Source organism: Paenibacillus agri, from assembly GCF_013359945.1.
GTDB lineage: Bacteria > Bacillota > Bacilli > Paenibacillales > Paenibacillaceae > Paenibacillus_AQ > Paenibacillus_AQ agri.
The window spans coordinates 1-57,095 of the sequence record NZ_JABWCS010000207.1; the positions used below are offsets into that span (position 1 = coordinate 1).

A 57,095-nucleotide genomic window follows, 5' to 3' on the forward strand; every position below is an offset into this window, starting at 1 on the left:
AATAGGTTTTTTCGAGCGATCACTTCCTCGAATTACTTCAAGAAAATAACCATCCGAAAACTTATCGAAAAGAGCGATTGCTCATTTTGAAACATCTGACGAGAATTAAAATTCTCATTTTTGAACTCACTTTCGTGAATTCGATACTCACTCGTTGTTCAGTTTTCAAAGATCAAGCTGTTCTCGTTGTCCGCTCAATGTCTCAGCAGCAACTCTTATACTATAACATGTTGCCCTCGTTTTCGTCAACCCTTTTTTTTAATTTCTTTTTTCAGGTTGTTCATCGATTGTTTTCCAACAAATCGCTGTCTCAGAGGGACGAGTTATAATTTATCACATCTTCATGCGATGAGTCAACTATAAATTTATATTTATTTCACAATCCCCATTCCTAAGCTACAACAAACAAAAAAAGAGAGTGCTCCGCCTCTCCCTACCCACAGCTTTTATCTATAGTATATCGTTCCAGCGTGCTTCTTCTTATCTCTATACAGTATAGCGAACAGCATGACCTTCCCCCGGATTAGCTTCACCCCAGGAAGTAATTTCTCGAAGTAGTGAACGGGAGGCAAGTTTACGAAGAACAAGCGGAAGTTCGGCTTCCAGCGGTTTTAGACCTGAATGCTGAAGGAGTTCTGCGATGCTCCATGGCTCTTTACGGCTCTTCAGAATGGAGAGAAGTAAACTACAACAATCAACCATCTTCGACATGATTGAGAAATCACAGGCTAACAAGATCAGCTCCACTCTTTGTTCCAGCGTCTCCGTGCTTACAGTGAGTTCTTCATACAGCTTATGGACCGGTGTGTTCATCTTTTTAACTTGATCCCATACAGCCGGCTCGGGAAAACAACCACTTTCGCTCACTTCTATGCGTGCCCAATGATACAGTGCCATCAATATACAATTGTAAGCATCCATAATACACGAGGCCTCCAGGTAGCGTTTGGCCTTCAAGTACATATGCAAAAAACGGGCGAATTCCATAAACAATACCCGTTCCTTTAGCGACCCTGTAAATTGAGCGATCTCCCTGCGCATGTCCTCAAGAATGCCCTTCGGATCCCAGATTACCTCTCCCGACATCAAACTAGTAAGAAGTTCATTGTTATCCCCCGCCATAACTGCCCGTTCGAGAGCAGACAAGCTTACGTGGAGAGAATGGGTGTGCCGCTCACCCGCAATCGTCTGGCTAATTAGACGTTCCTTCTCCTGCCCTTCATGCAGCATCAGCACGACCATATCAAAATCGTGAAGTAGCGCACTCTGAAAAGGAGCGTTCCCCTTCCGCCGCATTGCCACGGCGCCGAGAACACTATCATCAAACGTTTCTCCACTTAACAAAGTCAAATTGGACAGTTCCATACTTCCCTCCATCAAATTTGGCGATTTTGCGTCAATTCAGTTATAATTCAGGTATAATTTACTTAGTAATGTAATTCTACATATCGCTGTTAGTTCCTTCTGGTCAACCGAACTATATTTAGTTAGGAGTTAATACTCATGAAATTCAAATCGGCCAAGATCAACGCTTTCCGTACATGGGGACTTCTGCTCACAATGCTTGGAATGGGACTAATGATTTTGGGGACTGCTGGTATTGTATTCTGGGGCCCGGCCGGTAAAGTATTTGCCGGAATTGGACTTGTAATCGGTTTAATTGCGATGGTCGCCAGTATGGCCATCTATTTCTGGGCTGGCATGCTCTCTACAAGCGCTGTGCAGGTAGAATGCCCGGAATGTCATAAGTTCACCAAAATGCTCGGCAAAACCGACCGCTGCATGTTCTGTCACACCATTCTCACACTGGACCCAAACCAGGCGAATATTACTGCAGAACAGCTTAAACAACAGCAGCTTAACCAGAATTAGAAATGCTTGCTTGCTTGCTTGCACCCCCCATCTGAATGTTACTCCAACTAGATATGCATAGAAAAAGGGACATCCGGTTAGCCGGAGTCCCTTTTTAGATTATTTTAACAAAATATTACTTATGAATTCCCTGTAAAGCTTCCCATGCCGACGGATTAGCAAAGCTACGGTTCCAAGAACCAATGCCTCCAAGTCCGAGGGACTGGGCAAGCTCCACTCTAGCCTTCAACGACGTCTTATCCTCGATCCATATTTTGCGAAGAACGCCTTCTTCCTTGTACTCTACATAATTCTGCCCTGCACTCTCATCAAAAGTTGGTTTCAACTTCTTCTCATTGATGATCTTGTCCACTGCATTCATGCTCACTGCCTTGGAGCTGACCTTCGTCTTGCCACCCACTGGAGTCTCGGTCCAGATCCGTGTATACAGAGGCACACCAAGGATCAGTTTCTCTGGAGGTACCTCATCTTCATCGATAATGCGATTCATCGCTTTCTTGACCCATGGCAGTGAAGCTACAGATCCCGCTTTGGGACTAGCTGCCCAATGCTCATCATACGCCATAACGATCAGAAAATCCGTAAGCGAACCCAGGGAACGACGATCAAGGAACAACGACCACATTTCACTGTTCGATTTTGGGGTGACGTCTATGGATACGATGAGGTTTTTGGCTTGCGCCATCGGCTTCAGTTCGCGCATAAACTGCGTAACGTTCTCCCCGTCCTTCGTATACACATTCTCAAAGTCTATGTTGATCCCGTCAAGATTGTACAGATCTGCATATTCCAGCATCTGCACGATCGTCCTCATCCGCTTCTCATAAGTGGACAAAGCTTGTGTTGTCAGATCAGCCTCAAAGCTGTTACTGAGCAGGCCCCATACTTCCATTCCCTGAGCATGAGCCCACTGCACATAAGCGCTGTCAGCCTGGCTGCGAACATTCCCATCGGTATCCACAATCCGGAACCAGGTAGGACTGACTACATTAATACCCGGCAGCTTGCCGATTGCGTTCGGGTCTGGCTTGCGTTCGTAGACGGCTTCCCAGATGAGGTTAACAGGCTTTCCATTCCAGCTACGCTCAGCCCTTGAAGGCGTCACTGGCTTCACCTCAACGGTTTTATCACCGTCAGGGATAATATCGCCCGTCTTGGCATATCCCGTATAGCCACTGTCCAGCTGCACATACAACCAGCCCTCTTCGGCTTCTTTCCAGATTCTCACCGGAGCTCCGGGAGGCATGTCCGCTACTATTGGTGCATGAACCGTGGCTTCTGTACGCAAGGCAACTGTTTTGCCTCCGGCATCCCCCTTCACTTTTCCAAGCGGAACCGATTCTCCTGCACTCATTAACAAGACCGCACCGGTATCCTTGTCCTCTTGGACTTCAAACCCGTACAAATCCTCAAGCGTTGCTGTTGGCAGATAAGTCACACCACCCTTCACTTCCGGCGCGAGCCGAAGCTGCAGGGGCTTGTTATTGAGACTGGCATCCGTTGTGTTCTCCTGCATATAAAGAAGTTCATTACCTGTTGATAGGATCACCGATTTCGTAGCCGCTTCATAGCGGATAGACGGATCTACATACTCCTGAAGCAGCGGCAGCGGTAAAAGAAGGCCATCTCCCGTTCCAGTGGCGGAGTAGCCGGTCAGCTCTCCTTTGACGAATACAGGTCTCTCCAGCCCCTTCCAGTCCGGGTCCACATGCTGCCGGTTCGGCATTATATAAAAGACCACCCAGTAAGCTGCAGCTGCGATAACCAAAAGCCCAAGTAGGCGGCGAAAAAAGCTTCCGCGTTTTTTAACATGTCTTTGTCCATGTCTTCTGTCCAAGATGCATCCTCCAACTATAACATTTTTGAATTAAGGTTAAATACGGCTAGCACCGACTTTAAGTATACGCGCTAAATGCCTGTTTTGTTTCGAAAATCGCTGGAATAAATCCCTGATTCTGCAAGTAGAAACGGTTTGCCTTCCTCTAAGGGACGGTATCCGTTTCAGGAGAAAGAAATATTAAAGATGATTTATAGCGAAAACATATATATCCTTATATTTTTAAAAAATTATAAAAAATAAAACGTGCAGCTTCCGTTGACCGGATTCCGCACGTCATGGACAGACAGGCCATAGGTCTCCCGGATCATCCGAAGTGCCTTGCTTTCCCGCCTTTTACTATTCAGCTGCTTGTAATTCTACTGCTGGATCTTCTTGTCATTGCACTCTTCACATACTCCATAAAGTTCCATACGGAGTCCCGTAATTCTGAATCCCGTCTCCTCTGCTGCACGATGTTCCACATCATGAAGCGGCGGATAACTGAAATCCTCTATCTTGCCGCATGTCTGGCAGATCACATGATAATGATCCGAGACATTGGCGTCGAACCTGCTGGAATTATCGCCGTAAGTCAATTCACGAACCATACCGGCTTCCATGAACATTTTGAGATTATTATATACGGTTGCCACGCTCATGCTTGGAAACTTAGGCTCCAGCGCCCGGTAAATATCGTCCGCCGTCGGATGATTCATCGCTTCCATCAAATACGTAAGTATTGCATGTCGCTGGGGTGTAATACGGACACCGGTTGTCTTTAATTGTTCCAATGCATGTTGTACGCCACTACCCATAATTGCCACCGCCTTCAAATTAAAACTTCAGTAAAAGTATATTTACAATTGTAAGACCGCTCTTTCAATATTGTCAATGTGGTCAGTACATTATATTTATTATTATATAAGAAAAATTACTTTATTCAATATTTCCTCACATTTAGATTGCTGTTTCCTTCTACATGCAGCTTAAATTCTGCCATTCCCGATTCTCCAGAGATTGTTTTTTTGTCGATAACCGTTCCCGGCAAATCCGAGATGATATCTCCGTATCCACTGGAACCACTCAGTTTGTAATCTCCTGTCTCGGGGAGGTATAAGCTGATGTCACCCACTGCGCTGTAAATATCCCAGTCCCCGCCAACGGAAGGTGAACGAACAATAATACCACCATTCAGGGATTCTGCATGCAGCTTCAGAGGCGCACCATCAATCTCCAGATTGCCGTTCTTGCTGGAAAGATCAATGTTATCATTGCTGTTCATAGCGCTGACATTGCCGACTACTGTCGACAGCTTCAAGGCACCGTTCACATCCCAGGCGTTCATATCTCCACCGTTCGTCGTCAAATCCACGCTACCCTGCACCGCTCTGGCACGGACCGCACCATTCAGCGTCTTCCCTTTAACATCGCCGTAGATTCGGTGAAGAATCAATTGACCATTGCCCGTCTCCAGGGAAATGTCCTTGATCGCTTCTACATTCTGGAGTGTTATGCCACCGTTCATAGTGCGGACCTCGACGTCAAACCGTCGGTCCTCTGGTAACGAAATATCCAGGTTCATTCGCGGTTGACGCTTGCCTGAATCACCGTAGGCTTTGCTTTTGGGGGTGATTTTGATATTGGGACCTTCAACCACATCCACAAAGGACTGCTCGGAGATTGCTTCAGCCACCGCACCTTCTAATTGATCTACCCAGACGGTAGTATTGATCTCAATATTCTGCACTGGAGCACGGTGCAGCAGGATATCTCCGTTGATCCCGTCTATTGAGATTTTCGCGGTATTAAGTTCAACCGGGACAATTAGCGTGGGCTTCTTAAATTCCCTTCCTTGTGCTTCCCCGTAATCAACGGCGGCTGCGGTTAAATTGAGGCTCACACGGTTCCATAAATGCAGATAATGTTCCTGCTCCGCAACAAGAAAGACACTCGCCGCCAGTACAATAGCAGACAACAGGCCTCTAAGATCAAGCTTCGCTCTTGCAGCATGGTTTGCGTTCACACGGCGGGCAAAGACATATATAAGCAAGTACTCCACACCCCAAAGTACAGGGATCATTGGCCACCACTTCAGCAGGAGCAGCATCCGGTCCGTCCCATCTTTCCAATCGAGGAATAGAAGGATGCCGACACTAATTAGCAGAACAACAGCTGTATATCTCCCAACGCGACGCTTCCGGCGCTCCTTCCGTCTCCGCAGGGCAGCTCCATTGGCAATCTCCCTAGTCCCCAGTAACAAACCAGCTCCTACCAAAGCTATTGCGATTGCAGCCTCCACGTGATGCTCGATGAAATACTGCATCCATGGTGGCTTTTGCCGGAAAAGAAAGAGCAGCGTCCCGCCAAATAGCAGCATCAGGCCAAACGATAGGCCAGGCTCAGTAACAAAGGTCCGGCGTTTGGAGGGCACAGGAGCAATTCCGGGGTCTTGTTCCACTGGAAATCGCAAAATCCGATCTGCAGATTGCAGCACGTCGTATACATTATAGAAATAAAGCACAGGGATCAATAACCCCAGCAGGATCAGCAGCGGCACATTAATCTGCATGCCTATTGACGAGAAATATATTAATGCAGAAATATCTAAAAGAATTGCAAAGATAAAAGATATCCCTTTGCGAAGCAGCCCAAAGTAGATATGCCCGGACCCGGGAATAAGCGCCGCCAGCAAGCCGGCAATAAATTTACGTTTGCGTCTGCGCCGTTTGGGCCGGGGCGGAATACGTTTAGGCTGACCCTCATCCTGAAGTGACTCTTGCACATCCACTTCACTCTGCTCTTCTTCGGGAACGAACTCCGGCTTATCTGTCATTCCTGGCTCCTCCTCTCTCCAAGATTGCCTTGTCCTGCCTCAAAGGTGACCCCTCCGGTAAAACTCGACCAGTTCAACACCAGGTGCAACTTCTTCTACTCCCACTTGAACAAATCCATGCTTTGTGTACAAGGCAACCGCAGGAAGGTTCAGTTTGCCAGTGGAAACGATGAACTGTTCCATCTCACTGTATTTTTCAAATACGTATTCCAAGAGCGCACTGCCAACTCCCTTACGGAAGTGGCCCGGGTTCACCATCATCCGGGTAATCGTCAGCTTGCCAGGTGATTCTTCTTCAACAGCAACTGCACCCATCAACTCACAGGCGTGGTCATGACAGCCGTAAAAAATCTCCGGGGATTGTCTTAGCATATCCCTCGTCTCCATTAGTGGAGGAATCTCATGAAATCCGATGAGCTCCGCTTCCAAGCGGTATGCCTTGTGTTGAAGGCTCCATAAATCATCAACAGTCATCTCATCCTGAAGATCAATTCTTGTTATATTCATTCCCGCCGTCCCCTTATATGCCGCGAAGGGCCTGCCGTTGCCGACAAGCCCCAAGTTATATATCGCTACAAGTATATTACCCACAACCAGACAATCAGTTATCTAAAACCTCAGCCAGCAATTTGTTAACAAGGCCTGGGTTTGCTTTGCCTTTACTTTCTTTCATTACCTGTCCAACCAGGAAGCCGATCGCTTTTTGCTTGCCCGCTTTATAGTCCTCTACGGACTGCGGATTGGCCGCAACAACGGCTTCAACGATTCCTTTAATGGCTCCCTCATCGCTGATTTGTACAAGTCCCTTCTCCTCAACGATAGCTCCAGGCAGTTTGCCGGATTCCAGCATTTCCTTGAAGACGGTCTTGGCAATCTTGTTGCTGATGGTTCCACCCGCAATAAGGCCGATCATCTCGCCGAGACCCTGAGGGGTGATCTTCACTTGAGACAGCTCCAGATTGTTGCTGTTCAAATAACCCAGCAAGTCACCCATGATCCAGTTGGCTACAGCCTTGGCATCCTGGGTATATGCCAGACTTCCCTCGAAGAAATCAGCCAGCGGCTTGGATGAGGTAATTACACCAGCATCGTAAGCCGGAAGTCCGAATTCCTCGCTGTAACGAGCTTTTCGTGCATCGGGAAGCTCAGGGATACCCGCGCGAATGGATTCTCTCCATGCTTCATCAATATGAAGAACAATTAGATCCGGGTCCGGGAAGTAGCGGTAATCATGCGCCTCTTCCTTACCGCGCATGGACAAGGTCTTGCCTTGAGCTTCATCCCAGCGGCGCGTCTCCTGTACAACAACACCACCGTCGTCGAGAATCTCAGCCTGACGGTATTCCTCGTACTCCAATCCGCGTAATACACCACGGAAGGAGTTCATGTTCTTAAGCTCGGCCCGGATGCCAAACTCAGCTTGTCCGTACGGACGCAAGCTGATATTCGCATCACAACGCATCGAGCCCTCTTCCATCTTCACATCAGATACATCGCAATATTGCATGATCGCCCGGATTTTTTCCAGGTAAGCCCGTGCTTCTTCTGGTGATCTCAGCTCCGGCTCAGAGACAATTTCAATCAGTGGCGTACCCACCCGGTTGAAATCAACAAGTGATGCATAGCCGCCGTCCACGTGGGTCAGCTTACCGGCGTCTTCCTCCAGATGCAGTCGGGTAATGCCAATCCGCTTGGTCTCCCCATTCACTTCGATATCAATCCAGCCGTTCAGACCAATCGGCTGATCGAACTGGGAAATCTGATAAGCCTTCGGCGAATCGGGATAAAAATAGTTTTTACGGTCAAATTTGCTAACGTCACCAATGGTACAATTCAGCGCCATTGCGGCCTTCATTGCATAATCCACCGCTTGGCGGTTCAGTACCGGCAGAACGCCGGGATGGCCCAGGCAGACTGGACAAGTGTGCGTGTTAGGCGGAGCGCCGAATTCGGTGGAGCAGCCGCAAAAGATTTTGGACTTTGTATGAAGCTCCACATGGACTTCCAGTCCGATAACCGTTTCATATTTAGACATAAGTTATCTCATTCCCTTAAAAGTTTTGTGAGCCTATTCTTCACTATATAGATTGAACTTGTGATTTTTCTACTATGGGATGAGCCGTGACTCCAGAGAATGTTTGGACTTTCGGCCGCTGTTGTCTGCAGATTTCTCAGGATTGTACCGCTTTTCGCGGATAAAATCCGGAAAGCCTATGCTTCCGATGCGAGCTTTCCTTCGGAAAGCTTTTAGGCGAACGCCATCGCTCCTACAGTTCCAAAATTCCCCTACGCCACTTTTCCCTTCTTGTATATTTTCAAGTCCAATTTATATAGATATCTTGTGCAAAACTTGCTTCAGAGCGTAAGCTTCAAAGTCCGTATTAGAGCTGTGGACGTTGCTTGTGATGATCTGTATTCTGTTCAAATGCGTGAGCAACACGCAGTACAGTGCTTTCGTCAAATTCCTTACCGATAATTTGCAGACCTACCGGGAGTCCTTCAGCAAAACCGCAAGGAACGCTGACAGCCGGAATACCGGCCAGACTTACAGGAATAGTCAAAATATCATTCAGGTACATAGTCAGCGGATCTTCGGTCTGCGAACCCAGTTTAAATGCTGTTGTAGGGGCAGTCGGCCCGATCACAACATCGTATTTCTGGAAGATTTCATCAAAGTCCTGCTTAATCAGAGTTCTTACCTTCTGAGCTTTCAGATAATAAGCATCGTAGTAACCTGAACTGAGCGCATAGGTGCCCAGCATGATCCGGCGCTTCACTTCTGGCCCAAAGCCAAGACTGCGGGAGTTGTGATACAGGTCTAGCAGGCCGCTGCCATCATCCGCACGAACGCCATAACGGACACCGTCAAAGCGGGCCAGGTTGGAGGATGCCTCCGACGAAGCCAGCAAATAATAGGTAGCAACCGCATATTCGGTATGCGGCAAGGATACTTCATCCCAAGTAGCTCCGAGGCTTTCCAGCACTTTAAGTGCTGCCAAAACCGGCTCGCGAACAGAAGCATCAACGCCTTCACCCAGATACTCCTTCGGTACTGCAATACGCAGTCCGGATACATCGCCAGTAAGCGAGCTCAAATAATCAGGAATATCCACTTTAGCGGATGTGGAATCCTTGGCATCATATCCAGCAATAGCTTGCAGTACATATGCGGAATCCTCGACATTGCGAGTAATTGGGCCAATCTGATCCAGCGAGGAGGCGAAAGCCACCAAGCCATAACGCGACACTAGGCCATAGGTCGGTTTAAGACCTACTACGCCGCAGTATGAAGCGGGTTGGCGAATGGAACCACCGGTGTCGGAGCCAAGTGCGAAGAAAACTTCGCCAGCTGCGACAGCAGCAGCGGAACCGCCACTGGAGCCGCCGGGAACGCGTTCAAGATCCCACGGATTGCGCACAGGACCAAAGCTTGAGTTCTCATTGGAGCCGCCCATAGCGAACTCGTCCATATTCAGCTTGCCGATGGTTACAGCGTCAGCCTGACGCAGTTTGTCGGCTACAGTAGCATCGTAGACCGGTTGGAAATTGGTCAGGAATTGGCTGGCACAAGTCGTACGCAATCCCTTGGTAGAAATGTTGTCCTTAATTCCTGCCGGGAGGCCGAACAGCAGACCGCGTGCCGCGCCCGAGGCAAGTTTGTCATCCAGAGAGCGTGCCGCAGCACGTGCGCCCTCTTCATTTAACGTCAAAAAAGCATGCACGCGCGCATCCCGCTCAGCGATGGCGGACAACGATTCTTCAGTCAACTCACTGACAGAAATCTCCTTGTTGTTAAGCATGTTATGTACTTCTGGCAATCGATATTGAAACAGGCTCAAGATTCTTCCTCCTTCTTAATAGGTGTAGTTATTCCAGTACCGCTGGTACCTTGAATTGTCCGTCTTCCTGATCTGGCGCGTTAAGCAGCGCCTCTTCCTGAGACAAGCTGTCCTTCACAACATCGTCGCGCATGACATTGCTTACCTGAAGCACGTGAGTGGTTGGCTTCACATTTTCTGTGTCAAGCTCATTGAGCTTCTCTGCATATTGTAAAATGGCATTCATTTGTTCGGTAAAGGTTGCCTCTTCTTCCGGGCTTAACTGCAGGCGAGCCAGCTTGGCCACATGCTGCACATCTTTGACAGTAATGCTCATAACAAACATCCCTCCTGATTAAAGGGCTAAAGCGCCCGGATAACGTTTTTAATTATATTGTAGAAGCCTGGACAATTCAATGTGCTTGTACTACGCCTCAGGCATGTTAAAAAAGCCGGCTTGCGCCGGCCCTTCTTAAATCCAAGCCCGGAGATTCACTTGCTTAATGAATTCCGCCTGGGACAGACTCTCTTTGGTTGTGGTCTCTATCTCTTCCGCATCGGTTGCATCGCCGTTCATTAAATAATGGAACAGCTTCTCATTATGCGTGGACAAGGCATAATCGATCAACGCTTCATGCGTCGCCCGCTCGGCTTCGACAGTCAGCAAAACTTCTTCTGCTTCAATATCCTCTGCCGGAACATAAAAATTCCGGTTCGCCTGGGGAACTCGAATGACATAATCAAACGCATTATCGGGATTGCGATCGTAAGCAATCAGGTAGCCGTAGTCCCCGATAGGAAGACCCTGCTCGAAAGCGTCCGCGACAATGACAATCTTCTCTCCTAAACGCAGCATCGCCCTACCTCCTGGCTCAAAATCTATGATGATTTTGCTTATTTCATCAGTCTACTAAAAAATAATAGAGCTGTCTAGCGGAAGGAGGAAGCACACAAGCTTTTTTCCATAATATGCTTAGGGATTGGCAAAAAGTCTTGGCTGCAGTGTCATCGCTCTCATTTCGGTAATTTATTCCTGCCCATTAGCGTAGAAGCCCCGGCCACACAAAAGAGTATGAGCAGCGCTGCCGACAGACAAGGACTTAAGTTCACTCCGACAGCTTCCCTTCCTTCGGAAAGGAGCCTGGCAGACAGTCCGGGGAGGGCCGCTGGTGTCCACTGGAACCATGATGGCATCAGGCTGTCGGCAAGTGCCATTCCCGCGGACGACAGAAGTGACAGGAATGCAGCGGCAGGCGCACGCAAAAAAGCACTGAATAGCAAAGTGAGCGAAAGAGCGCACAACAGCCATATTCCATAAAGTGCGGCTGCCGCTACGACATCCATCCAGGGAAGAGAACCTATCAATTGCTCCGTATAATAGAGTGCACTAGCTACACCTAAGCCTAATGCAAGAAACAGTATGGTAAACAACCCCGCCCACTTAGCAATTACAAATCCAGCAGGTGACACAGGTTTGGATAACACAAGTTCTGCACTACCGTTGTACCGTTCTCCGGACAAGCTATTCATGGCCACCAGCACCAGCACCAGAATTCCGATTGTGCTGTATTGCCCCAGCGCCTGGGACATCACCGTGCCTGCACCTGGCATGACATAGCCTTCCAAAATCCCTTGAGGGACATTGTTCGCTGCCTGCAAAATTTCCGGCATATAGTAGGTTATTATAGGCTGCATAGCTCCCAGCAGAATAAAGACCACAGGTATCCAGATTAGTTTATAAGTCCGAGCTGTTTCCAGCATTTCTTTTTGATAAACAATCCATGTATTTCTCATCCCCCGACCACCTTCATGAACATATCCTCAAGCGTGGAAGAACCTGCTTCGAATTGCAGAAGAGGGATGTTAGAAGCGGCAGCTTCCTTCAGAATGGTATGACGTGCTTGCTTCAAATTGTCCACATTGAACACAGCATGCTCTCCATTAAGACGTGCCTCCAATATAAAGGGCTTGGCGCCAACGGAGTTTAACCACTGGATAGCCTCTGCATTCTTCTCCGTACGAACCGTTATGACTGGCTGACTGTACTTGGAACGCAGCACGGACAATGCTCCCTGCTCTGCAATCAATCCATCCTTCATCACTATAATCTCGTCACATACTTCTTCCGCATCGTGAAGCACATGGGTGGAAAAAACGATGGTTGTCTCTTCCCGGATTTCACGCAGCAGTTCCATGACCTCCCGTCGGCCAATGGGGTCAAGCGCCGATACCGGCTCATCAAGCAGCAGTAAGCGGGGACGGTGCACAAGCGCCTGTGCCAGACCCAAACGCTGCTTCATTCCGCCAGAGTACCCGGCGATGCGGCGGCGTGCGGCAGCTTTCAGCCCCACCCGTTCCAATGCGGCCTTAGCCTTGCCTTCAGCTTCCTTCCTGTTCATTCCCGCGAGCTTGGCAGCAAAGACAACGTATTCCTGACCGCTCATCCAGCCGTAAAAAGCTGGCGATTGAGGTAGATATCCCAGTTCCCGCCGGAAATCTCCTCCTTGGTAACTCCCTGTGAAGCCGATGCTTCCCGCTGATGGCGGGAGCAGGCCGGCAATCATGCGCAGCGTCGTTGTCTTCCCGGCACCATTAGGTCCGAGCAGCGCGACACAGCTTCCTTGGGCAATCTCAAAGCTGATCCCACCCACAGAGAGGTGCCTGCCGTAGCTTTTGCGCAAATTCGAGACTTGAAGTAACGGCTGCATCATATCTCCCTCCTACCGACCGTGAAATACGCTATACTGCCCAATAAATTCCCGGCTACAATAATGATGATCCAGAGCCACTTGGGCCCCCGGACGTTCTCCGCTTTCCAAAGTGAAATTAAACCGATTACCGCAAGTAATACTTGCAGTGCCAGAAGTGGTAATATGAGCCCCCAATTCACTCTCTCCATAGCGCCACTCTCCTTCATTGTTACTTTCCATTGGCTCCTCGTCTTCTGGATTCCGGTAAAACAACGAACAGCAGATACACAACTGTTGGTGTTGGGACTCCGGTAATCCCCCATAACCCCCAGAACCAGGCCATCTTGCCTCTTCGCTTTGCATCCCGAAAAAGCAAGTTCCCTTGCAAAAATAAACAAACGGCCACAACGATCCATATCCATAGCGGCACATCCTGCAGCTCGTTCATTCCCTGGCACCCTCTTTCCAGCGCCGGAAGCGTGATACCGTCAGACCTACTAATGCGGCTAGCGGTATAATTCCTTGAAGGGTCAGATAGATTACTGGCACGTAACCAAGTAAAGCTAATGTAGAGCTGAGCAGAATCACTGAGACGATACAGAAAAGCAGCCTCTCCTTGCGAGTCTTCTTTCGTCTCGATTGTTCCTCTGCCACAATTAAAGATTCCAGCGCTCTGAGGGATGGAGGGGGAATATCATACTGCACATCCAGACGACCCATCTCCCTAGTAAGTTTGTGCAATAACGCCTCCTGCTCGTCATTCTTATTCATTGTCTTCTCTCAGCTCCTTTCGTAATTGATTCAGGCCATAGGCTACCCGTGATTTGACCGTACCAGCAGGAATCTGCAAAATCTCTCCGATCTCTTCATAGCTGTAACCGTAATAATGCTTCAGCAGGACCGCTATCCTCTGAGCGGAAGGTAATCTGGATAATGCATCCAGCACGTCGCTCCATTCCTCATCCTTGCTCTCAAACTGCCAGCGGATGGAGCGAACCCCCTGTTCCTGCCGCTTCCATCGCTCCTCACGTTTCCAGCGTCGTTTCCGGTCAATATAAAGCCGAGTCGCAATAGTAATCAGCCAGGAGGAAAAAGATGAGGAGCCATTGTAGGCCCGGATTTTCTCCATGCATCTGACCATGGTATCCTGGGCAATTTCCTCCGCCAGCAAAGGGTCCATGGTCACTTTGATCAAATATTTGTACAGAAAGGTATAATGTTCACGGAGAAGCACCGCAAGTGATGAAACATCACCCTGCTGAGCCTGCCGTACCCTTTCCTTCATTAGATCGTCCATGGTCCCCTCCTCCATAAAAATTGTTAGCAAATATAATACGATTAGCGAGGAAAGATCGTTCAATCAGCGACTCATAATTTATTCTGGTACTCCCAAAGCTTGCGCCGCCAAGGCTGGATCGAGCCTTTCCCGGCAGGAAAACACCAGAACAACGTTTCTCTCCCACGACGACGATCCGTTATGCTTCCCCCCTGAGCGCTTTCGTAGTCCCTGCTCAAACAGGCCTCCCTAACCAAATTCTCTGACGTAACAGTAGCCTCTTCTTCTCCTACGTTCTGTCTGTACTCCATGAATGAACAAAAGCCGCCTTTCTCCGGACACTCCGAAAAAAAGCGGCAGTTCTTGCTGCAAAAGTGCTCATATGTACCTTGAGATCTGGGGAATCCGTAGTCCAAGTGCCCCGACATATCATCCTTCAATTCAAGCCCTCCCTACTATGTAAATCAAATTCAAACCCATATGTAGACAAAAAAAGAACGCAAACCGGGATTATTCCACAGTCTGCGTGCTTCGCGAGGTAAATATTACATTTAATTAACAATATTGTAGCAAGTTTGTATTCTCTTGTCCATCTGTATTTTCCCGATTTTTGTCAGTACTTCTGGAATGATAGACTTATAAAGATACGTATGGATTGTTCTCGCGCTCGAACCCGATCGTTGTCCGTGAGCCGTGACCCGGATATACCTTGACCTCTCCATCCAGCCGGTACAGCTTGCCCCGAATGGAATCAAACAAATCACGTTCCCGCCCACCAGTTAGATCGGTACGCCCTACTCCAAGCTTGAACAGCACATCACCGGAGAACAGGTCATCTCCACACAGAAAGCTTACGCTGCCGGGAGAATGGCCTGGGGTATGGAAGACACGGAAAGTATGTCCTATCAAGTCCAGAACCTGACCTTCTCCTAGATCATATTCCGCTGGAGCTGTGGTTAAAGGAGAGGACAGATTCGGCCACATCAGTGAACCGTTCAGCTTGGGATTCTCCAGCCACTGACTCTCCAAGGGGTGCAGATAGACAGGGCAGTTCTTCAGCTTGCGGATTTCATCCACGCCGCCCATATGGTCAAAATGGGCATGTGTCAGCAAGATCGCCTCAATCTCCATCCCCTCGATGCTTCGTACCAGTGCAGCAGGATTCATACCGGGATCGATAATGATGCCCCGTGCTGGATCAGCCCCTGTGAGCAGATAAGCGTTGGTCTGAAGCGGGCCAAGTGTAAATGAACGAATATTAAGCATGATTTTTAGAAACCGGAAATCAGGCCACGCAGCTCTTTGGCGATAATGGCGTGGGATTCCGTTCCTTCCCCGTAGGCTTGACCCATTGCCTTGCGAACGTCCCCGATTTTGCTGTCATAATCAGCAGCTTCCCGGTCAGGATTTTCCTGTTTGAACTCTCTCATCAGACGTTGTACATGCTCAGGACGAGGTCCCCAATGACCAAGCACATAGCCGCCTGTATCGGCGAAGATAACGATTGGCACCGAACGACCGCCCATGGTCAGGAAGTTGTCCATCAAGTCCTGATTTTCCTCTAAAATGAGTACTTCGGTCTTGATTCCCGCGGTTTCAAGGATACGGAACACGGCAGGAACATTGCGCACAACATCGCCGCACCAATCCGCTGCCAGAATGAGTACACGCAAATCATCGCGGTGATTCAGGCTCTCGAAAAATTCCCGGTCGCTCTCGTCTTCCCAGGCAAACTTCTCATACCAGGCTTCGAAATCCTGCTGATTGCGGGTCATACCCTCAACGAATTGACGGGGCGTGAGGCCTTGACCAAATTTAGTAGCTACATTTTGCTTCATGCTGCATTCCCTCTCTTCTTCTTGGATTGGTACCACTTGAATACAAAATAAATAACAATAAGGGCAATAGCACCTAGAATAATTTCGTGAGTATACTTCGCAGCGACTTCATCAATGTTCTTCCACTTATCGCCTAGCGTCATACCCAAGTATACAAATAATGCACTCCATGGGATAACGGCAAGCGTGGTCAGAAATGTGAACTTACCCAGTGGCATCCGGGTGATTCCGGCAGGTACGGATATGGCATGGCGTACAACCGGAATAAACCGGGCTGTGAAAATAACGCCTGTCCCATATTTATTGAACCACTCTTCGGAGTGATCAATGTGCTTTTTGGAGATGAAAATGTACTTTCCGTACTTCTCCAGTACAGGTCTGCCGCCGTAACGGCCGATCCAGTATACGAAAATCTGGGCAATAACGCCGCCGATGGTTCCGAATACCACTGCACCAAAGTAATTAATATCTCCCGTCCAAACCAGATAGCCTCCATAAGCCAGAACAATTTCACTCGGAATTACTTCCATCATTAATCCGATCATAATCCCGAAGTAGCCAAGGCTCTGAATCCATTCAAAAAGATTCGAGATCAGATCAGAGATAACATGCATGTTGGCGCTCCTCCTCCCTTTATTTGCATAGGCGGCAGGGCTCACTGCATCGCTATGCTCTATGTAGCCAGTCTTCTCTTAGCCTATTCTAGCATATGGAAGGATACAACTTCTACTTACAGGAAAATGAATCTCCAGAACACATGGTGGACCTACTCAGTGCATCACGCAAAATAGACGACTGGGTGATTGACAGAACAGGTAAATTATCGCTATTATATATTTAGATAATTATTTAAATATCGAAGGGTCGGATAGACATGAATGAATCCTTTAAAGCACTGGCTGATCCTACCCGCCGCCAAATTATCCGTCTGTTGCGGGAGAAGAACAGGACCGCCGGTGAGATAGCCGATTATTTTAACGTCTCGAAGCCAAGCATCTCGCATCATCTTAATGCCCTTAAACATGCCGGGCTTGTGCAGGATGAGCGTCAGGGCCAGTTTATTCTGTACACCCTGAACACCACTGTTCTTGATGAGGTTGTCGGCTGGCTGCTGGAGATGACGGGGACGGGCAAGCAGGAAAGTACACAAACTCCAGGCACACTCCAGAAAGCAAGCAAACGTAATCATGCGACTAAGGAGGATGAAAGATGAGAAACATCAAATGGAAATGGCAGGATACGCTTATTGTAGTGTTGGGTCTGGCCTCACTTTGTTTTGCGTTATTCAATTACAACGCTCTGCCGGACCAGCTTCCAGCCCAATTCGGGGTTACGGGAGAAGTTAACCGGTATTGGAGTAAGGATTCCGCGATTGCCTGCCTCGGATTACTCGGCTTACTCATGCCACTGTTAATGCATTTTATACGCAGCATTGATCCGAGAAAAGAAAACTATGCGAAATTTGAAAATGCCTATGCCATGACACGTCTGGCCATGGCCCTGCTGTTCGACTTTATTTTTGTACTGGTCATCATGTATGGACTCAACATCAATCTTCCTGTAGGAAAAATTGCGATTGGTGCGGTCGGCATTCTGTTTATCATTATTGGAAATTATATGCCTCAGGTCAAAGACAACTACTTCATTGGCCTACATACCCCATGGACCCTGCATAATCCCGAGGTGTGGCGCAAAACGCATCGTTTGGCAGGCGGCCTCTGGGTAATTGGCGGACTGCTGATGATTGGAGCTATATTTACAGGGGGAATATGGAACACGGTAGTGATTGTGACAGCTTTGGTGTTGACTACCCTCATTCCGGTCGCTTATTCATGGATGTTGGCACAGCGGCTGAAGGTCTAGTATTGGCATGAGATTGCGCTCGAATCCGACGCAGCGCTCTCTGAATTCTATTCACATGTGCGGTATAATCTCATGGACGCTGGAGACAATAGGCGGCTAGAAGTTCAGGCGTTCATCCTAGTAACGACCGGGCCTTACGTTCAGTCTTTAGATCGTCGTATCTCAGGGTAAACAATAGTTCAAAGCAGCAGCAGTCTAGGGTGTGGCATTATACGCCTACCCATTAGGGATTGTTACTGCTTTTTTTATATCACAAACAAAACCAGAGCGTTGATGCTAAACTTGGCGGCGGCTACGGGTTCGGAGGGTTCTTCCGAGCGACCTGCTGACTTTTTGTCGCCAGCCATTGCAGCTTCTGACCTGCCACTTCAGCTCGTGCAGTCATTCGGAAATGTCGGTCATTCCCCTTTCCCCCACTGTGCAATTCAAGAAACCTGTATTGTTGCAGTAATTCCATACCGGTGACAGCGATCCGCACGGCATCTTCTTTATCCCCAGTCTGAAATTTGTTATGGCCCAACTCCCATATTCCTTCTATAGCCTTAGTCCATTTGAAGTAGTTATAAGTATCACTCTGCAGGGCTTTACGAATCCAATATACCGCAGCTTCTGGCTCGTTTTTCTCCATATATAGCTCTGCCATTTCCCAGTTCAGGCCTGCATGGTCTGGCGATTCCTGAAGGCCGGTCCGCAATAGCGCTTCGCGCTGCCGGTCTGGCACCAGCCTTGAAAGCTCAAGCCGTGTCTCGGTAGAGCGCGGATTCCAGTTCATGGATTGTTCCAACAACCTTACCTTCTCCGCAGGCCTAGGAGCGTAAAGCGCTGCACGATATAATAATGCTCCCCGGTCTGCACGGAATGAGCTGAGCCCTAGCATCAAGAGAAGACTGCACACTAATCCTCCTGCTATCCAGCGAGAATGCTTTCGGAGCAGGCTGTATGGCATTGGACGCAACGAGACTGCCATTCCTTCTCTTGGGGAGACAGCCAACGCTGGCAACCAGAATAGCAGCAGCCAGACCAGGCCATAGCTCCAATCAAAATCAACGGCACTATGCAGAACGAGGACCAGGAACGGTGCCAACAGATGCGGTGTCGCTCTTAAAGAACATGCCGTTGCCAGCAGCAGGACCAGAACTACTGCCAGACCTACCCCGCCCAGGTTCAGCAGCAGATCAAGGTAGCCGTTATGGGTCTGGCTGCCAACATAGGGACGGGACTGAATGGCGAGATACATATTGCGCCAGGTTCCGCCCCCGCGCCCCAGCCAGAGCGCTTCCCCCGCGAGGCGCAGGGCATCGCGGTACAACAGGCCGCGCGCGGCGACCGTGGACGACGGTCCGGTGATACGCGCGCTCATGTACATCAGGACGGCGGTGCCCCCCGCCGTCCAGCCCGCGGCCGCGAGTGCCAGCAGCGCGGCCCGGGAGCGCCCCGCCGTGCTGTGCCAGCGGCGCTCCAGCCATAGGCCGGCTAGCACAGCGCCGGCCCAGCACCCGGCCAGCAGCAGCAGGCCGGGCAAGGGCTTTACCGCCAGGCCGGCAGCGGCCAGTTGGCGGTAGAACAGCGCCGCGCAGGCCACGGGCGCGGCGCCTGTAAGTAGAAGCGGCGCGATAAGCCGCCGCTTCAACGCCAGAACGGCGGCGCAGGCGCAAGCCGCCGCCAGCCATGCGCCGCGCGACTCGCTGAGCAGCAGCGCGGTGGCGTACGGAAATAGCGGTAGCTGGCGCTGCAGCTTGGCGGTATACGAGAATAGCCGCTGCTGACACTGCAGCTTGGCCGCGTGAGGAAATAGCGGCAACTTGCGCAATAGCCTGGCGGCATACGTGAATAGCCGCTGCTGGCGCAGCAACTTGACCTCATGAGAAAATAGCCGCGACCCACGCTGCAGCGCGGCTCCGCTCCCTGCAATGCCATAACCACTCGCGACTGCAAATAGCCGCTCCAGCAGAAAGACCGCCATGACCGCGCCGAACGTGTTGGGATATTGCAGCAGTCCGGCGAGCCGTGCGCCTGTCACACTGACGTCCGGGGCACTGGTGTAAGCTACATTAAAGGGGAGCGTCAAACCAGTACAAAGTGGGAGCAACGCACTAAGACACAGAGTCACGCCAAGTCCATGCCAGCTTGCACGCAAAAGCCGGGCAGCACCCTTGCTGCCCGCGCTGCTATAGGCAATTAGAGCAAAACTAGCGTATAGCGCCCACCGTAGCATTTCATCAAAGTTAGCCTGTGCTGACAATGGACCGCGCAGCCAATGAATACCGTACAGACAAAGAATAACAACAGGTGCGGGAAGCACAATGTAGATCATTGCCGCCTCATTATTGGCTCTGCTCCCCACACTCCCTAGCAGCACTAGCTTCAGTGAAAGAAGCAAGCCGCATAACACAAACCATATTGTCAGAAAGAAATAGATTTCTCGCGTGAAAAAAAAACCTCGCAGTAAACATGCTGCTATTCCGGCAGATACGACCATTGCTACACACAAATAAGAGAACATAGTTTGCATCAAAATTTTGTGTTGATTATTGATCATTTGAATATTCCCCTGTACTACATGATGCTCATCAGTATTCCCAGCCCAGGACGCATACAAAAGGGATACCGCAAACCTTTCGATATATATTTATATTCGATAGATCTTTTGTATAGGAATTTGGGATCTCTCAAAATCAGTGCTTGCTTCGTCAAGGAACGGACTCCAGAGACCTTATTGCCTATAGATTCAAACATTCAGGAAGCTAACGGACTCCAAAGGCGTTATGGGGAGAAATCCTGTCCAAAAACCGCTGTTTGGAAGGAAATAGCGTCTTCTGAGTCCACTACATCTCCAAAACAACTTTATAGCGGCAAATAACGGCTATACGGTCCGTTAGCCCCCATTCATTAGCTCTAACCTAATGAATAATTAATTTCATGAAGTTGTTTAATGCAGTTGTTTTGATTCAGTTGTTTTGATGAAGCTCTTTTGACCAAGAACTGACTGAATATTGCATAGAGACGGACTTTGGCTACAAAAAAACCTCTTCCTCCACTGAAGCGTGGATTCGGAGGTCATTTCCGGGTTGATCCTAACGATTTCGAGCGCATTAGAACCGAGTCTTACATTCTCAACACGATATTGTTGGATCTTATGGTGTGTGTCCCGTTTGTTTCAACACGATATTGTTGGATCTTATGGTGTGTGTCCCGTTTGTTTCAACACGATATCGCTGGATCTTATGGTGTGTGCCCCATTTTTTCAATACGATATCGCTGGATCTTATGGTTTGAGCATGAGGGAAGTCCGTTATTGCAGAACAGTGTGGACTTTTGAGGCCACTATTTCCCTATGCCTCCGTCGGCAGCAAATCCGCACAAGCGCGTTCCAGATAGGGCTTGGCGCCCAGGAAATCGCGGAAGGCGGTATACTCGCGCCATTTGGCAGCATTATCACCTCCAGCGCTGCGGACAGCACGGATCAAGATGTTCTTCGGGGTATGCTCCAGGTCGATAAACTCCAAGAGCTGACTCCGGTAGCCGAGAAGGTCCAGCAGTTTGGCACGGATAGCATCTGTCGCCAGCGCTGAGAAACGCTCCTTCAGAATGCCGTGCGACAGCAGCGGATTCAACACTTCATTCTCGACCTGTGCGAATAGCTCATGCTGACAGCAAGGTACGGAGAGAATGACTGAAGCGCCCCAGCGGACCGCTTTTTCAAGCGCAGCATCTGTAGCGGTATCACAGGCATGGAGTGTGACGACCATATCAACTTGTTCCAACTCGTCGTACTTGGCGATATCACCCACCAGGAAACGAAGTTGGTCGTATCCCAGCTTCGCAGCAAGCTCGCTGCAATGTGCGATAACATCCACTTTAAGGTCCAGACCGACAATGTTCAGCTCCCGCTTCTCGCGCACCTTCAAATAATGATATAGTGCGAAGGTCAAGTATGATTTTCCGCAACCAAAATCCACGATTGTTAACGGACGTCCAGTTGGCAGATCGGCCAGTACATCCTCCACCATTTCCAAGAAACGATTGATTTGCCGGAACTTGTCGTATTTTCTCGCCAAAACCTTGCCTTCACTATTCATAATCCCCAGCTCCACCAGGAATGGTACCGGCTTCCCGTCCTCCAGGACGTATCGCTTGCGGCGGTTGTGGGCCAGGTCAGGCGTTTCCTTCTTGGTTGGGGACTTCGTCAGAATCGAGACCTTGTATTTCTTGCTAATCAGCACTTGATAATCGGCTTCTATGGTGCAGATCAATCCTTGGCGGAAGGTGTCTCTGAGTAGCAGAGTCATCTCTTCGGCTGCCTCTTCGGCCGGGATGTTGCGATGCTCCACCTTTGGTCCAATATAGTAGGCGAACTGATAATGCAGCTTGCCTTTTAACTCAACAGGCTTGATTACAACCTTGCTGTAGGCGACTTCGCCTTTGCTTCGCAGTTGACTCAGCGTCGCCGTAATTAATGTGCGGTCACTGATCACTTGTTCAATAAGAGCTTTTAAAGATTCCACAGGGCACATCTCACTTTCGGAATTAAAAATGGAGAACTATGTTCTCCTGACAGTCCATCTATTATAGCATGTCATAACAATACTGGTTATAAACAGACTGACTCCACTTGCAGTTGCCCTTTGAGTATTGTGATGGCATGACCTGTTAGAGTTATCGTCTCACTGCCTACATCTAGCAGCAGATGACCTCCGCGCTGAGAGGCCTGGTAGGCACTCAGACGGGAACGATTCAATTTAGCGGCCCAATAAGGACCGAGTGCAGTATGCGCAGAGCCGGTAACAGGATCTTCGTTCACACCTACTTTAGGTGCAAAGAAACGCGAGACGAAATCGATACCTTCTTCATTACTCTCAGCTGTTACCGAAACAGCCCTTGCAGCAAGTCCAGCCAGCAGGGCAAAGTCAGGATTCAGTCCCCGGACCAGAGATTCCTGATTCACATGAACCAGCAGATTGTCAGCGTACTGCATGATCTGCGAGATATCTCCTTCGGGTATACCGAGTGCTGCGGCCAGCCCCGGTACCTCCTGCACTAGAGTAAGTTCATAAGGCGGAAAATAAAGACTGATCCTTTCATCCTTCCGTCTTGCGGTCAGAAGTCCGCTTAATGTATGAAACCTGGCTTCTTCATCGGGAGCCAGCATTCCAGTCTCCCACAATACATGCGCACTCGCCAGAGTAGCATGTCCGCATAGCTTCACTTCCGCAGCAGGTGTGAACCAGCGCAGCCGATAAGCACCATCCTCCGGCCAGAGAAAGGCTGTCTCTGACAGATTCATTTCCGCGGCGGTTTGTTGCATAAACTCCTCTCCAGCGGGTCCCTCCAGTAGACATACGGCGGCCGGATTGCCGGAATAAGCCCGATCGGCAAACGCATCAACAATGAATAAAGGCAGGCTCATTGCAGCTCCCATTCCTTTTCCCGGTCAACCAGTCGGTTCCATTCCTGTAGCCCCTGTTTGACTTCATCAAGGGGTAGTTGTCCCTTCTCCAGTTCTTCGGGGGCCTTTAGCAACAGCCGTTCATACAATGCCTTCCCTTCAACGGCTACATCCTCCCCCTGCTCCCGCAGCCGGTACAGACTGTCCTCCGCTTTGCTATAACGGCCCTGTGATTCCAGATAGGGCAGCAACAACCGCTCTGTTTTGGCCGGAACCCGGTATCCCTGGACCTCCTGCAGTAGCTCATCGATTTCCTCCGTCATAGACAGAAGACTCCGGTCGGCCCCATGCAGATCGGCGTACAAGTACAGATGCAATGCCCGCATCGACCGGAACAGTGCTTCTTCCTTGTTGCCTGCTGCTGTGTAGATTCCGCCCTCCTCTTTGAGCAGCCTGGCTACTCCCTGAAGTTTATCGGATTCAATGATACCGCCCAACCGGAACATCTCAATGACGTCCTCGACAGACAATGAATTTAAAAGGCGGGAATTGAGCCGGAAATGCCTGTTCAGTAATTCATCGACTTCCCATAAGGCTTCCGTCGTCTTCCGTTCCTGCTTCAGCGTAAGAACCTTTGCCACCATCGCTGTCATATCCTCAATCATGCGGACAATATAATCTCTTCGGAACATACCTTACACTCCCTTCTATACCGCGGCCACAGACACAACTCCCTGCTGCCACGCTGCCTCTTTCATGTTCAACTGTGTCTTCTGTTTCCATCTTAAACGATGGACAACGGCTTGACAAAAAAAGCACTATGACGGGTCCCTCTGCATTTGAACGACAAAGAGGCAGCACCCCGTGAACCTGCGGGTGCTGCCTCTTTGTTCTCTTACAGATCAGATATTAATTTGTTGCTACAGCCTTGTCCACAAAGTCCCCGATAATCTCCGATAACCGTTCAGGGTCCTCCAACATACTCATGTGGCCCACGCCTGCAATGGTGGCCTGAGTGACGCTCGGCTTGTCCAATGTGAAGGTTCGCTCCGCAGGAACCAATCTATCCTCCGCACCGGCCACCAGTAGAACAGGCAGCTCACTGGCCGAGAGTACATCCCGGCGGTCCGGTCGCTCACGCATCGCCAGAGCGACTCCCGCAGCTCCCTGCGGAGGTGTTCTGTAGCCGATTTCCTTCGCCCGCTCCAGCAGATGCGGTGAAGACTCTACTGTACCTGGTGCGAATAGACCTGGTACAAGTCCGTCCACAAACACGTTAATTCCTTCGTTCTGAATGGTGCTGACACTCTTCAGCCGTTTCTCCTTCGCCTCATCCGTATCCGGGTAGGCTGTCGAATGGATCAGTCCAAAACCAGTCAAACGGGACGCATACCGCTGGACAAAGGACAGCGCAACATAGCCTCCCAGAGAATGGCCAAGCAGCGTCACCTTGGATAATTCCAGAGCGTCCAGCAGCGCAAGCACATCGTCGGCCATACTTTCAATTGTGTACGCCCCAAGCGGAGCATCCGATTCGCCATGTCCACGCAGGTCAGGCGCGATGACACGATAGCTGCCGCTAAGACGGGGAATCACCTTCTCCCAATATTCAGCGCTGCCGCAAAATCCGTGCAGCAGTACAATGGCTTCACCCTTGCCCTGATCACTGTAGCAGATCGTGCTTCCTTCACAACGAACTTTTTCCATGGCTGCTCCTTCTTTCTATGTAGAAGATTATGAAGCACGTTAGATATATATATTTAAGCCAAACTGCTTCCCTTGAAACGCCCATAAGCTTCCAAACCGAAACCTGTGGCGGCCGCTCCGGAAATCTGTTCTGCCATGACCATCACCCGGTGCAGCGGCGTTGTCTGCAAAGTATGATAAGGCTTGGGTCCGTTCACATCCACAATAGCCGCTATACTGTAATGCCCAATAGCCGGCAACTTCAGACCTACTGACTGTGCAGGCTGCAACGGTCCTGCCGCAGTGAGATAACTACCTCGGGTTAGGAGCGTCCCCAGACAGGCATCTACAGCAATAATAATCTGCCCAGGCGGGATCGCAGCCACCTGTGCCAGCAAATTATCTGCGTCACAGGGGTTCGGCAATGTGCCAACTACATACGGAAAGCCATAGTCCAACAGCCTGCTGCCTGTTAGCGGGCCAAGCGCATCTCCAGTGGAGCGATCCGTGCCAATACAAAGAAAGGTTACCTGTTCGATAGTATGCAGAGCTGCAATTTCCCGGAAGAACGCCGTCAGTCCTTCTGTGTCCTTCTTATATCGACGTCCATTCCCCTGCTCCCGGATCCCCATCTGCTCCATCTCCTTGTTCTCCTGCTCCGGTATTCCAAAATTCTTTTATCATTTTACACGATTTCATTCTCCTCGACAAAAAAATGGTGGTCTCGCCTGCAAACATGGTAAAATACAGGGATCAATGGTCAGAGAGGATGTAATAAACCCAATGGATTTGACACAACCAAGCCAGGAAAATGTTGAATATATGATTGAAGCCATCAAAGATAAGCTGAAAATGGCTAGTGCAGCCGCCATGCAAGCTTCTGCGTTCTCGGTAGATAATTATGAGGATATTCTCGATGTGTACGAAGTCGCTATGGGAAGCGACAGACTCAGCATTTCCCAAGTTGAGGCGCTGGTGTCCGAGCTTGGACGTCTTCGCCGCAAGTAACAGCACACAAAAAAGCCCCTTGTCTTGGTCCATTCCGCGAATGAGCCATGAAGACAAGGGGCTTTTTTCAATTAAAAATAGCAAGTAAAAATAGCAAGGTTGATTGTCCTTTAGAGGAATCCCTCTTAAGGAAGATCAATCAAAATCAGCTCCGCTGCACCATCACTGCCGGTCCCTCTAATGGTCATCTCACAGTTCTTGCGGATGCGCGCAGCATCTCCTGTTTTCAGGTCAAAACTGCCATCCGAACAAGATATCTCCACATTCCCTGAAATCACGAAAATGTGAGTTCTCCTGTGCTCCTGCTGTGGATATCGCAGCTCACGGTTTGTCTCCAGCACCGACAAATAAATAGTCGCATTCTCGTTGAATCTCAGCGCGCCATCCTCACCAGTTCCAGAAGCCACCGGCAGCAGTTTGTTGAGACGTTGCTCTCGGGGATAAAATTTCGCATCCCATCTGGGGGATAGCCCGCGCTGGTTCGGAAGTAGCCAAATCTGCAGGAAACGTACATTGCTGCTCTGCGATTGATTCTTTTCCGAGTGATTAATGCCTGTTCCCGCACTCATAATTTGGACAGTACCGGCATGAAGATCGATCTGATTGCCCAGGTCATCCTCATGGCTCAGTACCCCTGAAACCACATACGTTATAATCTCAAGATTGTGATGCGGATGCTCATGCATACCCTGCTGCGGCTTCAACTCGTTGTCGTTATGGGCCAGTAGCGCACCGAAATGCGCATTGCTGGGATCGTCGTAATCGGCAAAGGAAAAGCTGAACTCACTGTGTATCCAGTCCCTATTCGATGTATGCCTCTCTGCGGATGTGATGACTTTGATCATAATTGTTGCACCTCCATAGATGTTGATATCTTGGAACCGTACTGGTAAATAGGCGCTTTAATTATATATTTCTTACCCTCACTCATCCGCTGTCAATCATACATTAGTCGAGATTAGACTGTAGTTTGAACACCGTCTCTGCATGCCCTACTCTCGTTCCGCCGTCATTATAGATAACACCTGTGAAGGCTTCACGTAGCTTTTCCATCGTAGTCTGCTCACTGTAACCTAGTTGTTCCAGAATGCTGTAGACAATCAGGCCCCACTCTTCCTCAGAGCCGTCGAGGATCTTGAACGAGATTCCCAGCCGCTCCCGACGTAGTGCGAAGCAATAGACCCCTTTGAAACCGCCTTTGGCAATGATGTTATCATCCGCCAGCAGAATTGAATCCAAGCGTCCATGACCAGCCACCATCTCTGGATGAGCATTCATGGCTGAAGTAATGACCTCAACCGCTTTACGGGTTGGTCCATCGTCAATAAGACCGGGACAGGCCATCTTCAGATAGGCATTAGCGAGTGCCGTTAGAGGGAGGGCAAATACGGGCAAGCCGCAGCCATCCGTTCCGAGCCCGATGCTCTCCGGAGCTATGTTCGCCAAGTCTGCAATCGTATCTATAATTTCACGTTGAACCGGATGACTCGGCTGATCATATTCATCCAGCGGCAAGCCCTTCAGCTTGCTATAGGACAGAATACCCATATGCTTACCGGCACAATTATGATAAATTTTTCGCTTGTTGTAGCCGCGGATGGCTTCTTCCCGACTGCTGCGGTCCAGCGGGTAGCTAGTCGCGCAAATCATAGCCGATTCCTCAATGCCGACCTTAGCTGAGATGCTCTCCAGTGTGGACACATGGTAGCTTTCGCCCCGGTGGGAAGCCGTCATGAGCGCAATTTCCGGCGGTGTGAGGCCATAGTGCTCAGCGATCCCAGCACGAATACCAGGAATGGCCTGCATAGGTTTTGCTGCTGAACGGGTAAAGGAAACAAAGCCGGGATCCCCAGCGTATCCCTTTAATTGCCCCCCCTCCCCGACGATGGCGATATGTCCACTGTGGACACACTCCAGCAAATCCGACCGGTATTCTCGCACCAACACTGTTTCCATGATGTCTCTCCTCTTTTCTAAAAACTTCTATAAATAAATTCATGTTTAATTCCAAGAAACTATATAATCTTTCGGCTATCAGGAGTTGTTTGTAAAGCCGCAAAAACAGCCGTTTATGTGCTTATAATCCCCTCTATTGCGCCCAATCTGTAGATTTCTCCGTTAATCGTTCCCTTGCTCATTTGCTGTTTCAGCCTATACACTAACGTTTATATACCAAGTAAGATAGCTTCAGATCCCCATGAAATCCCGATGAAGGGGGCGGTATTCCCGCCTCACGATTCTGGAATACCCTATTCTGATAAGGAGTGATCGGTGATGAGTAACGTAGAGCATGAAACAGAACACGGCAGCAACTTCCTAAAAGGTGTCTTTATCGGTGGATTGATCGGTGCGGCAGCCGCCCTGCTGTTCGCACCCAAACCCGGCCGCGAGATACGCAGCGACTTGTCGGACAAGCTGTCGCTTGCCACAGACAAGACCAAGGAGGTTGCTGGGGCCGTGACGGAAAAGACCAAAGCTCTGGCAACTACCGTAGGCGAAAAGGCCTCCGACCTTGCTGACACGGTTTCCACCAAAGCCTCCGACATTTATACTACCGTCAGCGACAGTAAACAGCAAATCGCGGCCACCCTGCAAGACACCGGGAAAAAGATCGGCGAGACAGTCAGCGAAGCTTCAGCCAGCGTGGCCTCAGATGTGAAAGACGCATCTAAAGATGTAGCAGACGAAGCCAAGAACGCCAAAGAAGACGTCAAGTCTACCTATAAATCCTCCTAATGGATCAACGGTGAAAACCAGCTATGCTCCATTTATTCAATAGCCAGCTCACCGTAGCTGGCTATTGCCATGTCTTAAAGGTCGATTTTAAAAAAATATTGCGGCTAAAGAAAGCGGGGAGCGATATGGGAGATTCGATGAACAGAAGCAAAACCTATGAATTGGAGGAGCATCCCTTTGAGCTGCGGCATGAGGTCAAACGGCTCAATGCGCGGCTCGACCAAATTGCTAATTCGCTAGAAAAAGCAGAATTCAAAGATATTCTCGAAAATTATTCTAATCCGAAAAAACGGATCCTCACCAACCTGATGGCTGGCATTTCCCGGGGACTCGGGCTTTCACTAGGGACATTCATCATCCTTGGTCTGCTCGGTTATGTAGCCAGTCTGTTCATCAATGTGCCAGTCATCGGAGAATATCTGGGTGAGATTAAAAACTATATTGATGCCAACAATTAACACGCCCTGCTGCCTGCACCAGGACTTCCGTTAAACGATTGTTACGAAGCCCGGCGTATGCAGGGGGCTTTCGCTCGTTGACACAACAAAGGGTATGCTTCTCTCCGTTCCGGAGAATAGCATACCCTATCGTTCGTTAGGCAATAGCGTGCAGACGGCATCATCGATTCTGATCATCATTCATAATATCCGATCGTCATTCAATAGGAAGAATTAGACATGATCTGCTTCAGCTTCTCGGTGGCCCGCTTCTGAATTCGCGAGACACTCATCTGTGAAACGCCCAGCTTCTGAGCGATGGCCCGCTGAGATTGCCCGTCCTGGAAGGCTAGTAGCAGCACTTGCTGCTCTTGCTCCTTCAATTGACCGAGCGCCTGCTGCAAGTCCATGCGCTTCTCTACCGTTTCAAAATCATTGGCTTCCGAACTGATCAGTTCGCCAAGTGTTGCGCCGGTCTCCTCTTGGGAGAGCGGTGAATCCAGTGACACATAGTGATAACATTCCCTGCCCGCCAGTACTTCTACTGTTTCCTCCACAGATAGGTCAAGATAGTGGGCTATTTCATCCACTGCGGGCGAACGCTCCAGCCTGATCGTCAGTTCGTCGATCGCCTGCTGAACGAGGGCCCCCTTCTCCTTGATCCGTCTCGGAACTTGTATGTACCAGGATTTATCGCGCAGGAAATTCTTCATATGCCCAATCATGCTTTTCATGGCATAAGGTTCAAAAGGAATTCCCAAGCTGATATCATATTGCTGCAGCAACCGGATTAGCGCCATTTGACCAACCTGGTACAGATCCTCATAGAGGTCGGGACGATTGCGAGCGATTTTGCCGGCAGCCATTTTGACCATTGGCTCGTATTTCTGAATTAAGGTGGTGGCTATTTCATTATCTTTACTTTGCTGGTATTCCCAGATCAGGCTCACTGCTTCATTCATGGACTCGGGGGGAGTCGCTTTTTCGTTCATACTTTCTCCTCACTATAATGAAGCCGCTTGGTCAAGGTAACCACCGTCCCTCTCCCCGCCTCGCTTACTACGCTAACATCGTCCATCAGTGCCTGCATCAGGTAGAATCCCAGGCCTCCGACCTGAACGTCACTCAGCTCTTTGTCGTGCAGCGTCGTACGCTCAGCAGCCGAGTCCACGCCGTCAAAGCTCTCCCCCTCATCTTTGACAATAATGGACAATGCATCTGGGCCAACCTCAAAAATCACATCCACCAATCCATCATCCTGCCCGTAAGCATACAGTACAGAGTTGTTACAGGCTTCCGATACGGCAACCTTCATATCTTCAATGTCCTCGTACGTAAAACCCATTTTTGAAGCAATACCATATAGATTTAATCTGACGATATCGACATATTCCGCGCTGGCCGGCAACTGGAGAACTACTCTTTGCACATCATCACTCATTCTTTGTTCGGTCCTTTCCTAGTGGGAATTCTCTTGGGGGGCAAAAAACTTAGCAATACCGGTCATATCAAACAGCTTCTGAATTTGCGGAGGCACTTCTTCCACAATGAATTTAACATCCATACCATGTCTGGCTTTCAGGATCGAGAGCAGAATTCCGATGCCTGTGCTGTCGATGTATCTTAATTCTTTAAGATTAATGACGAGGTCCAGCCCAGCTTCACCCACAAGCGGCTCCATGACAAGACGAAAATCAGGAGCAACCGACAAATCGAGTTCCCCGCTTAGGAAAACTGTACATACACTGCCTTCGGTCTTAGTCTTTGCATGAAACTTTTCGCTTTTATGTGTATTCATAGACAATCTCTCCTGATATATGTTTTCTTTACCAATAACCCTAAAGGCATAGTTTTGAAACAAAAAACGGTTATTCAGACTCTGGTATTTTCTGAATTACGCATGATGAATGGACGTCCCACGCTCATTGATCAGGGTATCCTTTCGGGAATATCGTGAAATGATCTGCTTGATGCTGCCCATCTTGAGCGGCTTGCTGATGTAATCATTCATCCCTGAAGCCAGGCAGCGGTTCTGGATGCCCTCCATGACATTGGCCGTCATCGCAATGATAATAGCTGTTCCGGCAGACGGTCCGCCTCCACGCCGGATCTCGGCTGTAGCCTCCAGGCCGTCCATCACCGGCATTTGCAGGTCCATAAAGATAAATTCATAAGCATGCTTCAGCGCCAGGGCCACAGCCTGTCTACCGTCTTCGGCGACATCTGCCTCATAACCAAGCTTATGCAGCATGCTGACCATCAGCCTCTGGTTGATGGGATGGTCATCCACAATAAGCACCCTGCTGCGTTCCTCTTCACTCGGGAAAGTGTGGGCTGCTTCTTCCTTCTCTCCACTGCCCACCAGTTCTCCCTCGGGTAGAGTTGCCTGGATGGTAAAGACAAACGTAGCACCCTTCTCCTCCATCGATTCGACCCGGATATCCCCGCCCATCATCCCTACAAGGGATTTGCAAATGGCGAGTCCAAGACCGGTTCCCCCATACTTACGTGTCATAGAGGAATCAAGCTGCGAGAACGGCTGGAATAGCCGGTCGCATTTCTCCGGGGAAATCCCGATGCCTGTGTCCTTAACCGTAAACTCTACTACGATTTTATTATCCTTGCTTTGCACAGCAGACGCAACCAGGTACACTCCACCCTGATTGGTGAACTTGACGGCATTCGCGACCAAATTGATCAGCACCTGGCGCAAGCGCGCCATATCGCCGTACAGCAATCTCGGGAGCTTGTGGTCAATGAAATAGGCCAGCTCCAGGTTCTTTTTCCCGGCTTCCATAGCAAAGAGGTTGAAGACCTCCTGGATACAGGTCCGCAGCTCAAAGAGCTGCTCCTCCATCTCCATTTTACCGGACTCCATCTTCGTGAAATCCAGAATATCGTTAATAACGGTAATCAATGTGTCGGCACTTTTGCGGATAATCTCAGTATATTCCTTCTGCTCCGGCTCAAGCTCGGTCTCCATCAGCAAATCAATCATGCCCACGACGCCGTTCATCGGTGTACGAATCTCATGACTCATCATCGCCAGAAATTCCGTCTTGGCTTTGGCCGCGATCTCTGCCTCTTCCTTGGCCTTGATCAGTTCCCCATTGATCCGCTCTAGCTCCTGCGTCTTCTGCTGCAGCAGCATCGTCTGGGTCTGGTGCTTCTTGCTCGTCAAATACATATCGACAAAGCCTTCAATCTTGGATTTTAAAATCTGCGGAATGAACGGCTTCACCATATAATCAATGGCCCCGGCGGAGTATCCGGCAAACAGATGCTCCGCCTCCCTGCTGTTAGCTGAAATGAAAATAATCGGGATATCCTTAGTCTTATCTCTGGCCTTGATCAACTTGGCGGTCTCAATGCCATCCATACCCGGCATCTGTACGTCCAGTACAATAACTGCGAATTCATACTTCAACAAACACCGCAGCGCTTCCTCGCCGGAGGTGGCTTTGACAAGCTTATATTGCTGACTCTCAAGCACTGCCTCCAGCGCCAGCAAATTTTCAGGACGGTCGTCTACCAACAGTATATGAATCGGCTCTTGAAACCCCATGGGACCCTCCTAAGCACACTATTTGATCTTCCGATAGATTTTCTCTACTCTGTCCAGGGGTTCGTAACTATCGCTGTACCTGGTAAAATGAATGGATTCCTTCGAGCCAAGCACGAGCACGCCGAACCGGCCAAGGCTTTCATTAAACAACCCGTGCACATGGTCTCGCAGGTCATCATTGAAGTAGATCATTACATTTCGGCAGAAAATAACATTGAATTCGTTGAACGAGGTGTCTGTAGCCAGGTTATGCTCGGCAAAAATAATATTTTTGCGCAAATAGGGCTGCAGAATCACCGAATTGTATTTCGCTGTATAGTACTCTGAGAATGCGCGGGTCCCGCCCGCCTCCAGATAATTCTTAGTATACTGCTGCATTCTGCTGATCTCGTATACGCCTTCCTTAGCCTGCTGCAGAGAACGGTCATTCATGTCCGTCGCGTAGATGCGTGCCTTGTCATACAGCCCTTCTTCATGCAGTAAAATTGCCATGGAGTATACTTCTTCGCCTGTAGAGCAGCCAGCATGCCAAATGCGGATGTAAGGGTACGTCCGCAGCAGCGGAATGACCTTCTGGCGGAAGGTCAGGAACAGCCCCGGGTCCCTGAACATTTCCGTTACGGGAATAGAAAGGCTGTAGACAAAACGTTCAAAACAGGACCGGTCATGCAGCACTTTCTCCTGCAATGCAGATATGCTGGATAGATTCTCTGCATGGACATGATGCCAAATTCTTCGCTTCAAGGAAGGTAGCGCATAATTGCGAAAATCATATCCGTATAAACGATGTACCCCGTCCAGGAGCAGTTCAATCTCGATTTGCTCTAATTCGTTCTTGCCCCCGGACAATGTAGGCTGACTTTCATATCCGTGATCCATTGCTGTCATGGTTATCCTGACTCCTTGCCACTACACCATCCCAGGGATGATCTGTTTATTAATCTTTAAGACTATTACCCCAAAATCATGGTTACGAATACAACCACACCCGCATTAATGAAAGAAGCTGATCGGTCTCGATCGGTTTCTTCATATAATCGGAGGCTCCAGCCTCTATGCATTTAGCCCGATCCTCTTTCATTGCCTTCGCTGTAAGTGCGATAATCGGCAGCTTCTGGTACTGCGGCATCTCACGAATCCGGCGCATAGCCTCATATCCGTCCATCTCCGGCATCATCATATCCATCAGCACCAGGTCGAAATCCTCCTGCTCCACGAGCAGGTCCAGTGCTTCACGGCCGTTCTCGGCGAACTTCACTTCCATATTGTAGCCTTCCAGTACGCTGGACAGAGCAAATACATTCCGTATGTCGTCATCGACGAGCAGTATTTTTTTGCCGTCGAACAGTTCCTCTTTATTATGAAGCTTCTGAAGGATCTTGCGCTTGTCTTCTGGCAAATTAGCCTCCACCCGATGCAGGAACAGCGTGGTCTCATCCAGTAGCCGCTCCGGAGAACGAACATCCTTGATGATGATCGACTCCGCGTATTTGCGCAGCCGCATCTCTTCCTTGGTGTCGAGATCCTTGCCAGTGTAGATGATGATAGGCAGATCATTCAGTTCCTCATCATCGCGAATCTGATCCAGCAGTTCAAACCCGTTCATATCCTCAAGCATGAGATCCAGTACCATGCAGTCATATTTCTGCTTGCGCAGCTCAGCCAGCGCTTCGCCGCCGCTGGATACCGCAGTGATGGCGACATCATCGTGGCCTATCAGCTCCATGATGGAAAGACGCTGAATCTCATCATCCTCCACAATTAGGAGATGCTTAAGCGTGCTGGACGTATAGTTCTCGATTTGCGAGAACGCCCGCTCCAGCGCTTCGCGGGAAGAGGGCTTGCGCAAGTAAGCCATCGCGCCCATCATGAGTCCCTGCTTCACCTCGTCGCTCACAGAGATGACATGAACAGGGATATGCCGGGTCTGTGAGGAACCCTTCAGCTCCCGCAGGATAGACCAGCCGTCCATAACCGGCAGCTGGATATCAAGAATAATGGCATCCGGCAAATAGGACTTGGCCATTTGCATCCCGGTATCTCCCTGCAGAGCCACCAGCCCTTTAAAGCCGCGGCCACGGGCCATACCGAGCAGAATCTTCGCGAAGCTCTCATCATCTTCAATGATCAGCAGCACCTTATCGCTGGTACTAAGTTCCTCGCGATCATCGTCTACAACAACCAGCTCTTGAATCTCTGTAACGGTAAAGGCGTTGGTAGTTTTGACCGGCAGCAGTTCTTCGACATAGCCGGCCAGATTCACCGCTTCACTTGTGGCGGCAGCCTCTGCGGTTCCCAATAGCTGACTGTAATTCGCTTGAACCGGCAGGTACAGCGTGAAGGTGCTGCCTTGCCCTTCCCGGGAATCCAGTACGATTGCCCCACCCATTAAGCGGGCCAGTTCGCGGCTGATAGACAGGCCGAGGCCTGTGCCCCCATATTTGCGGCTGGTCGTTCCGTCCACTTGCTGGAACGCTTCGAACACGAGATCCGTCTTGTCTGCCGGAATGCCGATGCCGCTGTCCTTCACAGACAGGGCGATGTATTCGGCTTCAGGAGGCAAATAGACGGGCACATTCCCTGTTACCGGGCTTATAGAAAACTCGACGAATCCTTCACTTGTGAATTTGAAGGCATTGGAGAGCAGATTCCGCAGAATCTGCTTCAAGCGGTGGCTGTCGGCAATGATGATCTCCGGCAGCGGTTCGCCAATGTGTGTACGCAGGGATAGACCTTTCTTGAGTGCCTGCGCACCGAAATTCTGCTTCACGAAGCTGTTCAAATCAGCCAGCCGAATCTCTTCGTGATTCAGCTCCATTTTGCCAGCATCGACCTTGGACAAATCAAGAATCTCATCGATCATCTTCAGCAGATCGGCGCCTGACATATAGATGGTGTGCGCAAATTCCACTTGCTTATCGTTAAGATTGCCTTCTTTGTTCTCCGTGAGCAGCTGTGAGAGAATCAGCAGACTGTTCAGTGGTGTCCGCAGCTCATGGGACATATTCGCCAGGAATTCCGACTTGTATTTACTGGTCACGGCCAGCTGCATCGCCTGCTTCTCCAGTTGACCACGGGCATGCTCAATCTCGTCCTTCTTCTCCTCGACTTCCTGCACCTGCTCCTCTAAGGCGCGGGTCTTGGCAATCAGTTCCGTATTGTAATGTTCCAGCTCTTCCTGCTGGCGCTGCAGCAGTTCTTCGGAGCGTTTAAGCGCGTCCGTCTGCTCTTCCAGGTTCTCATTGGAGCGGCGCAGCTCCTCTTGTTGGGTCTGCAATTCCTCCGACTGACATTGCAGCTCTTCTGTCATCGCTTGCGATTCGCGAAGCAGTTCCTCTACAACAATCCGACGTGTAACATTATTAAGAATAATACCCAGGTTGTTCGCAAGTTGGTGTAACAGTTCCGTCTGCAGAGAGGTAAACGGTTCAAATGAAGCAAACTCCATCACGCCCAGCAGTTCATCCTCGAACAGCACAGGATGAATGGAAATATGATCGGGCTGAGCATGACCAAAACCGGAAGCCACCTTGATGTAATCATCCGGTGCCTGCTCGAGCTTAATCGGCTTCTTGTCCAGAGCGCACTGTCCGACAAGCCCCTGACCTATAGCGAAGCTTCCCTTCGGCTCCTTCTCACCGTCTGCGGCGTAGCGGCCGCTACTGCGCAGAGACTCTGGATTATTGGGGTCTTTCAAATAAAGCGCTCCGTACTGAGCACTCAGTATAGGGGTGAATTCATTGATAAAGGTCTGGGCGATGCCGTCCAGCGAGCTAACTCCACGCAGCAGCTCCGTAACCTGGGCTACATTGGCATTGAGCCAGGACTGATCGTTCTGTGCCTGAGCGTAGGCTTTTTCCATCTCCTGCTTCTGCTCGATATCCTCAGCCATTTCCTTGAACACCCGGGCCACTTCGCCGATTTCATCCTTGGAAGTGACTTTGATCCGGCGAATAGCCCTGAGCCTGCCGTTGCCGAAGCTGCTGATCATCATCGATATCACATTCAGACCGCGCGTAATACTGGGAATGACCCACAGTATCACTCCCAGCCCCAGCAGCAGACCCGTAATCATGATCAGGGTAACCATTTGGATGGAGCTCTGGTAGGCCTGCTCCGCCTGGGCAGCTTGTTCATTCTGCTTATAGTAGTTATAGTCAGACAAGCTGTTCAGGCTCTCAAGCACCTCATTCTGTACATCCTGACCCTTAGCGTTGCGGTAGGCATTGGCGCTTTGGATGTCGCCCGCGGCAAGCATCACCATCGCCCGTTCCTGATAATCCTTATAAGCGGAATAGGAGTTCTCAATTCTTTTGACAATCTGAAGTTCTTCGGCACTAGTCATCGATTCCTTGATGTTATCCAAATATTGATCTACTTTGGCAAGTTTCCCGTTAATCTCGCTCTTTTGCGACTCGATAGCCATAGAATCTGAATTCAACATCGAAGTTGTCAATATACGCGCCATATCGTTTACTTCTCCGCGCATGCCGGAAGAGTTTCGCCCCTTCTGATACCGGTCCTGATAACTGTCTAGCTGATGGTTCATATAATTTAACCGGTCATATCCAATAAGAGTGAGGGCAAACATAATCGCCAGCAGTGCACTGAACCCGATAAGAAGTTTGGCTTTGATCTTCATTCCTTCTCTGTCTCCTTCTTCAGTGAGATCCAGACCAGGCACTTGTCATCATCGCGTTCCCGGTCCAGCTTTTCATTAAAGAATGCAGCCTGCATCGCTTCTTCCTGCCACGCATGCCCACCTCGTAAATGGCCAATCATAAAGTCCAGCTGGTCCTCCTGTTCACCCTCTGCCATCTCCAGCAACCCATCAGTGTACAGTACCAGATGACCTTCCTCCTCAAAGCTGACGCTTTGCGGCTGGGCTTCCATACGATCAAACAGACCAACTGGATGGCAGTTGCTCTTCAGCAGCACCGGCTCCTTGCTATCACCTTCGAAGAATAGTGCCGGCGGATGTCCTGCATTGACATAATCAATACGGCGCATGCGTGTATCAACGACCATATAAATGGCTGTGAAATAATACTGCACAAGTGACTTCTCAATATAAAGCTGGTTAAAACGCCGGTTCAGTTCTTGCACGACTTTCTCCGGCTCAACATAGGTCGTGACTGTGTCTTTCAGCACGGAGGCAATGAACATACAGAATAGGGACGAGGAGATTCCGTGACCCATCATATCCAGAAGAATGACGCCGTAGCGGCCGTCCCCTAAGTCGTACCAAGCATATAAATCCCCCGCCAGTTCAAAGGACGGCTGATAAATCGCATGGACCTCAAAATCCTCTCCCTCAATCGGCAGGCTAAGTACTGCATTCTGCACAAGTGCCGCAAGCTTCAGCTCATCCTGTATGCGCTGATCCCGCTCTTTATGCCAGTCCTTCTCCTGCTTTAGCCGTAACGCCAAGCGGATTCTCGCCATCAGTTCCACCTTGTTGATCGGCTTCGTGACATAGTCTACAGCTCCAGCGTCCAGCGCTTCGGCCAGTTTTTTCGAATCGCCTACAGCAGTAACCATAATAATTGGAATATCCTTGAGATGCTCATACTGCTGAACTACACGACAAGCTTCAATCCCATCCATCTCCGGCATCATCATGTCCAGCAGGATCAGATCAATGTCCGAGTGCCTGGACCGTCCTTCCGGATTATTCTGGTCTATGCCCAGAAGATCCAGCATCTCCTTGGCAGAAGAGGCCGTGATGAAATTCCGGTAGTCTTCTTTTTTCAGGATCTCACGGATAATGATCACATTAGTCGGATTATCGTCCACGATTAGAATTCTCATTATCGTCACCTCGCATGAGTAGTATATCGACCGTAACATCCTGTACAACCTGTATCTTCATAATCATACGATACTTGCTAAGACGGTTCCATTCACAACCTTAACATACAGGGCAGCTGATCTGCCTAAGGAATTCAACAAAGTAACCTCCAGCCCCACTACACCTAGTGGTTCTGGAGGTTACGTTATTGGACTATTTGTTCTTTACAAGACTAGCTTCATATTAAACGAGCTCTCCGGGCAATGACAAGAACTTTCCCCCGGTCCAGCTCCTTCTCGTAGAAATCAGCTTCTGCGTCGTTGAATCCGAGCGAAGTGATCTTGGAGCGAAGCTCGTCCCCGCGTGAGCGGAACAGGTTGGCCATTGTACCAAACAGTCCTTCTTCTGATAAGCCAACTTCATTGGAGTCAGCAATGTCTGCAATTCTTTCTTCACGTTCCTGGTCATGACTGATTACATAAATGTCTTCCTTGCTGTAACCGCTGCTCCGTAGTTGATTCACTTCCTCTATCGCCTGAACACCGTTCTCTACCACCTTAGCATACGACCCAGTACCGATTGAATCCATGATCTCACTCTCCTTTAGTTAAGGTTAAGAGCCACTGTGACAAAAATACAGCTGATCTTTCATTAACCTCAATTCCCCCTATTGAAACGGTTAGGAAGAATTCCCATCGAACAAATCAATGCCATCCCATGCTCCGGTCGCCGGATTCCGGTAAATCTTGAGCGCTACATTTCCCCTCATATATACATCGCCATCCTCAGCCACAAAATACGGGGTTCCCAGCAATTCACGCAAAATATCCTTCTCCGGTTCAATCTTTATCCCGTTAATTAACAAGCCATAAAGCCGTGCCTGAACGGGGGCAACATGAACATAGATCACTTGTCCTGCATATACTCCTGCTGACATGTCTTCATATTGGTACTCCAGACAATCAAGCCAGGGATCTTGGGCTATGTGAAGCGGTGTCCCCTTGATCAGCAGCAATTCTTCCTGTGTGGTATTCAGCGAAACGCCCGCCAGGGAATCAAAGCTATCCAAGTAAGTTGTGGGACGGGCTGCATATAGCAACGACGAAACTACCTGCGCCTGCGGCGCCAAGACGGCTGCGGAGTCTTGTTTCTGCGGACCCGCATCCAACATCGGAGAAAGGAGACTAAGCAATAAAATGATCATATTCATCTTGTTGTTCCGCCTTTCTGATCTGCTTCCGTCTTGTCCGTTACACCGTGCCTAAGGCCGGAACTTCTTCCAGAGGGTCGCTGCCACATCCACACCCTTCAGTACGGCGGAGACTTTGCCCCCTTCTTTTTTGGCATAAGTCTCTTCATAAGACTTCACCGTACGTTCCTCAGATGGGGTCAATGGGGTATCATCAATGGATACTTCCTTCCGCTTGTCCTTCAGTTCCCGGGATTTGCGGTATTTCTCAATGACGGTCACAGATACTTGCTTTGCGGTTAGCGTCAGTTCATTCATGACCTCGCCCAGGTTCTTCACCGAGTCCATGATGGGATCGATCTTCTGAAGCTGATTCTGTACATCTACCGTAATATCGTTCGCATGCCGGACTGTGGTTTTCACTTCGTACGTAAGCTCATCAATGGTCTTTTGGACCTCCTGCAGCGTTTGGCTGACATTATCGAGAGAATCTTTTGCCGAACGCAAGGTTTTGATTAAAAAGAAGACGAGTACAGCGAATGCGACAGCCACAAGGGCTACGCTAAGTTCAATAATCATATCCAAAAACCCCTTCCAAAATCATAAATGAATGATGGCTAACCTGCCTTAATACTGCATAGTTACCCCTTCCTGAAAAAGCTTAAACAACTTGTCAAGCGTCCTGAAGACTATTCTTAGATCCCTTGTTTCAATGCCCTGCCCCACCGTTTATACAATGACTATCGACAAAACGAAAGGGTGAACTTATCATGCTAAAATGGTCTGTAATCCTGCTAGTGATTGCCTTGATTGCCGGAATCTTCGGTTTCTTCAATCTGGTAGCCGCGGCTGCCGGCATTGCCAAAGTCCTGTTCTACATCTTTCTTGTGCTCTTCATCGTCTCGCTCTTTACCGGACGCAGAGGAAGATCAATGTAATCATCGCTTATTCCCAAGTCCCTGTTTTGAAGATTAAATTAAATATTGTTTGTAATTCCACGGCCTCCTTTTGGTTTACTAGGATAGTAGCAATCACAATAATGGAAAAACGTCCCAACCAATACCTGACTGGGTAAAGCCCGGGTTCAAGTCCCTGCTTTCTGCGTATGTATTTACACCATAACTCTACCATAGCCCCAGGAAATGGTGCCTGTCCATGGTTTTTATTCCAGAAGGATGCCTAAGTCCCGGCAAAATCCATCAAAAGAAGAGGCTATCCCCACAGTAGATCATCTACTGAAGGAATAGCCTCTTCCCTGTACCCGCTTGTCGTTCACCCGTCACATACTCTTGCTGCCGCTCCTGTGCCTTGATTTACTTATCTATATCAGCGGATGACCGATCCTCCGTATAGGAAACGGTTCATCCAAGAAGCGCTTAAATTATCCACTCTAACCCCGCCGGAAGCAACAGAGTAGGTGTGCAGAACTTTGTTGTCGCCCAAATAGATGGCAACATGTGTAATTCTTTCAGTCGACTTATTAACACCAGCATAGGCCGATGCGGAATTCCCGCGGTAACTCATAAAGAACATCAGATCCCCGCGTTTTAATCCAGAGATATCCTTAACCACGGTACTATTCTGCTTCACCCAATCCCCCTGCTGACGGGAATCTGCGGGCAGCTTCACAACACCAGCATCCATGAATATTTGGCGGATAAAATCGGAGCAATCGAAGGTATTCGTGTTGTTCCGGCTGGAACCAAACTCGTATGGTGTTCCCAAATATCCCATACCCGCACTGATTACCCGTTCTACTGCATTGCTCGGATTGGGAACAACAGGAGCTGGCGTTGGTGTCGGTGTTGGTGCAGGCTTAGCTGGCTTACTGCCCGCGCTGGTCAGAGATATATACTGACTCCCCGAGCTGACATACCCGACATCACCACTAGCAGACTGTACTTTATAGAAATAACTGTTCGTCACTTCCAAAATGGAGACGATTTCACCCTTCTGCAAATACTTCAGCACATTGCTGTTCACAGATGGGGCGGTACGCAGACGAACACTGGATTCAATTTTGGCAGACTGTCCGGCAGAAGCCACAACCATAGATGAATGAAGCGATTCGGATTGGGCGGACGCCTGCTGAGGGCTGACAACCCCAAGCGTCAACGCAAGTGCAGCAGAAACCCATAATGTAGATGTAAGCTGTTTGTGTGACTTGATCATTCCGTTCCTCCGGTTAATTGAAGTAAGAACCAACAAGTGTGCGCGCTACATTTGTTGCTTTCTGCCCTCATTATAGGCTTGACCGGGATTAAGAACATGCCCCAAATTTCATAAATAAGTATGCCACTTTATGGTAAGATACAGGTCTATAGTCGCGATTCCTCCTTGGATTTGGTGGAAGATGGAATGTATTAGGTAAATAGAATTCCCACCTAGGCTTTAGGTTCCAAATGACCTGCAAGCCCCCCACATTCACCATGAGACAATATCTTCATAAATAACTCCCAAATCCGCTGCTCCCCTACTGTTCTATTAACGTACGTAGAGAATTCCTTCAACTATTCTCGCCCTTGTAGCAGCAAATAAAAACCATTAGAATAAAGTGAAGGACTTGCTCCCAAGGAGGTTAACACAATGAGCGAAAACACCGAAAAAGGAAAAATCAATCTTGCCGATGCGATCCGCAAAAAGCTTGAGCAGAAGAAGCAGCAATCTTCCGCCAAGCCGGGATCTTCATTCCAGGCAGGTTCGGCCAAACCCTTAAAAAGCCAGAACAACAAAAAGCCTAACAATCAGCGCCGCCGTACTGGCGGGTCCTAGTGGGTCCTGTTCCCCTACCCGGTCGGGCAATGTCAAACAGCCCGGCCTGATTCAGGGGCAGGCACATAGGTTACAGCCAAACGGCTGCGTACTCCCTGAAGGGAGCATGCAGCCGTTTTTGCTGTTTCTAGAACATTAAGAAAAGCAGCCTGTTCAATCCCGAGGGATCGAACAGGCTGCTTCGTCTTTAACACTCCCTGCAAGGGAGCAACAATTTTAAATTAAACTTCTACAGGGTACATGCGCTTGCGCAGTTCCTTGATCTCATCGCTCTCCAGGTACTCGTCATAACTCATCGTGCGATCGATAACGCCAGCCGGTGTAATCTCAATGATCCGGTTAGCAATCGTCTGAATGAACTGATGGTCATGCGAAGTGAACAGGATTGTACCGTCAAAGTCAATCAGCCCGTTGTTCAGTGCTGTGATGGATTCGAGATCCAAGTGGTTCGTAGGCTCATCAAAGACCAGCACGTTCGCCCCGTTCAACATCATTTTCGCCAGCATACAGCGAACCTTCTCTCCCCCGGACAGCACGCTCGCTTTCTTCAGCGCTTCCTCTCCGGAGAACAGCATACGGCCCAAGAAGCCGCGCAGGAAGGTCTCATCCTGATCCTTGGAGTACTGGCGCAGCCATTCCACAAGGTTCATGTCCACACCGTCAAAATAATTGGAGTTGTCTTTCGGGAAATAAGCTTGAGTAGTGGTAACCCCCCAAGTATATTCACCGGCATCGGCTTCCTTCTCGCCCATAATTACATCGAACAGCAGCGATTTAGGTTGAGAATATGGACCTACGAAGGCAATCTTGTCGCCTTTGTTAACTACAATGCTAAGCTCATCCAGCAGCTTCTCACCGTCAAGCGATTTAGACAATCCGCTGATAGTCAACAGCTGCTTGCCAGCTTCACGCTCCGGTTTGAAGTTCAGGAAAGGATATTTACGGTTGGAAGGACGAATGTCATCCAGCGTAATCTTCTCCAGTTGCTTCTTCCGGGAGGTCGCTTGCTTGGACTTGGAAGCATTGGCCGAGAAACGCTGAATAAAGGCTTGAAGCTCCTTGATCTTGTCTTCCTTTTTCTTGTTGGCATCACGCTGCAAAGTCTGTGCCAACTGACTGCTCTCATACCAGAAGTCGTAGTTACCGACATACATCTGGATTTTACCGAAGTCGATATCCGCAATATGCGTACACACCTTGTTCAGGAAGTGACGGTCGTGAGATACCACGATTACGGTGCCTTCATAATCCATAAGGAAGTTCTCCAGCCAGCCAATGGATTCCAGATCCAAGTGGTTGGTAGGCTCATCGAGCAGCAGGTTGTTCGGACGACCGAACAGGGCCTGCGCCAGGAGCACGCGAACCTTCTCATTGCCGCTAAGTTCGGCCATGTTCTTGTCATGCAATTCACGCATGATGCCCAGACCGATCAGCATTGCTGCCGCATCCGGCTCAGCATCCCAGCCGTTCAGCTCCGCAAATTCGCCTTCCAGCTCACCGGCACGCAGACCGTCAGCTTCCGAGAAATCGGACTTCGCGTAAAGGGCATCCTTCTCTTTCATAATCTCGTACAGGCGGGTGTGACCCATAATTACCGTCTCAAGCACCGGGAATTCATCGTACTCGAAATGGTTCTGTTTCAGGACGGCCAGACGCTCGCCGGGAGTGATATGCACATCCCCGGTGTTTGCTTCAATCTCGCCGGACAGAATTTTCAGAAAGGTAGACTTACCTGCCCCGTTGGCGCCGATCAGGCCGTAGCAGTTACCAGGAGTGAATTTTATGTTTACATCTTCAAATAGTGCGCGTTTTCCGTAGCGGAGTGTTACGCCGCTTGTACTAATCATTAAGCATTACCATCCTTTTCACATAGGCTTCCGGCTCATTATAGCATAAAACCCATTATAATTACCCGTCAAAGTGGCGTATCCAGCGGGAAGTTTACACCAAAAATGCACTTTCGTACTCATTGCTCTACTGTCCGTGCTTCCGGCTTCACGACAAGCGTCTCTCCATAGCTGAGAACCCGCACTCGCTCCTGCGAAATACCATGTGCCTTTCTTGCTTCTTCCATCCGGTCCAGCGCCTCTCTGGCCGTATCGTCGGCAAGCCGGAAGGTACCATAATGCATAGGAATCATTGTCTCCGCACCTACATCTAAAAAGGCCTGCATCGCTTCCTCCGGATTGACATGCTGTGAGGTCATGAACCACTCCGGCTCATAAGCACCGATTGGCATAAGGGCAATATGGATCTTGAAGCGCCGGCCAATCTCCTTGAAGCCCGGAAAATAACCGCTATCCCCGGCAAAATACAGATTAGGAGGCAGCTCACGTCTCGTGCCGCCTTCAGCAGGATGTTTCTCCGGCTGCGCCGGCTCCAGAATGAATCCTCCCCAATGTGAGGTGTTCGTGTCAAAAGGAGTGCGCCGTGTCCAGTGCTGGGTGGGCACGAAGGACAGCTTGATGTTACCAATGGTGAGCTCCTGCCACCACTGCATCTCCACACAGCTGCGGAATCCCTTGCGGACCATCTTCCGCTTCAATCCCACGGGTACGACAATGGTCGTTCCCGCACCGTAGAGCTTGCGGATGGAGGCGATATGCAGATGATCATAATGAGAATGCGAGATGAGGATCATGTCGATCGGAGGCACATCCTGCAGACTCATGCCGGGTTCTCCCAGCCGTTTTTCAAAGCCCAGACGCCGGGCCCAGATCGGATCGGTAATAATGTTCATGCCTTCATATTGTATAAAAAAGGTAGAATGCCCTATCCAGGTGATACTTGTCTCCAGGCGGTTCTCCGCCAGATAGGACAATCTGGGGGGAACGTTCGGCACTACATAAGAGTAATCCTTGATTTTCCGGCGGCGTTCTTCCCGCCATTGGCGAAATTCTTTAAGCTTCTTGTCGGTGCTGACGTTATCGATATTGTTGTAGCGAATTTTTTTAGCCATCTCAATCTCTCCTTCACAGGTTTGCCGGGCAAACTCCGTGGCAAGCGAATATATATTAACTATAGGTTTTGACAGACATATTTGCAAAATATCCAGTTTGCAGCGCAAGCGTGCGCCCTTTTATCGGAAGAATCGCTTGCCGGACTTTTCCTGACCCGGGCCTGATTCTATTCATTTTACCCATTCCTGCTATAGACTAAGCTTGCGCTGAAAGGTTGACAGGCTTTGTGTTCAGCGGCGGAAATGATGTAAAATGTGGACAGGACATAATCCATTTTAGGGGGAGCTACGTATGAAGATTACTTTTATTGAACCGACGCCAAGTCCAAATACGATGAAGCTTCATTTGGACGAAAGTCTCGAAGCGGGCATCCGCAGAACCTATACGCCGGAAAGCCAGCGTTCCGCCCCGTCCTGGGCGCGGGAAATGCTGACCATTCCCGGTGTGACCAGCATCTATCATGCCGCAGACTTTGCCGCACTGGAGCGCAAGGGCAGTGCCGACTGGGCAGCGATTCTCCGGGAGGTTCAGTCCCGCTTCGGGAGCGGCGAAGGCTTGACCGACGACTGGAGCTTAACCGACGAGAACGCCGGGGCCCACTTCGGAGAAGCCCAAGTATTCGTGCAAATGTTCCGCGGCATTCCGATACAAATCCGCGTCAAGACCGGCGCGAACGAAGAGCGCATTGGCTTGGCCTCCCGCTTCACCGAAGCGGTCACCGCTGTAGCCAGCGCCGTGATGATCAAGGAGCGCAAGCTCACGGACTACGGCGTCCGATACGGTGAGCCCGCCGATATCGCGCGCGAGGTGGAGCAGGAACTGGAAGCAGCGTACCCGCAGGAACGCCTGGATTCCCTCATCCAGCAGGCCATCGCCCACGGGACTGCGGACGAATTCGTCGAGCAGCGGGCCGACAAGGACAGAGATGAACTGCTGCAAGACCTGAAGAATGAAGACTGGCGCGTCCGCTACGCCGCGCTGGAGGCCCTGGCGCCAACGCCGGAGCTGCTTCCGGAGCTGGGCACAGCACTGCATGATCCCAAGCTACATATTCGCAGGCTTGCGGTTGTCTACTTAGGCGACCTGCGCACGCCCGAAGCGATGGAGCTGCTCTATGCAGCGATGAAGGACAGCTCCCCAGCCGTACGGCGTACTGCGGGCGATACTCTGTCCGACATCGGCGATCCCGCCGCCACGCCTGTCATGACGGCGGCGCTGACGGATAGCAGCAAGCTGGTCCGCTGGCGCGCTGCCCGGTTCCTCTATGAGGTCGGTACCGCAGAAGCGCAGGATGCGCTGGTCCTCGCGGCAGAGGACCCCGAGTTTGAGGTGGGCTTGCAAGCGCGCATGGCGCTGGAGCGCATCGCTTCCGGCGAGGAAGCAGCCGGAACGGTCTGGCAGCAAATGTCGGAGCGCCGCCGCACGTAAGGCCCAGACTTCCGTATTTTGTCATTGCTCGCTGCTGGAAGATGATCTATACTGATTGCTGTTGTGTTTATAAACGAATGAAGTAGTAAAGATAGCCTCATCATACCTAGGATGAGGTAGAGGTCGCGGATAGGAAGAGTACGCGCGTAGAGACGTTGAAGAGCCGTCGATGACACGCTGCCGAAAGGTCTATCCGCCGAAGCCTGTGCTGCCGCTCTACCTGCGGCGCAGGCTGGGACCGTTTCCGAAAGGAACGGAACTGTCACGGGGCATTTTCCTATTGCATAGGGAATGCACTGTGTTGCGCTATCTTCTCAGGGAGTATGATGCGGAAGCTGTCTATCCAGAAACCGCAGCGAACGTCTGCGGTTTCTTTGCGTTCATCATTTGACGCAGATGCCCCGTTACCCGGTGCATGGCCTTCACACTCCCCGTTCATGAACAGAAACATGAGAATAGAAGGAGTGTTTATTTCATGCAAGAAACAAGTCATCCTCAGACTGGGAGCGGCCCTGCAACCGAACTGAAGAAGTCATTCAAGGCCAGACATCTCACGATGATTGCGCTGGGCGGGTCAATCGGAACAGGACTATTCCTCGCCAGCGGCGGCGCTATTGCCGCCTCGGGTCCAGGTGGTGCGCTGCTCGCCTATAGTGCTGTGGGGATCATGGTTTATTTTCTAATGACCAGCCTGGGTGAGCTGGCTACGTACCTGCCGGCTTCCGGTTCCTTCAGCACATACGGCACCCGCTTTATCAGTCCTGCCTTCGGTTTCGCCATCGGCTGGAACTTCTGGTACAACTGGGCGGTGACGATCGCCGCAGAGCTGTCCGCCGCCACCGTCATCATCAAATATTGGTTCCCGGACAGCCCGTCTGTACTGTGGAGCCTAGTGTTCCTGCTGTTGATGTTCGGCCTGAACTTCCTGTCTTCACGGGGCTACGGAGAATCAGAATACTGGTTCGCCATTATTAAAATTATTACCGTCGTTGTCTTTCTCGCTGTAGGCGTACTTATGATTTTCGGTATCATGGGCGGTGACGGAACTGTGGTCGGCTTCAGCAACTTCCAGCTCGGCGGCACCTCCTTCCATGGCGGATTCTTCGCCTTTGTCGGGGTCTTTATGGCAGCCGGATTCTCTTTTCAGGGGACTGAGCTTGTCGGCGTTGCTGCAGGTGAGAGTGAAAATCCGCGCCGCAATGTGCCGCTTGCGATCCGTCAAGTATTTTGGCGCATCTTGATCTTCTATATCCTGGCTATCTTCGTCATCGGGATGCTAATCCCTTATACGAATCCCGATCTGCTTCGTGGCGGGATCGATGATATCGGTGTCAGCCCGTTCACGATTGTCTTCAACAAGGCAGGCCTCGCCATCGCCGCTTCGGTCATGAATGCTGTCATCCTCAGCTCTGTATTATCGGCGGGGAATTCGGGAATGTACGCTTCCACCCGCGTCTTGTACGCCATGGCTAAAGACGGCATGGCCCCGCGTGCGCTGGGCAAGCTCAACCGACGCGGTGTACCTGTAGGTGCTCTGTTGGTAACCACGGCCGTCGGGATGCTGGCCTTCCTGGCTTCCTTTTTCGGTGATGGTGCCGTCTATAACTGGCTGCTGAATGCCTCCGGGATGTGCGGATTCATCAACTGGCTCGGCATTGCCGTCTGCCATTATCGTTTCCGGCGCGCCTTTGTCGCGCAGGGGCATTCTCTCGATGAGCTGCCTTATCGGGCAAAATGGTTCCCATTCGGACCACTCTTCGCCTTTGTCCTATGCATGATCGCAATACTGGGTCAGAACATGGGCGCCTTCACAGGTGGACGTATCGACTGGTACGGCATTCTCGTCTCCTACATCAGCTTGCCGCTGTTCCTGTTGATCTGGGTCGGCTACCGCTGGTTCCGCAAGAGCTCCATCGTGCCGCTGGATCAATGCGACCTCAGCCCTGAGGCCAAGTAGATTTCAAGCGTTAGCCCAAGCAGCGCAAGGGATTAATAACATAAAGAATAAGAACATAAGGGAATAGGAAGATAAGGGAATAGGAACATATTAAAAAGGAAGAGGCTCAAGCGCCTCTTCCTTTTTTTGTAGCTAAATACATATGCACTTTTCTTTTAACAATGACGAAATACTTCAGAACTACCCCACTCTTCTTCATGGCCCTGTCCATTTCTAAATGATTCTGTGACCAATACCGACGAGGGTCTATTTCTTATACAAGGCTACTTCCAAACCACATACACTCTAAGATCACCGGTATTGTCGAACTTGCTGCTAGTGTAGGAAGGATCGCTCAATCCCAACGCATACAGCACTTGAAGATCATTTGTAAGCGATTTGGCACTGCCCCGGTAACGGAACAACAACGATTGCTCCCCGGATGCTACTGCCTTCTCAGCCAGCGACTTCAGATCGGATACCGAACGGATGACTCGTCCTTCATCATACAGTTCATAGTGAAGCTCTTGCTGCAGTTTTTCGTACACGGCGACTTTCGGTCCGCCCTGACTAACCAGCTCCGCAAGCGTCTTGTGGTATCCCTTAGTTGCTGCCGGATAAGGCTTGGTCCAGGTATGGTCGCGACGCATCTGTGCATCCGTCCTCATATAATAATTGTGGCTAGCCACACCGGCCTGATCGGGTGTCGGATCATCCCAGGTGGTGTCCAGGTGGTACCAATGTCCATCAAGCTGGACCAGATTCCAGGCATGCGACAGGGTGGAGCCTCCCTCCGGTTTAGCGGTCCCCTCTACAATTTTATTGGGGATACCGGCCCCTTTTAGCAGCTTGTAGGTAAGTAACGAATAGCCCTGGCAAACTGCACTACGATTCTGAAGCGCTTCATAGGCGGTATAACGGGTGTAGGAGGTATCATATTTCAGGTACAGCACCACCCAGTCATGGATCGCCTTCACCTTCTCATGATTGTTCATCCCCGGTTTGATGATCTCCTTAAGCACAGTTGCCACCTGTTTATTGACATATGCGGTCTGCTGCAGGGTTTCACGGTATTTGACCTGTACGGTGACATTAGCGGAATGGCTGCTTCCCCGGTAGGTAAAGCCGTAGCTGTCCACAATATAATATAGGTAAGGATCGCTGCCCATCGCCTGATCCAGTGCAGTTTGTATCCCATTTTTCAAATTGGAAGTCTTGCCTTCGTAAGTAAACGTAATTGTCTCTCTCCGATTGTTCATTGCACCCGTTAGTCTCTCGGCCATTTGGGATATCGAGCTGAGCGCAGCGGGCTTGTCAGCCGCGTAGGCATAATCCCAGCCCCAATAAATCGCCGGAGGTATGGCTGCAGCAATGATGATCCCGCCGAGAACAGCCTTTCCCAATGTAAAACGAATCTTCCTCATACTATTTTTCTGCCTCCCGCGCCTCATTACTTGCATACCTTTAATCTTAAATAGAGCACGCACGCAATTCAATAGCCTGATTATATATTAAATGCCGGAAACTCCGTTTCCACGACTGCAATCTTCACGATATCCACAAAAGATTATTCAACCCTTGCTTCTCATTATCAACTTAAGCGTTCAAAGGATCAAGCGGATAGTTTTAGACTAGTTGGTCTTGTCCTCAATCCCATGGATTGCACCGTCGATCAGGAGATGAACAGCAACACTATGCACGTGGTATAATTACTATAATATTCTAATTCCTCATATAAGTTGGAGGTGTCTCTTGAGCAGAAGGAAATGGATTCAGGTGTTCTCCCTCACGCTAATGATTCTTATCTGTGCTGCTGTCTATTTCTCATTGACCGGGCTTCCACAAAAGAAAAGCGAAGCAGCCAACGAAGTAAGGGCATACCTTATTCATACAAGATCTTATCCCCCGGAGGATATTCAAGGGATCAGAGGCGTATACAGCTTTAAATCCGGAGATTATCAAGCAGAGGTACGATATAAGGATGAGCCTAATGTAAACTATGTTTATGAAAAAAAAGCAGGAGCCTTCCTGCTCATTGGAACCTCAAATTTGCATGGAAAACATATGGACGAAACTTTTTATTAAGTAAAGAGTGCTTCCGTCGATTGTCTGCAAACGAAAGCCTGTCGATCAGAGGCGTCACCTTCTCCATGCCGCGCAACAGAGATTACCGGAATCTCCGGATGTTTGTTCCCGGAGCGTCCGCGCCAAGTGCTAAAGTGTATCTACTTCAAACTAAGGATGGACACAGGAGCCAATCCAGCAATGAAAATTAGCCCTACCTCCTCAACTAAGAGCATTTTTGTACCTTATTTTTCCGAAATAGAGGTAAATAGGGAGAATAAGAGCGTTTTTGTACCTTATTTTTGAAAAAAGTACACTGAGAGGGCTATTGTGGAAAATTAACGTACAATATTGCACTTATTTTCCACACCCCCTTAAATACTGACAATTTAAGGTACAAAATTGCCGTTAATTACACTTCTGAAATAAGCTCTAAATTGCGAACTGCCGATTTCGAGCTACGAATGATGCGTTACCAGCCACGACGTACAAGCCACCAACCCTAATCTCAAACTCATCAACTCACCAACAACCAACCACAAACCGCCAATCAATCATCAACCATCAATCACCAACCATCAACCATCAATCACCAACCATCAACCATCAACTCACCAACAACCAACCACAAACCACCAATCACCGCCCATCAACCATCAACCATCAACCATCAACCACCAATCACCAACCATCAATCACCAAGTACCAACCATCAATCATCAACCACCACGATTCATCCCATTAGGGCGGTTCATGCAAAAAGAGAATGTCCCTATGCCTGTGGCTCTTGGACATTCTCTTCGTTTTATTAGGTCAACCAGAGCGAACATAAACTAATTAAAAAGCTAACTGTCATTCTTATTAACTCAAAATCAAGTTAGTAACTTTTTACTGGTTGGCCTTTTTAGATAGCCGTTTTTATTTTACTTGTTAGATCTCATTATTTCCGGTATGCAGCCAGGCTGCGGTTCAACTCGCGGGTCTGCCCGTACACTTCCTGATAGAGGCCGAACAACCCGTCATACGTTTCGACTTGCTGCGGCTGTGGCGTATACACCTCTGCCCGGCGGATGAAGGCATCAGCACATTCAGCAAGTGAAGCGAACCAGCCGCTGCCGTAAGCAGCCAGCATTGCTGCCCCCATCGCCGGACCTTGCTCGCTCTCCAGCTTCACGATATCGGCACCGAAGATGTCTGCCTGCATTTGCAGCCATGTCTCATTCTTCGCTCCGCCGCCAATTGCAATAACCTCGGTAATTACTTTACCAGACTCCCGGACAATCTCAATGGACTCGCGCAGCGAGAAGGTAATACCTTCAAGCACTGCACGCGTAAAATGATCCAGCGTATGACCGGAATCCATTCCGATAAAGCTGCCTCGAATGGTCGCATCAGGATGCGGAGTCCGTTCTCCGACAAGGTAAGGAGTGAACAGCAGCCCTCCACTTCCTGCCGGTATGGAGGCTACTCCTTGCAGCAATTCGTCGAAGCTTAAATCCGCGGCAAAAGTTTCCTTGAACCAAGTAAGACTATGCCCCGCCGCAAGGGTGACCCCCATAATGTAGTAGGCATCCTTCTCCCCATGGTTGAAGAAATGTACTTTGCCCTCTAAATTCAAATCCTTGTTGCTCTCATAAGAGAGAACAACCCCCGAGGTCCCGATGCTGCACATGGTCTTTCCCTCACCCAGAACGCCTGCCCCTAATGCACCACAGGCATTGTCCGCGCCTCCGGCAAATACTTTCGTGGAGGGGAGAAGTCCGCAGGCTGCAGCACTCTCAGGCAGCAAAGTGCCGGTCAGGTCGAAGGATTCGACCAGTTCAGGACAAAGCGACAGCGACAATCCGAAGGCTCCGGCGATGTCAGCGCTCCATTCTTTAGCACCAACATCCAACAGAAGCGTTCCGGCAGCATCGGAATAGTCCATCGCATATTTTCCTGTTAACCGGTACCGCACATAGTCCTTCGGTAGTAAGAACAGGCTAGCCTGCGACAGAACCTCCGGTTCATGACTCTGCACCCAGAGCAGCTTCGGGAGGGTAAAGCCTTCCAGCGCGCGGTTTCTAGCAATCTCGGTCAGCATCGCGCCCAGTGTCGCTTCAATCTTGCGGCACTCGGCCGTAGTGCGGGTATCATTCCACAGAATGGCCGGACGTAGTACCTGACCAGTAGCATCCACCAGAACCAGGCCATGCATTTGTCCCGAGAAGCTAAGCCCATCTACCGCAGAAGGGTCTATCCCCGATTTCTCCATTAAGCGGCGTAAACTATCACACGTCCCCTGCACCCAATCCTCGGGATTCTGCTCACTCCAGCCGGGTTCGGGCCGGCTTAGCGGGTAAGCTTCCGAATGCTCACAAACCACCGTCCCCTGCGGGTTGACCAGAACGGTCTTGACTGCGCTGGTCCCGAGGTCGACACCAATTACATATCTCATCATAATCCCCCTAGTTTGCTAATAGGCACGTCTATTCTACCAAAGTACGGTATAAAAAGAGGCTGCCGAAGAATGCCCTCTTCAGCAACCTCCGTTGCGATCTGGCTTGTGTGCTTTCATTTTACCAGTATGGCTTAGTGCTCGCTTTTTGCCAGTATAGTTCGGTGCTTGCTTTTTGCCAGTATAGTTCGGTGCTTGCTTTTTGCCAGTACGGCTTAGTGCTCGCTTTTTCCAGTACGGCTCGATGCTTGCTTTTTGCCAGTACACATCTTGCCAGTAAGGCTTGGCGCTCACATTTTACCAGGATGGTCTGCCACTCGCTTATTGCCATCATAGCTTGGTACCCTAAGCACGCTCAGATGATCGACCCCTTCCTACTCCGCCAAAATATATTGGTTCAGGGTCGCCTTAAGCAGTTCCTGACGGCCTGACTCGTTGCGACGCGGGTTCTCATTGTTCAGCGCATATTCCGCCAGCGAGGCCAAGGTAGCTTTGCCGGAGACAATATCAGCACCGACGCCTTCCTTGAAGCTGCTGTATCGCTTGTCGATAAAGTCGTCGAACACGCGGTCTTCGATCAGCTTGGCGGCTACCTTCAGGCCCTTGGCATACGTGTCCATACCGGCGATATGTGCCAGGAACAGATCCTCCGGCTCGAAGGACGGACGGCGGACCTTCGCGTCAAAATTAATGCCGCCACGGCCCAAGCCACCATTTTTCAATACCTCATACAGAGTTAATGTAGCATCATAGATATTCACAGGGAATTCATCGGTATCCCAACCCAGCAAGGTATCGCCTTGGTTGGCATCCAGCGATCCCAACATACCATTGATACGGGCTACACGCAGCTCATGCTCAAAGGTATGTCCGGCCAGTGTGGCATGGTTCGCTTCCAAGTTGAGCTTGAAATGCTTGTCGAGGCCGTATTTCTGCAAGAAAGAAATAGTTGTCGCCGCATCGAAGTCATATTGATGCTTGGTAGGCTCCTTCGGCTTAGGTTCAATCAGGAACTGGGCGTCGAATCCAATTTCCTTGGCATAATCCACAGCCAGACCGAACAGGCGCGCGATATTATCCAATTCAAGACCCAGGTCTGTATTAAGCAACGTCTCATAACCTTCACGTCCGCCCCAGAAGACATAGTTCTCAGCGCCGAGCTGCTTGCCGATCTCCAGTCCCTTCTTCACCTGGGCCGCCGCATGGGCAAAGACATCTGCGTTGCAGGTGGAACCTGCACCATGCAGATAGCGTGGGTTGGTGAACATATTGGCTGTGTTCCAGAGCAGCTTTTTACCAGAAGACTTCATGCCCTGCTCGATCCGCTCTACAATGATATCCAGATTGCTATAGAATTCCCGCAGGGAAGCCCCTTCCGGTGCGATGTCCACATCGTGGAAACAGAAGTAGGGCAGGTTCATTTTCTCCAAAAATTCAAATGCCGCCTCTACCCGCGCCTTCGCTTTATCCAGTCCGTTCAATTTGTCCCAGCTCCGCACAGCAGTCTCTGCGCCGAACGGATCGGAGCCTCCAGCAGTCAATGTGTGCCAATATGCCATGGCAAACCGCAGGTGTTCCTCCATCGTTTTGCCGGCTACGATTTCCTCAGGATTATAGAATTTGAATGCATATGGATTGGTGGAACGGCTGCCTTCATAAGCGATCTTATTCACGGTTTCAAAATAGGCCATTGTGTAATCCTCCTCATCAATTATGCTCGCCCGCAAGCGTTTACAGCATCATATTAACACACCTTTCAGACTTTGTATATTGGTTAAACAAAGTTTTTATTTTACTGCTTATCTCACCCTATGCTAACCATTCGAACTGCAATTCTGGACTCCTCTACCCGTGGGTAAGTGGTGGAAGTTGCATTTTGCTGACTATCGTTTTAGACTAAATGGCATGTTATTCGTGGGAACGTTCTTAAGAAGGAAGTGTGATTCGTGAAGGTAACCGGTGACCAGGCGTTGGTCAAAAAGATAAATAAATCGATTGTGCTCCATACCATCCGCAAGCATTCCCCCATCTCCCGGGCCAAGGTCTCGGAAATGACCGGGCTCAATAAAGCAACCGTATCCAATCTGGTAGCAGAACTATGCAACGAGCAGCTAGTTACGGAAGCAGGACCGGGGATCTCCAGCGGCGGCCGCAAGCCGCTGATCCTGCACTTCAACAGCATGGCTGGCAGCGTTGTAGGTATTGAGCTGGGTGTCAAACAGATCACGGCTGTTCTCTGTGATCTGGGTGGAGGTATTCTGGAGGAGATCCATAGGCCTTTGGACAACCACCAGCTGCCGCATGTGCTTGGCGAGATGAAAGGGATGATCGCCAGCCTGATTGCTACAGCCCCCAACACGCCTTATGGAATCGTAGGCATCGGCGCCGGAGTCCCCGGTATGGTTGACGAGAATGGCGTAGTCCTGTTTGCACCCAACCTGGGTTGGGAAATGGTAGAACTGCGGGCTTTGCTGGAGAAGGAGTTTGGCGTTCCGGTCACTGTCGACAATGAAGCCAACGCCGGGGCGCAAGGAGAGCTGAACTTCGGCGTAGCACGGGATATCCGCCACCTGCTCTATATCAGTGCCGGAGCGGGGATCGGGTCCGGAATTATTATCGGCGGCGAGTTGTACAAGGGCGCACGGGGCTATGCCGGGGAGACCGGGCATATGTCCATCGAGGCGGACGGCCAGCCGTGCAGCTGCGGCAATCGCGGCTGCTGGGAATTATATGCTTCGGAGAAAACCTATGATCAGCCTGATCTCCACCTCCCGGCGCGGACTACGCCGGAACTGGTCCGATACGCGGAGATCGGCCAGGAAGATGCGCTGCGTCATTTCAATGTCATGGGCGAAGCGCTAGGCATTGGACTGACCAACGTGATCAACAGCTTCAACCCGGAGCTGATTGTTATCGGAGGGACGCTGTCCGTGGCCAGGGACTGGCTGATCGAGCCGTTGCAACGTGTAGTTGCGGAGCGAACACTGCCTTATCACAAGCAGCAGCTCCAGATTATATTCTCTGAGCTAGGCAGCCGTGGAGCCATGATTGGCGCTGCTTTTGCCGCTGTCATGCATTTTCTCGGAGACACACGCGTAACGCTGTAGGAGATCCCTTTCGACCTCATCAGGCAAGAACTTCGATCGACGGCCGAATGAAACTCATAGCTGTAAAATGACGTAAAATCGCCTATTTTTTTTGGTCTCAGGTGCAGTAAAAACAATTTCAATCCTATATAATGAAGGGTACGCGGTGTGATATTTTTCACCATCACCCTTTTTTCTGAAATGGAGAGAGCGTCTATGACCTATGTGGATACGTCTGATATCTCGGCACAAATGTTCATCACTGTACTGCTATTTTTGCTCATTATCGCGCCTTTAGTCAGTCTCGGTGTGTTGCGCCTGTTCCAGTCCAGAAAAAAATCCGGATTCATGCTAATCGGCAGCGGTGTTGCCGTATATGTGGTTTTTCAGATGATTATGTTGTTGGTCTAACAACTAGAAGAATTAATGAAGCCCATTAACTTTTAATAGGGTAAAAGAAATATGCTGCGTCTGCTCCACCGACTGGCCTTTCGTTGCCCGCAAAAAAGCCGCCTCCATAACGGAAGCGGCTTTTTCTCCAGCCAAATGGCCATCTATTATAAAGTTGCCAAAGCTTTGTCAAATTGGAGCTTGTTCATGCCTAC

58 protein-coding genes and 1 riboswitch (1 of these 59 running past the window's edge) are annotated in these 57,095 nt (G+C 49.9%); of the genes, 13 read left to right on the forward strand and 45 right to left on the reverse strand.

Features of this window, described 5'->3' with window-relative positions; all coding sequences use genetic code 11:
- Window positions 1–486: 486 nt before the first annotated feature.
- Window positions 487–1,365: a nucleotidyltransferase-like protein gene (locus HPT30_RS12370; protein ID WP_175371700.1), complete on the reverse strand. Its 879-nt coding sequence runs from the start codon at window positions 1,363–1,365 to the stop codon at window positions 487–489.
- Window positions 1,366–1,503: 138 nt separating this feature from the next.
- Here HPT30_RS12370 and HPT30_RS12375 point away from each other — a divergent pair, with 138 nt between their 5' ends.
- Window positions 1,504–1,872, forward strand: a complete 369-nt coding sequence (locus tag HPT30_RS12375; protein ID WP_175371701.1) for a DUF2614 family zinc ribbon-containing protein — start codon at window positions 1,504–1,506, stop codon at window positions 1,870–1,872.
- A gap of 115 nt (window positions 1,873–1,987) precedes the next feature.
- Here HPT30_RS12375 and HPT30_RS12380 read toward each other — a convergent pair whose 3' ends face one another.
- From HPT30_RS12380 to uptA, 18 genes are all read right to left on the reverse strand, one after another.
- Window positions 1,988–3,709, reverse strand: a complete 1,722-nt coding sequence (locus HPT30_RS12380; protein ID WP_175371702.1) for a glycosyl hydrolase family 18 protein — start codon at window positions 3,707–3,709, stop codon at window positions 1,988–1,990.
- A 359-nt stretch (window positions 3,710–4,068) separates the two neighbouring features.
- Window positions 4,069–4,506, reverse strand: coding sequence for a peroxide-responsive transcriptional repressor PerR (gene perR / locus HPT30_RS12385; protein WP_066365765.1), 438 nt, complete (start codon window positions 4,504–4,506; stop codon window positions 4,069–4,071).
- A 125-nt stretch (window positions 4,507–4,631) separates the two neighbouring features.
- Complete coding sequence (locus tag HPT30_RS12390) at window positions 4,632–6,524, reverse strand: DUF4097 family beta strand repeat-containing protein (RefSeq protein ID WP_246317053.1); 1,893 nt, start codon at window positions 6,522–6,524, stop codon at window positions 4,632–4,634.
- Window positions 6,525–6,563: 39 nt separating this feature from the next.
- Window positions 6,564–7,031 (reverse strand): GNAT family N-acetyltransferase, encoded by a 468-nt coding sequence (locus HPT30_RS12395; RefSeq protein WP_175371703.1) that lies wholly within the window; start codon window positions 7,029–7,031, stop codon window positions 6,564–6,566.
- 94 nt (window positions 7,032–7,125) lie between these two features.
- Window positions 7,126–8,559 carry an Asp-tRNA(Asn)/Glu-tRNA(Gln) amidotransferase subunit GatB gene (gene gatB / locus HPT30_RS12400; protein WP_175371704.1) on the reverse strand — a complete coding sequence of 478 codons (1,434 nt, stop codon included), beginning with the start codon at window positions 8,557–8,559 and terminating at the stop codon, window positions 7,126–7,128.
- Between the two features lie 346 nt (window positions 8,560–8,905).
- Window positions 8,906–10,363 (reverse strand): Asp-tRNA(Asn)/Glu-tRNA(Gln) amidotransferase subunit GatA, encoded by a 1,458-nt coding sequence (gatA, locus tag HPT30_RS12405; RefSeq protein WP_066365774.1) that lies wholly within the window; start codon window positions 10,361–10,363, stop codon window positions 8,906–8,908.
- Between the two features lie 28 nt (window positions 10,364–10,391).
- Window positions 10,392–10,679: an Asp-tRNA(Asn)/Glu-tRNA(Gln) amidotransferase subunit GatC gene (gene gatC, locus HPT30_RS12410; RefSeq protein WP_175371705.1), complete on the reverse strand. Its 288-nt coding sequence runs from the start codon at window positions 10,677–10,679 to the stop codon at window positions 10,392–10,394.
- A gap of 135 nt (window positions 10,680–10,814) precedes the next feature.
- Entirely contained in the window at window positions 10,815–11,198 is a 384-nt protein-coding gene (locus HPT30_RS12415; protein ID WP_175371706.1) for an ATPase, read from the reverse strand.
- A gap of 158 nt (window positions 11,199–11,356) precedes the next feature.
- Complete coding sequence (locus tag HPT30_RS12420) at window positions 11,357–12,136, reverse strand: ABC transporter permease (protein ID WP_175371707.1); 780 nt, start codon at window positions 12,134–12,136, stop codon at window positions 11,357–11,359.
- Window positions 12,133–13,053 (reverse strand): ABC transporter ATP-binding protein, encoded by a 921-nt coding sequence (locus HPT30_RS12425; protein ID WP_175371708.1) that lies wholly within the window; start codon window positions 13,051–13,053, stop codon window positions 12,133–12,135. The genes HPT30_RS12420 and HPT30_RS12425 overlap by 4 nt, the downstream gene beginning before the upstream one ends.
- Window positions 13,050–13,355 carry a PLD nuclease N-terminal domain-containing protein gene (locus tag HPT30_RS30695; protein WP_312876330.1) on the reverse strand — a complete coding sequence of 102 codons (306 nt, stop codon included), beginning with the start codon at window positions 13,353–13,355 and terminating at the stop codon, window positions 13,050–13,052. The genes HPT30_RS12425 and HPT30_RS30695 overlap by 4 nt, the downstream gene beginning before the upstream one ends.
- Complete coding sequence (locus HPT30_RS12435) at window positions 13,262–13,480, reverse strand: hypothetical protein (protein WP_175371710.1); 219 nt, start codon at window positions 13,478–13,480, stop codon at window positions 13,262–13,264. The genes HPT30_RS30695 and HPT30_RS12435 overlap by 94 nt, the downstream gene beginning before the upstream one ends.
- A complete protein-coding gene (locus HPT30_RS12440) occupies window positions 13,477–13,803 on the reverse strand; it encodes a YxlC family protein (protein WP_175371711.1) in 327 nt (108 codons plus the stop codon). The genes HPT30_RS12435 and HPT30_RS12440 overlap by 4 nt, the downstream gene beginning before the upstream one ends.
- Window positions 13,796–14,329: an RNA polymerase sigma factor SigY gene (gene sigY / locus HPT30_RS12445; protein WP_175371712.1), complete on the reverse strand. Its 534-nt coding sequence runs from the start codon at window positions 14,327–14,329 to the stop codon at window positions 13,796–13,798. Before sigY ends, HPT30_RS12440 begins: the two co-directional genes overlap by 8 nt.
- A gap of 71 nt (window positions 14,330–14,400) precedes the next feature.
- Window positions 14,401–14,619 carry a hypothetical protein gene (locus tag HPT30_RS12450; RefSeq protein ID WP_175371713.1) on the reverse strand — a complete coding sequence of 73 codons (219 nt, stop codon included), beginning with the start codon at window positions 14,617–14,619 and terminating at the stop codon, window positions 14,401–14,403.
- 325 nt (window positions 14,620–14,944) lie between these two features.
- Window positions 14,945–15,577 (reverse strand): MBL fold metallo-hydrolase, encoded by a 633-nt coding sequence (locus tag HPT30_RS12455; protein ID WP_175371840.1) that lies wholly within the window; start codon window positions 15,575–15,577, stop codon window positions 14,945–14,947.
- A gap of 2 nt (window positions 15,578–15,579) precedes the next feature.
- Entirely contained in the window at window positions 15,580–16,146 is a 567-nt protein-coding gene (locus HPT30_RS12460; RefSeq protein ID WP_175371714.1) for a thioredoxin family protein, read from the reverse strand.
- The gene (uptA, locus tag HPT30_RS12465; RefSeq protein WP_175371715.1) at window positions 16,143–16,760 is read right to left on the reverse strand and encodes an undecaprenyl phosphate transporter UptA; all 618 of its coding nucleotides are present in this window, start codon (window positions 16,758–16,760) and stop codon (window positions 16,143–16,145) included. Before uptA ends, HPT30_RS12460 begins: the two co-directional genes overlap by 4 nt.
- Window positions 16,761–17,020: 260 nt before the next feature.
- On the opposite strand from uptA, the gene HPT30_RS12470 reads away from it, so the two are divergent.
- Window positions 17,021–17,359: an autorepressor SdpR family transcription factor gene (locus HPT30_RS12470; protein ID WP_175371716.1), complete on the forward strand. Its 339-nt coding sequence runs from the start codon at window positions 17,021–17,023 to the stop codon at window positions 17,357–17,359.
- On the forward strand, window positions 17,356–18,009 hold the full coding sequence (locus HPT30_RS12475) for an SdpI family protein (RefSeq protein ID WP_175371717.1): 654 nt from the start codon (window positions 17,356–17,358) through the stop codon (window positions 18,007–18,009). The genes HPT30_RS12470 and HPT30_RS12475 overlap by 4 nt, the downstream gene beginning before the upstream one ends.
- Before the next feature lie 292 nt (window positions 18,010–18,301).
- Here HPT30_RS12475 and HPT30_RS12480 read toward each other — a convergent pair whose 3' ends face one another.
- The 6 genes from HPT30_RS12480 to yyaC all read right to left on the reverse strand — a co-directional run bounded on the left by HPT30_RS12480 (window position 18,302) and on the right by yyaC (window position 25,722).
- Window positions 18,302–20,548 (reverse strand): O-antigen ligase family protein, encoded by a 2,247-nt coding sequence (locus HPT30_RS12480; RefSeq protein ID WP_175371718.1) that lies wholly within the window; start codon window positions 20,546–20,548, stop codon window positions 18,302–18,304.
- Window positions 20,549–21,341: 793 nt separating this feature from the next.
- Window positions 21,342–22,523, reverse strand: a complete 1,182-nt coding sequence (locus tag HPT30_RS12485) for a class I SAM-dependent methyltransferase (RefSeq protein WP_175371719.1) — start codon at window positions 22,521–22,523, stop codon at window positions 21,342–21,344.
- Between the two features lie 77 nt (window positions 22,524–22,600).
- Complete coding sequence (locus HPT30_RS12490; RefSeq protein WP_175371720.1) at window positions 22,601–23,416, reverse strand: PhzF family protein; 816 nt, start codon at window positions 23,414–23,416, stop codon at window positions 22,601–22,603.
- Entirely contained in the window at window positions 23,413–24,087 is a 675-nt protein-coding gene (locus HPT30_RS12495) for a DUF6483 family protein (RefSeq protein ID WP_175371721.1), read from the reverse strand. The genes HPT30_RS12490 and HPT30_RS12495 overlap by 4 nt, the downstream gene beginning before the upstream one ends.
- Window positions 24,088–24,304: 217 nt before the next feature.
- Window positions 24,305–25,102, reverse strand: a complete 798-nt coding sequence (locus HPT30_RS12500; protein ID WP_175371722.1) for an alpha/beta fold hydrolase — start codon at window positions 25,100–25,102, stop codon at window positions 24,305–24,307.
- A gap of 53 nt (window positions 25,103–25,155) precedes the next feature.
- Complete coding sequence (gene yyaC, locus HPT30_RS12505) at window positions 25,156–25,722, reverse strand: spore protease YyaC (RefSeq protein WP_312876331.1); 567 nt, start codon at window positions 25,720–25,722, stop codon at window positions 25,156–25,158.
- A gap of 142 nt (window positions 25,723–25,864) precedes the next feature.
- On the opposite strand from yyaC, the gene HPT30_RS12510 reads away from it, so the two are divergent.
- Window positions 25,865–26,089 (forward strand): DUF1128 family protein, encoded by a 225-nt coding sequence (locus HPT30_RS12510; RefSeq protein WP_066365864.1) that lies wholly within the window; start codon window positions 25,865–25,867, stop codon window positions 26,087–26,089.
- 125 nt (window positions 26,090–26,214) lie between these two features.
- Here HPT30_RS12510 and HPT30_RS12515 read toward each other — a convergent pair whose 3' ends face one another.
- Entirely contained in the window at window positions 26,215–26,934 is a 720-nt protein-coding gene (locus HPT30_RS12515; protein ID WP_175371723.1) for a pirin family protein, read from the reverse strand.
- Between the two features lie 103 nt (window positions 26,935–27,037).
- Entirely contained in the window at window positions 27,038–28,045 is a 1,008-nt protein-coding gene (locus HPT30_RS12520) for an asparaginase (protein ID WP_175371724.1), read from the reverse strand.
- Window positions 28,046–28,363: 318 nt separating this feature from the next.
- Here HPT30_RS12520 and HPT30_RS12525 point away from each other — a divergent pair, with 318 nt between their 5' ends.
- Window positions 28,364–28,825, forward strand: a complete 462-nt coding sequence (locus tag HPT30_RS12525) for a YtxH domain-containing protein (protein WP_175371725.1) — start codon at window positions 28,364–28,366, stop codon at window positions 28,823–28,825.
- 137 nt (window positions 28,826–28,962) lie between these two features.
- A complete protein-coding gene (locus HPT30_RS12530) occupies window positions 28,963–29,283 on the forward strand; it encodes a DUF5665 domain-containing protein (RefSeq protein WP_246317054.1) in 321 nt (106 codons plus the stop codon).
- A gap of 200 nt (window positions 29,284–29,483) precedes the next feature.
- On the opposite strand, the gene HPT30_RS12535 is transcribed toward HPT30_RS12530, so the two are convergent.
- The 10 genes from HPT30_RS12535 to HPT30_RS12580 all read right to left on the reverse strand — a co-directional run bounded on the left by HPT30_RS12535 (window position 29,484) and on the right by HPT30_RS12580 (window position 40,386).
- On the reverse strand, window positions 29,484–30,254 hold the full coding sequence (locus HPT30_RS12535; RefSeq protein WP_175371727.1) for a sigma-70 family RNA polymerase sigma factor: 771 nt from the start codon (window positions 30,252–30,254) through the stop codon (window positions 29,484–29,486).
- On the reverse strand, window positions 30,251–30,703 hold the full coding sequence (gene rsbW / locus HPT30_RS12540) for an anti-sigma B factor RsbW (protein WP_175371728.1): 453 nt from the start codon (window positions 30,701–30,703) through the stop codon (window positions 30,251–30,253). Before rsbW ends, HPT30_RS12535 begins: the two co-directional genes overlap by 4 nt.
- 18 nt (window positions 30,704–30,721) lie before the next feature.
- Window positions 30,722–31,060, reverse strand: a complete 339-nt coding sequence (locus HPT30_RS12545) for an STAS domain-containing protein (protein WP_066365894.1) — start codon at window positions 31,058–31,060, stop codon at window positions 30,722–30,724.
- A gap of 96 nt (window positions 31,061–31,156) precedes the next feature.
- Window positions 31,157–32,827, reverse strand: coding sequence for a hybrid sensor histidine kinase/response regulator (locus tag HPT30_RS12550; protein WP_175371729.1), 1,671 nt, complete (start codon window positions 32,825–32,827; stop codon window positions 31,157–31,159).
- Window positions 32,828–32,845: 18 nt separating this feature from the next.
- Window positions 32,846–33,715: a CheR family methyltransferase gene (locus tag HPT30_RS12555; RefSeq protein ID WP_175371730.1), complete on the reverse strand. Its 870-nt coding sequence runs from the start codon at window positions 33,713–33,715 to the stop codon at window positions 32,846–32,848.
- Between the two features lie 82 nt (window positions 33,716–33,797).
- On the reverse strand, window positions 33,798–37,469 hold the full coding sequence (locus HPT30_RS12560; RefSeq protein WP_175371731.1) for a response regulator: 3,672 nt from the start codon (window positions 37,467–37,469) through the stop codon (window positions 33,798–33,800).
- A complete protein-coding gene (locus HPT30_RS12565; protein WP_175371732.1) occupies window positions 37,466–38,638 on the reverse strand; it encodes a SpoIIE family protein phosphatase in 1,173 nt (390 codons plus the stop codon). The genes HPT30_RS12560 and HPT30_RS12565 overlap by 4 nt, the downstream gene beginning before the upstream one ends.
- A gap of 218 nt (window positions 38,639–38,856) precedes the next feature.
- Entirely contained in the window at window positions 38,857–39,207 is a 351-nt protein-coding gene (locus HPT30_RS12570) for a YflT domain-containing protein (RefSeq protein ID WP_175371733.1), read from the reverse strand.
- Window positions 39,208–39,297: 90 nt separating this feature from the next.
- Window positions 39,298–39,828, reverse strand: a complete 531-nt coding sequence (locus HPT30_RS12575) for a hypothetical protein (RefSeq protein WP_175371734.1) — start codon at window positions 39,826–39,828, stop codon at window positions 39,298–39,300.
- A gap of 51 nt (window positions 39,829–39,879) precedes the next feature.
- Window positions 39,880–40,386 carry a DUF948 domain-containing protein gene (locus HPT30_RS12580; protein ID WP_175371735.1) on the reverse strand — a complete coding sequence of 169 codons (507 nt, stop codon included), beginning with the start codon at window positions 40,384–40,386 and terminating at the stop codon, window positions 39,880–39,882.
- A gap of 191 nt (window positions 40,387–40,577) precedes the next feature.
- On the opposite strand from HPT30_RS12580, the gene HPT30_RS12585 reads away from it, so the two are divergent.
- Window positions 40,578–40,745 (forward strand): DUF1328 domain-containing protein, encoded by a 168-nt coding sequence (locus HPT30_RS12585; protein ID WP_083205100.1) that lies wholly within the window; start codon window positions 40,578–40,580, stop codon window positions 40,743–40,745.
- Between the two features lie 388 nt (window positions 40,746–41,133).
- On the opposite strand, the gene HPT30_RS12590 is transcribed toward HPT30_RS12585, so the two are convergent.
- Window positions 41,134–41,979: a C40 family peptidase gene (locus tag HPT30_RS12590; RefSeq protein WP_175371736.1), complete on the reverse strand. Its 846-nt coding sequence runs from the start codon at window positions 41,977–41,979 to the stop codon at window positions 41,134–41,136.
- Window positions 41,980–42,393: 414 nt separating this feature from the next.
- Between HPT30_RS12590 and HPT30_RS12595 the strand changes: the two genes are divergently transcribed.
- On the forward strand, window positions 42,394–42,579 hold the full coding sequence (locus HPT30_RS12595; RefSeq protein WP_175371737.1) for a hypothetical protein: 186 nt from the start codon (window positions 42,394–42,396) through the stop codon (window positions 42,577–42,579).
- A gap of 221 nt (window positions 42,580–42,800) precedes the next feature.
- Here HPT30_RS12595 and HPT30_RS12600 read toward each other — a convergent pair whose 3' ends face one another.
- Complete coding sequence (locus HPT30_RS12600; protein ID WP_175371738.1) at window positions 42,801–44,426, reverse strand: ABC-F family ATP-binding cassette domain-containing protein; 1,626 nt, start codon at window positions 44,424–44,426, stop codon at window positions 42,801–42,803.
- Between the two features lie 119 nt (window positions 44,427–44,545).
- Window positions 44,546–45,538 carry an MBL fold metallo-hydrolase gene (locus tag HPT30_RS12605; protein WP_175371739.1) on the reverse strand — a complete coding sequence of 331 codons (993 nt, stop codon included), beginning with the start codon at window positions 45,536–45,538 and terminating at the stop codon, window positions 44,546–44,548.
- A 292-nt stretch (window positions 45,539–45,830) separates the two neighbouring features.
- Between HPT30_RS12605 and HPT30_RS12610 the strand changes: the two genes are divergently transcribed.
- A complete protein-coding gene (locus HPT30_RS12610) occupies window positions 45,831–46,967 on the forward strand; it encodes a virulence factor (protein WP_175371740.1) in 1,137 nt (378 codons plus the stop codon).
- A 109-nt stretch (window positions 46,968–47,076) separates the two neighbouring features.
- Window positions 47,077–47,284: riboswitch (Lysine riboswitch) on the forward strand.
- Here the strand turns inward: HPT30_RS12610 and HPT30_RS29965 are convergent.
- Window positions 47,245–47,448 carry a hypothetical protein gene (locus HPT30_RS29965; protein WP_246317055.1) on the reverse strand — a complete coding sequence of 68 codons (204 nt, stop codon included), beginning with the start codon at window positions 47,446–47,448 and terminating at the stop codon, window positions 47,245–47,247. (Overlaps the previous riboswitch by 40 nt.)
- Between HPT30_RS29965 and HPT30_RS12620 the strand changes: the two genes are divergently transcribed.
- Window positions 47,443–48,924 carry an amino acid permease gene (locus tag HPT30_RS12620; protein ID WP_175371742.1) on the forward strand — a complete coding sequence of 494 codons (1,482 nt, stop codon included), beginning with the start codon at window positions 47,443–47,445 and terminating at the stop codon, window positions 48,922–48,924. The two genes, HPT30_RS29965 and HPT30_RS12620, sit on opposite strands and share 6 nt — an antisense overlap.
- A gap of 263 nt (window positions 48,925–49,187) precedes the next feature.
- Here HPT30_RS12620 and HPT30_RS12625 read toward each other — a convergent pair whose 3' ends face one another.
- Entirely contained in the window at window positions 49,188–50,327 is a 1,140-nt protein-coding gene (locus HPT30_RS12625) for a transglutaminase domain-containing protein (RefSeq protein ID WP_175371743.1), read from the reverse strand.
- A gap of 328 nt (window positions 50,328–50,655) precedes the next feature.
- Between HPT30_RS12625 and HPT30_RS12630 the strand changes: the two genes are divergently transcribed.
- Window positions 50,656–50,988, forward strand: coding sequence for a DUF3139 domain-containing protein (locus HPT30_RS12630; RefSeq protein WP_175371744.1), 333 nt, complete (start codon window positions 50,656–50,658; stop codon window positions 50,986–50,988).
- A gap of 919 nt (window positions 50,989–51,907) precedes the next feature.
- On the opposite strand, the gene xylB is transcribed toward HPT30_RS12630, so the two are convergent.
- Together xylB and xylA are read right to left on the reverse strand one after the other, a co-directional pair.
- Complete coding sequence (xylB, locus tag HPT30_RS12635) at window positions 51,908–53,404, reverse strand: xylulokinase (RefSeq protein WP_175371842.1); 1,497 nt, start codon at window positions 53,402–53,404, stop codon at window positions 51,908–51,910.
- A gap of 374 nt (window positions 53,405–53,778) precedes the next feature.
- Window positions 53,779–55,095, reverse strand: a complete 1,317-nt coding sequence (gene xylA / locus HPT30_RS12640) for a xylose isomerase (RefSeq protein ID WP_175371745.1) — start codon at window positions 55,093–55,095, stop codon at window positions 53,779–53,781.
- Between the two features lie 255 nt (window positions 55,096–55,350).
- On the opposite strand from xylA, the gene HPT30_RS12645 reads away from it, so the two are divergent.
- Both HPT30_RS12645 and HPT30_RS12650 read left to right on the forward strand, forming a co-directional pair.
- Complete coding sequence (locus HPT30_RS12645; protein ID WP_175371746.1) at window positions 55,351–56,511, forward strand: ROK family transcriptional regulator; 1,161 nt, start codon at window positions 55,351–55,353, stop codon at window positions 56,509–56,511.
- Between the two features lie 195 nt (window positions 56,512–56,706).
- Window positions 56,707–56,901 carry a hypothetical protein gene (locus HPT30_RS12650; protein ID WP_175371747.1) on the forward strand — a complete coding sequence of 65 codons (195 nt, stop codon included), beginning with the start codon at window positions 56,707–56,709 and terminating at the stop codon, window positions 56,899–56,901.
- A 146-nt stretch (window positions 56,902–57,047) separates the two neighbouring features.
- On the opposite strand, the gene HPT30_RS12655 is transcribed toward HPT30_RS12650, so the two are convergent.
- Window positions 57,048–57,095, reverse strand: partial view of a glutaredoxin family protein gene (locus HPT30_RS12655; protein WP_066365963.1) — the final stretch only. It continues 186 nt past the right edge of the window; the window shows 48 of its 234 coding nt (coding positions 187–234); the start codon falls outside the window, past its right edge; its stop codon occupies window positions 57,048–57,050.

Excerpts from the sequence above, each read along its gene's own strand:
- HPT30_RS12370 (WP_175371700.1), bottom strand. The coding sequence starts at position 1,365 with ATGGAACTGTCCAATTTGACTTTGTTAAGTGGAGAAACGTTTGATGAT.
- HPT30_RS12375 (WP_175371701.1), top strand. The coding sequence starts at position 1,504 with ATGAAATTCAAATCGGCCAAGATCAACGCTTTCCGTACATGGGGACTT.
- perR (WP_066365765.1), bottom strand. The coding sequence starts at position 4,506 with ATGGGTAGTGGCGTACAACATGCATTGGAACAATTAAAGACAACCGGT.
- HPT30_RS12390 (WP_246317053.1), bottom strand. The coding sequence starts at position 6,524 with ATGACAGATAAGCCGGAGTTCGTTCCCGAAGAAGAGCAGAGTGAAGTG.
- HPT30_RS12395 (WP_175371703.1), bottom strand. The coding sequence starts at position 7,031 with ATGAATATAACAAGAATTGATCTTCAGGATGAGATGACTGTTGATGAT.
- gatB (WP_175371704.1), bottom strand. The coding sequence starts at position 8,559 with ATGTCTAAATATGAAACGGTTATCGGACTGGAAGTCCATGTGGAGCTT.
- gatC (WP_175371705.1), bottom strand. The coding sequence starts at position 10,679 with ATGAGCATTACTGTCAAAGATGTGCAGCATGTGGCCAAGCTGGCTCGC.
- HPT30_RS12415 (WP_175371706.1), bottom strand. The coding sequence starts at position 11,198 with ATGCTGCGTTTAGGAGAGAAGATTGTCATTGTCGCGGACGCTTTCGAG.
- HPT30_RS12420 (WP_175371707.1), bottom strand. The coding sequence starts at position 12,136 with ATGAGAAATACATGGATTGTTTATCAAAAAGAAATGCTGGAAACAGCT.
- HPT30_RS12425 (WP_175371708.1), bottom strand. The coding sequence starts at position 13,053 with ATGATGCAGCCGTTACTTCAAGTCTCGAATTTGCGCAAAAGCTACGGC.
- HPT30_RS30695 (WP_312876330.1), bottom strand. The coding sequence starts at position 13,355 with ATGGGGGATTACCGGAGTCCCAACACCAACAGTTGTGTATCTGCTGTT.
- HPT30_RS12435 (WP_175371710.1), bottom strand. The coding sequence starts at position 13,480 with ATGAACGAGCTGCAGGATGTGCCGCTATGGATATGGATCGTTGTGGCC.
- HPT30_RS12440 (WP_175371711.1), bottom strand. The coding sequence starts at position 13,803 with ATGAATAAGAATGACGAGCAGGAGGCGTTATTGCACAAACTTACTAGG.
- sigY (WP_175371712.1), bottom strand. The coding sequence starts at position 14,329 with ATGGACGATCTAATGAAGGAAAGGGTACGGCAGGCTCAGCAGGGTGAT.
- HPT30_RS12450 (WP_175371713.1), bottom strand. The coding sequence starts at position 14,619 with ATGGAGTACAGACAGAACGTAGGAGAAGAAGAGGCTACTGTTACGTCA.
- HPT30_RS12460 (WP_175371714.1), bottom strand. The coding sequence starts at position 16,146 with ATGAAGCAAAATGTAGCTACTAAATTTGGTCAAGGCCTCACGCCCCGT.
- uptA (WP_175371715.1), bottom strand. The coding sequence starts at position 16,760 with ATGCATGTTATCTCTGATCTGATCTCGAATCTTTTTGAATGGATTCAG.
- HPT30_RS12470 (WP_175371716.1), top strand. The coding sequence starts at position 17,021 with ATGAATGAATCCTTTAAAGCACTGGCTGATCCTACCCGCCGCCAAATT.
- HPT30_RS12475 (WP_175371717.1), top strand. The coding sequence starts at position 17,356 with ATGAGAAACATCAAATGGAAATGGCAGGATACGCTTATTGTAGTGTTG.
- HPT30_RS12480 (WP_175371718.1), bottom strand. The coding sequence starts at position 20,548 with ATGATCAATAATCAACACAAAATTTTGATGCAAACTATGTTCTCTTAT.
- HPT30_RS12485 (WP_175371719.1), bottom strand. The coding sequence starts at position 22,523 with ATGTGCCCTGTGGAATCTTTAAAAGCTCTTATTGAACAAGTGATCAGT.
- HPT30_RS12490 (WP_175371720.1), bottom strand. The coding sequence starts at position 23,416 with ATGAGCCTGCCTTTATTCATTGTTGATGCGTTTGCCGATCGGGCTTAT.
- HPT30_RS12495 (WP_175371721.1), bottom strand. The coding sequence starts at position 24,087 with ATGTTCCGAAGAGATTATATTGTCCGCATGATTGAGGATATGACAGCG.
- HPT30_RS12500 (WP_175371722.1), bottom strand. The coding sequence starts at position 25,102 with ATGGAAAAAGTTCGTTGTGAAGGAAGCACGATCTGCTACAGTGATCAG.
- yyaC (WP_312876331.1), bottom strand. The coding sequence starts at position 25,722 with ATGGAGCAGATGGGGATCCGGGAGCAGGGGAATGGACGTCGATATAAG.
- HPT30_RS12510 (WP_066365864.1), top strand. The coding sequence starts at position 25,865 with ATGGATTTGACACAACCAAGCCAGGAAAATGTTGAATATATGATTGAA.
- HPT30_RS12515 (WP_175371723.1), bottom strand. The coding sequence starts at position 26,934 with ATGATCAAAGTCATCACATCCGCAGAGAGGCATACATCGAATAGGGAC.
- HPT30_RS12520 (WP_175371724.1), bottom strand. The coding sequence starts at position 28,045 with ATGGAAACAGTGTTGGTGCGAGAATACCGGTCGGATTTGCTGGAGTGT.
- HPT30_RS12525 (WP_175371725.1), top strand. The coding sequence starts at position 28,364 with ATGAGTAACGTAGAGCATGAAACAGAACACGGCAGCAACTTCCTAAAA.
- HPT30_RS12530 (WP_246317054.1), top strand. The coding sequence starts at position 28,963 with ATGAACAGAAGCAAAACCTATGAATTGGAGGAGCATCCCTTTGAGCTG.
- HPT30_RS12535 (WP_175371727.1), bottom strand. The coding sequence starts at position 30,254 with ATGAACGAAAAAGCGACTCCCCCCGAGTCCATGAATGAAGCAGTGAGC.
- rsbW (WP_175371728.1), bottom strand. The coding sequence starts at position 30,703 with ATGAGTGATGATGTGCAAAGAGTAGTTCTCCAGTTGCCGGCCAGCGCG.
- HPT30_RS12545 (WP_066365894.1), bottom strand. The coding sequence starts at position 31,060 with ATGAATACACATAAAAGCGAAAAGTTTCATGCAAAGACTAAGACCGAA.
- HPT30_RS12550 (WP_175371729.1), bottom strand. The coding sequence starts at position 32,827 with ATGGGGTTTCAAGAGCCGATTCATATACTGTTGGTAGACGACCGTCCT.
- HPT30_RS12555 (WP_175371730.1), bottom strand. The coding sequence starts at position 33,715 with ATGACAGCAATGGATCACGGATATGAAAGTCAGCCTACATTGTCCGGG.
- HPT30_RS12560 (WP_175371731.1), bottom strand. The coding sequence starts at position 37,469 with ATGAAGATCAAAGCCAAACTTCTTATCGGGTTCAGTGCACTGCTGGCG.
- HPT30_RS12565 (WP_175371732.1), bottom strand. The coding sequence starts at position 38,638 with ATGAGAATTCTAATCGTGGACGATAATCCGACTAATGTGATCATTATC.
- HPT30_RS12570 (WP_175371733.1), bottom strand. The coding sequence starts at position 39,207 with ATGGATTCAATCGGTACTGGGTCGTATGCTAAGGTGGTAGAGAACGGT.
- HPT30_RS12575 (WP_175371734.1), bottom strand. The coding sequence starts at position 39,828 with ATGAATATGATCATTTTATTGCTTAGTCTCCTTTCTCCGATGTTGGAT.
- HPT30_RS12580 (WP_175371735.1), bottom strand. The coding sequence starts at position 40,386 with ATGATTATTGAACTTAGCGTAGCCCTTGTGGCTGTCGCATTCGCTGTA.
- HPT30_RS12585 (WP_083205100.1), top strand. The coding sequence starts at position 40,578 with ATGCTAAAATGGTCTGTAATCCTGCTAGTGATTGCCTTGATTGCCGGA.
- HPT30_RS12590 (WP_175371736.1), bottom strand. The coding sequence starts at position 41,979 with ATGATCAAGTCACACAAACAGCTTACATCTACATTATGGGTTTCTGCT.
- HPT30_RS12595 (WP_175371737.1), top strand. The coding sequence starts at position 42,394 with ATGAGCGAAAACACCGAAAAAGGAAAAATCAATCTTGCCGATGCGATC.
- HPT30_RS12600 (WP_175371738.1), bottom strand. The coding sequence starts at position 44,426 with ATGATTAGTACAAGCGGCGTAACACTCCGCTACGGAAAACGCGCACTA.
- HPT30_RS12605 (WP_175371739.1), bottom strand. The coding sequence starts at position 45,538 with ATGGCTAAAAAAATTCGCTACAACAATATCGATAACGTCAGCACCGAC.
- HPT30_RS12610 (WP_175371740.1), top strand. The coding sequence starts at position 45,831 with ATGAAGATTACTTTTATTGAACCGACGCCAAGTCCAAATACGATGAAG.
- HPT30_RS12620 (WP_175371742.1), top strand. The coding sequence starts at position 47,443 with ATGCAAGAAACAAGTCATCCTCAGACTGGGAGCGGCCCTGCAACCGAA.
- HPT30_RS12625 (WP_175371743.1), bottom strand. The coding sequence starts at position 50,327 with ATGAGGAAGATTCGTTTTACATTGGGAAAGGCTGTTCTCGGCGGGATC.
- xylB (WP_175371842.1), bottom strand. The coding sequence starts at position 53,404 with ATGAGATATGTAATTGGTGTCGACCTCGGGACCAGCGCAGTCAAGACC.
- xylA (WP_175371745.1), bottom strand. The coding sequence starts at position 55,095 with ATGGCCTATTTTGAAACCGTGAATAAGATCGCTTATGAAGGCAGCCGT.
- HPT30_RS12650 (WP_175371747.1), top strand. The coding sequence starts at position 56,707 with ATGACCTATGTGGATACGTCTGATATCTCGGCACAAATGTTCATCACT.